This window comes from Virgisporangium aurantiacum, from assembly GCF_016863635.1.
Taxonomy (GTDB): Bacteria; Actinomycetota; Actinomycetes; order Mycobacteriales; family Micromonosporaceae; genus Virgisporangium; species Virgisporangium aurantiacum.
The window spans coordinates 1-53669 of the sequence record NZ_BOPG01000109.1 but is presented as its reverse complement, the minus strand read 5'-3'; the positions used below and the strand labels follow the sequence as shown (position 1 = coordinate 53669).

The window sequence follows — 53669 nt, the reverse complement described above, 5'->3', positions numbered from 1 at the left end:
TCTGCAGGACCTTCCCCGCACCGCAGATCAACTGCCGGGTGACCAGGAACGGGATCAGGATGTCGGCCAGCCGGCCGAACTCGCCGTGCCGCGAGACCAGGTAGTTCTCGTGGCAACCGTAGGAGTTGCCGGCCGAGTCGGTGTTGTTCTTGAACAGGTAGATGTCGCCGGCGATCCCCTCGTCGTGCAGCCGCTTCTCGGCGTCGACGAGCAGACCTTCGAGGATGCGCTCACCGGCCCGGTCGTGCACGACCAGGTCGTCGACCGAGTCGCACTCGGGCGTGGCGTACTCCGGATGCGAGCCGACGTCGAGGTAGAGGCGCGCGCCGTTACGCAGGAAGACGTTGCTCGAACGCCCCCACGACACCACACGCCGGAACAGATATCGGGCCACCTCGTCGGGTGACAGTCGCCGCTGCCCCCGGTAGGTGCACGTGACTCCGTACTCGGTTTCGAGGCCGAAGATGCGCCGGTCCATGGCCAAACCCTAGCCGTCGCGGGGAGTCGATGCCCTGTTCACGCGCGGGTGTTTTTGCGGACGCGAATCAGTTCCGGAGCGACGACCGGTACTCCAGGCATGCTTTGTAGTCGGGCAGCCGCCCGTCGGCCCGCACGTTGGCCAGCGACGGCGCGTTGCGGTCGCGGGCCGACAGCACCGGATCGGTGACGCCCCAGTCGATGTTCAGCTGCGGGTCGAGCGGGTGGATCACGTACTCGCGCTGCGGGTTGTACGGCGCCGAACACAGGTAGTGGATCACGGTGTCGTCGGTGAGCGAGCGGAATCCGTGGCCGAGACCCTCGCTGACGTACACCGCCTTCTTCTCCACCGTGTCGAGCAGCACGCTCTCCCAGCGGCCGAACGTCGGCGAGCCGACCCGCAGGTCGATCACGAAGTCGACCAGCGCACCCTGCTGGCAGGTGACGTACTTGGCCTGCCCCGGCGGCACGTCGGCCCAGTGCACGCCGCGTACGACGTCGCGGGCCGAGGTGGACGTGTTGATCTGCGCGATCCGGAGGGGGTGACCGATCTCGGCCGCGAACACGTCCTCCTTGTAGAGCTCAGCGAAGTTTCCCCGCGGGTCGCCCAGGACGACCGGGGTGATTTCGTACGCGCCCTCGATGGACAAGGCTCGGATCTTCACGATCGGTGATGATAAGCCAGCCGGGCACCGTCGGACCGGCGAATCCAGTTGCTAGGATTCGCTCGATCTGCCCCGGGTCGGCGGTAGTGATCGATGCCCGGCGCCGGTTCGCGCGGGCCTGAACCTCGGAGGACGAGCTGATCAGGGACCAGGTCGAGGAGGACCGCGACATGCCCGGGGGCTTGGATTCGGAGACGACGGAGTCCCCCGAGACGTCGGATAACCGACGCGCTGACGCCCGTCCCAAAGAGGTTTCCCCCAAGACCCGGGCCCGCCGCGTGTGGTGGGCCGCCCTGGTGGTCTTCTTCCTGCTGCCGGCCGCGTGGGCCCTGATCACCCCGTACGACGGCGCCTACGACGAGCACGACCACGTGATCCGGGCGGCCGGCATCGTCCGCGGCGAGATCTTCGCGCCGCCGACCAACGACGGCCAGAACGGTCGGTACCAGAGCGTACCGGCGAGCCTGGTGCCGCCGAACTTCGACTGCCTGCGCACCGGCATCGAGCCGGCGACCTGCCTCGGCACGCCGACGAAGAGCCGCGAGCGGAACGAGGTCCACACCCGGGCCGGCCATTACAACCCGTTCTACTACGCGATCGTCGGCTGGCCGTTGCTGCCGTTCCCCGACATGACCGGCGTCTACCTGGCCCGGCTGCTCAGCTCGCTGCTGTGCGCGGTGCTGTACGCGTCGGCGCTGGTCACGATCTGGCCGCTGCGCCGGCGGCGGATGCTGATGGTCGCGCTGCTGCTGGTGTTCGCGCCGACCACGATGGTGCTCACCGGCCTGGTGAACCCGAACGGGCTGGAGATCGCCACGTCGGCACTGCTCTGGGTGACGCTCACCTGCCTGCTCTCGAGAAATCGCGAGGAGGACGCCGAGGACGCGAAGGCGTTCGGCTTCGGCGGGGAGAAGTGGACGAAGCGGCTGGTGTGGCTGACCGCGCTCGCCGGGGTGCCGCTGGCCCTGAACCGGCCGATCGGCGTGGTGCTGGCCGTCGCCATCGTGATCCTCAGCTTCCTCGCCATGGGCCGCCGCCACCACATCAAGGAACTGCTGCGACGCAAAGACGTCCGGTACGCGGTGCTCGCGATCGGCATCGCGGCGGCGCTGGCGTTCGCGTGGTCGTTCGCCGCACAGGTCGGCACGCTGGGCACCGAGGCGACGCCGGAGGTCCGCACGCCGGTCAGCGAGATCGTCCGGACGGTCATCAACAACAAGTTCGACTACTGGATCCGCCAGACGATCGGCGTGTTCGGCTACGCCACCGCCCAGTTGCCGGTGTGGTTCATCGTGACGTGGGGCCTGGTCATCGGCATGCTGGTGCTCACCGGGATCATGAACTCCAGCCGGCGCATGATGGCCGTGATCCTGGGCATCCCTGCGGCGTGCCTGGTCGGCGGCCTCGCCGTCGACGTGATCATGGTGCCGGTCATCGGCTACTTCATGCAGGGCCGCTACTTCATGCCGCTGTGGATGGGCATGTTCTTCCTCGCCGCGCAGGCGGTGCCGCCCGGGATGCTCACGCCCACCGGGCTGCGCCGGTTGTACGGCGTGTGGCTGTTCTTCTGGGGCCTCGCCGTGTCGTACGGGCTGTACCTGACCGTCAAGCGGTACGAGTACGGCAACGAGGCGCTGGCGACGTACCCGCGCGGGTGGCGGCCGGTGATCACGGAGATCGGCGGGTTCGGGTTCGTGATCTTCTGCGTCCTGCTGATGGCGGCGCTGTCGGCCTGGTACGTCCTGTGGAAGCACCCGGCCGACGACGCGGAGCTGTCAGCCGAGGTCGAGCAGACGTAGCAGATAGTCGCCGTATCCGCTCTTGGTGAGGGGCTGGGCCAGGTCACGCAGCTGCGCGTCGGTGATCAGGCCCGCCCGCCAGGCGGCCTCCTCGACACAGCCGATCTTGTAGTCCTGCCGCTGCTCGATGACGCGCACGAACTCCGCCGCGGCCACCATCGAGTCGAACGTACCGGTGTCGAGCCATGCCGTGCCCCGGTCGAGCACGGTGACGTGCAGTTCGCCCCGGCGCAGGTACTCCTCGTTGACCGCGGTGATCTCCAGTTCGCCGCGGGCGCTCGGGGTGAGCTTCGCGGCGATCTCGACGGCCGCGTTGTCGTAGAAGTACAGCCCGGGAACCGCGTACCGCGACTTCGGCTTGACCGGCTTCTCCTCGATGGAGACGACCTTGCCGTCCGGGTCGAACTCGACGACGCCGTACTCGCTCGGGTTCGCCACCTGGTAGGCGAAGATGCGGCCGCCCACCACGTCGGTGTGCTCGCTGAGCTGGCGGCCCAGACCCGTCCCGTAGAAGATGTTGTCGCCCAGGATCAGCGCGATCGTCTCGCCGTCGATGAAGTCGCCCGCGATGAGCAGCGCCTGGGCGATACCGGCCGGTTTCTCCTGTACCGCGTACTCCAGCCGCAGGCCCCACTGCGAGCCGTCGCCGAGCAGCCGACGGAACTGCTCCTGGTCGCCCGGTGTGGTGATCACGAGGATCTCCCGGATGCCGGCCATCACGAGCACCGACAGCGGGTAGTAGACCATCGGCTTGTCGTAGACGGGCATGAGCTGCTTGGACACGGCCTGCGTGATCGGCCACAGGCGGGATCCGGTACCGCCGGCGAGGAGGACAGCGCGCATTCCGAACACCCTACAGACGGTGATCCTCTCCGGATCGCCCCCGGACCGATCCGGTAGATTGCGTCCCCGTGAAGGTTCTGGTTACCGGTGGTGCCGGTTTCATCGGCTCGCAGTACGTCCGCGCCCTCCTCACCTCGGCGGACGCCAGCGTGACGGTGCTCGACAAGCTCACGTACTCCGGCAACCGGGAGAACCTGGCGCCGGTCGCCGGTCACCCCGGCTTCTCGTTCGTCGAGGGCGACATCGTCGACCGCGACACGGTCGCCGACGTGATGAAGGGCCACGACGCGGTGGTGCACTTCGCCGCCGAGTCGCACGTCGACCGCTCGATCGACGGCGCGGAGCCGTTCGTGGTCACCAACGTGCTCGGCACCCAGCGCCTGCTCGACGAGGCGCTGCGCGCCGGTGTCGGCCGCTTCCTGCACGTCTCGACCGACGAGGTCTACGGCTCGATCGCCGAGGGCTCCTGGACCGAGGACTGGCCGCTGGCCCCGAACTCGCCGTACTCGGCCAGCAAGGCCGGTTCCGACCTCCTCGCGCTGGCCTACCACCGCACCCACAAGCTCGACGTGGTGGTCACCCGCTGCTCGAACAACTACGGTCCGTACCAGTTCCCGGAGAAGGTCATCCCGCTGTTCGTCACCAATCTTCTCGACGGGAAGAAGGTGCCGCTCTACGGCGACGGCGGCAACATCCGCGACTGGCTGCACGTCGCCGACCACTGCGCCGGCATCCAGCTCGCTCTGGAGAAGGGCCGCTCCGGCGAGGTCTACCACATCGGCGGCGGGCTCGAACTGACCAACAAGGAGCTCACCGAGCGGCTCCTGGAGGCCTGCGGCCGCGACTGGTCGTTCGTGACACCGGTCGAGGACCGCAAGGGCCACGACCGCCGATACTCGCTCAGCATCGAGAAGATCCGCAGCGAGCTCGGCTACGAGCCGGCGGTCCCGTTCGAGCGCGGCATCGCGGAGACGGTCGCCTGGTACCGCGACAACCGGGCCTGGTGGGAACCCCTGAAGGCCAATTCGTGACGCGGTGGTTGGTGACCGGCGCGGGCGGGATGCTCGGCCGCGAGGTGGTCGCGCTGCTCGGTTCGTCCGTCACCGCTTTGTCGCGCGCCGACCTCGACATCACGGACAGGTCCGCGGTGGTCGCGGCCGTCGCGGACCATGACGTGGTCGTCAACACCGCGGCCTGGACGGACGTGGACGGCGCCGAGGCGCACGAGGCCGCCGCGACGGCGGTGAACGGTGACGCGGTAGCGCTGCTCGCCACGGCCTGCGCCGACGCCGGTGCCCGTCTGATCCAGCTCTCCACCGACTACGTCTTCGACGGCCACGGCACCACCCCCTACGCCGAGGACGCGCCGACCGCGCCGATCAACGCGTACGGGCGGAGCAAGCTGGTCGGCGAGCGGGCCGCGCTCGCGGCCGGCGGTTACGTGGTCCGCACCGCCTGGTTGTACGGCGCCCACGGCAGGAACTTCGTGGCGACGATGCTGACCCTGGCCGCCACCCGCGACACCGTCGACGTGGTGACCGACCAGGTCGGCCAGCCCACGTGGGCCCGCGTCCTGGCCGCCCAGCTGGTCGAACTCGGCGGCCGGGCGGTCGCCGGCGCGGCCCCGCCGGGCGTCTACCACGGCACGGCGACGGGCGTCGCGTCCTGGTTCGACCTCGCGCGGGCCACGTTCGCCACGGTCGGCCTCGACCCCGAGCGGGTCCGCCCCACCACGTCCGACCGCTTCGTCCGCCCCGCGCCACGGCCGAGCTACAGCGTGCTGGCCCACGACAACTGGACCCTGGCCGGCGTCTCCCCCCAACCCGACTGGCAGTCCCAGCTCAAGGAAGCCCTGGCCACCGGCACCCTGACGTAACCCCCTCCCCTCGAGGCGGTCAGTCGGCGGGGCGGCCGGCCGTCAGGGTCGGGGTGGGGTCGAGGACCGGGGTGGGCGGTGCCTGGCTGCCCTTACGCCAGGCGAACGGGAGGACCACCGGGATCACGGCCAGCGAGCCGATCGCGAACGCCAGTTCGACGCGCAGCCGGAGGTCGCCGGGGCCGAGCGTCACCGCGATCAGCACGAGCGTGCCGATCAGCCAGCCCACCGCCTGCCCCGCGTGCCAGCCGCGGGCGACCACGGCCTGGCCGAGCACGGTGGCGAACATGTACGCCAGCACGCCGAACGTCAGCCACACGAAGTCGACGCGGGTGAGGACGCCGGCGCCGGCGTCGAACATCAGCTCGGCCAGCCACGGGCCGAGTATCACCGCCGGCGCGGCGCCGGCCAGACCGAGGAGGCCGACCACGCCGAGGGCGCGCACCAGCTGGTGCCGGTAGCCGGCCAGGTCGCCGGAGGCGATCGACCGGGTCAGGGCCGGCAGCAGCGACGCCTGCAGCGACGCGAACACGAACAGCGGGATCCGGGCCAGGATCAGCGCCGCCAACAGGGCGGCGGCGATGCCCTCCTCCGCGTGGGTGGCGAGCAGCTGAACGTTGATCACGCCGACGTTCGCCACCACCTGCGCGAGCAGGCTCGACGCCACCAGGAGGAACAGCCCCGCGCACAGCGTCGCCATCGTGACGCGGCCGCCCGGGCGCAGGCCGCGCAGCACCGGCGGCAGGGTCAGCAGCACGGCCGCGGCCGGTGCGAACGCCAGGACCAGCGCGAACGCGACCGGTGACTGCACGCCGGCGAGCCACAGCGCACCGGCGATGACGATCCGCAGGCCGCCGTCGACGGCGAGTTGGGTGCCGTACCAGCCGAACCGGCCCAGCCCGGACAGGACGCCGCGGGTCAGGTGCTCGGCGGCGAGGCCGGTGAAGGCGCCGCCGAGGGCGAGCACCATGCCGCGGTCGCCGTCGAACAGGTTGTCGGCCATCGGGCCGGCGAACACCGCCAGCAGCACGAGGACGGTCGCGAGCACCGCGCCGGTGAGCAGCGCCGCGGTACGCAGGACCGGGCGCACGCCGTCACCGGAGACGGACCGGACCGCGACGAGCCGCGCCACCTCCTGCTCCACCGGCATGAACAGGCCGATGCCGATCGAGAACACGATCGACCACAGCACCGACACCGACGAGGACTGCGCGTCGTCGAGGCTGTGCCCGGCCGCCATGAGGTGCAGGAACGACGCCAGCCCGAGCACGGCGAGGCCGCCGCCGACGACCAGGGTGCCCTTGGGCACCGCACTGAGCAGGCGCCTCACCGGCGTACGAACGCCAGCAGGAGCGTGATCATCGCCCGGAACAGGTAGACGGTCGCCTTCCACGGCGACGTGGCGGTGCCGCCCTGCCGCTGGCGCATCGCGACCGGCACCTGCCGCACCACGTGCCCGGACCGGGCCGCCCGCACCAGCATCTCGATGGTGTCGCCGAGGTACTCGACCGGATACCAGCGCGCGAACCGCTCGATGAGCGTGCGGTTGCTCGCCCGGAAGCCCGACGTGGTGTCGGTGAGTTTCGTCTTCGCGACCCGGCTGAGCACCACCGACAGCACCTTCGCCGCCCAGTGCCGGGGGCCCTTGATGGCGTAGTCGCCCTCGCCGGCGTAGCGGGCGCCGATCACCAGGTCGGCCGACTCCAGCGCTTTCAGCATCATCGGGACGTAGCGCGGGTCGTGCTGGCCGTCGGCGTCGATCTGGATGGCGACGTCGTAGCCGTTGCGGTCGGCGTACCGGTAGCCGAGGCGCATCGCACCGCCGACGCCGAGGTTGTACGGCAGGCTGGTGACGATCGCGCCGGCACCCGCGGCGACCGCCGCCGTGCCGTCGGTGGAGCCGTCGTTGACCACGAGGATGTCGACGAACGGCAGTTCCGACCGCACCTCGGCGATGACCTTGCCGATCGACTCCTCCTCGTTCATCGCCGGAACGATGATGAGGACCCGTTGATCAGTCATCGCCGGCCGCCTTCGGGCCGATCTCCGTGGCCGGCGCGTCGCGCTCCGGTATCACCGAGCGCTCCTCGAGCTGGGTGCGGATCAGCGCGATCTCCTCGGCGAGGGTGCGGGTCTCCTCCTCGAGCTGGCTGACCTCCCAGCTCAGGTGCGTGCAGATGAGCAACAGCAGCACGAGGCCGAGGAACAGGACGAGGCTGGCGCCCGACTTGACGCCGATCTGCCGGGTGACCCAGTCGAGGCCGCTGGGGAAGATCGCCAACGGCACCACACCGAGGGCGACGATGATCCACAGCACGGCGTACTTCTCCCGGAGCTGGCGCCTGCGCAGCAGCTCGAAGAAGACGACGAGGAGCACCAGACCGATAATCGCGGTGAATATGTTGAGCTTGGTCATGGGATGGCCTGCCAAGGTCCTTTCGACCACGGTCCGTCGATGGAACGGTGTGATGAGCCTAATGGTCCCTCCCGGGTCCGATGAAACGGCCTCTCGCCCATGACCGACGGATAGCGCACCGTGACGCCGGTCGCCTATGCTGCCGGGGTTGCCGGGGGTGGTAGATGGAGGAGCGCGTGCGGATCCCGAAGAAATGGGGGCCGACCCGTACCCTCGCCGACGAGTTCTCGCCACGGGCCAACAGCATCGGCTTCCTGCGCCTGGTGCTGGCGACCTCCGTCCTGGTGGCCCACGCGGCGCCGCTGGGCTACGGCGGTTCCAACTACGGCCATTCGTGGACCCGCAACCAGGTCGAACTGGGCGGCATCGGCGTCTACGGGTTCTTCGTCCTGTCGGGGTTCCTGATCACCGCGAGCGGCATCCGGTTCAGCCTCCCCCGCTACGCCTGGCACCGGTTCCTGCGGATCTTCCCCGGGTTCTGGGTGTGCCTGATCGTCACCGCGTTCGTGATCGCGCCGCTGGTGGCGCTGTACGAGCGCGACACCCTCGCCGGGTTCTGGAACCACCCGGTCGGCCCGTTCGACTACGTCACCGACAACTTCTTCACCGGCATGCAGCAGTACGGGATCGCCGGGCTGCTGGCGACGACGCCGTACGGGCAGATGACCGGCGGGCCGGCGGCCTTCGACGGGTCCCTGTGGAGCCTGATCTACGAGCTCAGCTGTTACGTGATCGTCGCCGTGTTCGCCTGGACCGGGGTGCTCCGCGCCGCGCCGCGCCTCGTGGTGGTCGTCACCCTGGGGCTGTACGCGCTGGTCGCGCTCGACTTCGTCCGCCAGCTCCCGGCCACCAACACGCACCTGCGGTCGAGCGGGCTGATCGGCCCGCTGCCGCTGATCGGCCCGCTCGACATCGCCACGATGCACATGATGTTCCTGCTGTTCCTGGCCGGCGCGTGCCTGCACCTGTACCGGCACCGCGTACCCATGCACCCGGCGATCGCGGCCGGGGCCGGGGTGGCGTTCCTCGGGTCGGCGGCGTTCGGCGGGTTCCTGGTGATCGGCCTGCCGGCGTACATCTACCTGTTGATGTGGACGGCGTGCAAGCTGCCGGCGCTGTTCCAGGGCATCGGCCGCAAGCGTGACTACTCGTACGGCATCTACATCTACGCCTTCCCCGTGCAGCAGGTGATCGCGCTGGTCGGCGGCGCGAAGTGGGGTCCGCTCGTCTACATCGCGCTGTCGCTGGCCGGCACGGTGCTGCTGGCCGTCCCCTCGTGGCATCTGGTCGAAAAGCCCGCGATGTCGGCCAAGAACTGGACGCCGCGCCGGCGCGACCCCGCGCCGGAGGAACCCGACCGCGCCCCCGACCGCGTCGACCCCGCGCCGGACGCCCCCGACACCGCGTCGGCCCCGGCCGGGAGCCGGCCCGACGACATGCCCGAACCGGGGCCGGCACCGGAACCGGCCACGACCGTCCCATCGGAGGAGCACGCCCGCTCATGACCCTCGACATCATGCTGCCCTACTACGGCGACGTCGGCCTTCTCCAGGCCGCCGTGCGGAGCGTGATCGCCCAGTCCGACCCCGAGTGGCGGCTGACGGTCGTCGACGACGGGCAGGAGCCCGGCGTTCCCGAGTGGTTCGCGGGCCTCGGCGACGAGCGCATCCGGTACATGCGCAACGACCACAACCTCGGGATCACGAAGAACTTCCAGAAGTGCGCCGACCTCGCCGAGCACGAGTACATGACGATGCTCGGCACCGACGACCTGATGCTGCCGAACTACGTCGCCACCGTGAAGGCGCTCGCCGCCGACCACCCGAAGGTCGCGATCATCCAGCCGGGCGTCGAGGTCATCGACGCCGACGGCAAGATCACGAACACGCTGGTCGACCGGACCAAGTCGAAGATGTACCGGCCGCGCTTCACCGGCCAGATCGTCATGGGCGGCGAGGAGATGGCGGTCAGCCTGCTGCGCGGCAACTGGCTGTACTTCCCGTCGCTGTGCTGGCGCACCGAGAAGATGCAGTCGGTGCGGTTCCGGCCGGAGCTGCGGGTCATCCAGGACCTGGCGCTGATCATCGAGCTGGTGCAGGCCGGCGAGCAGATGCTGGTCGACGACACGCTGTGCTTCCAGTACCGCCGGCACGCCGAGAGCGTCTCGTCGTCCGACGCGAAGCTCGGGGTGCGGTTCCTCGAGGCACGCCGGTACTTCGTGGAGACCGCCGACCAGATGGCGGCCCACGGCTGGCCCAGGGCCGCCAGGGCCAGCCGCCGGTACGTGTCGAGTCGCCTCCATGCCGCGACCATGCTCCCCGGAGCCGTGCTGAGCCGCAGCGGAAAAGGCGTGAGGGTTCTCACCCGTCACGCCTTCGGTCCGTCCCGCGTGTAGCCCCGCTTCAGCGGGCGGCTATGAGCTCCTCCTGGTCGTCGGCGTCGAAGACGAGGCGACCGGGCCGCGCGCTGCGCAGGGTCAGGAGGCTGGAGAACAGGCCCGAGCAGATGATGATGAAGCCCAGGGACACCGAGGTCGTCGACACCAGCACCCAGCGGATCGTGGAGCTCGTCTGCAGGGCGCCGAAGCCCGTGTCGCTCCACTGCGTCAACGCCACGGCCGTGCCGACGGCGCCGACCAGCATCAGCAGCAGGCCGATCGCCATGCAGGTCTCCAGGCGCAGCAGCTTCGTCCAGCGGGCCGCGTGGTCGACGTGGGTGATGCCCTCGTGCCGGCCGTACAGCTCGGCGAACCCGCCGAAGAGCACCAGTTGCACCCCGACGATCAGCAGCAGGCAGGCGTAGATCAGGCCGTTGACGTCGAGCTTTCCGAACCCGACCGAGACCTGACCGACCGCCAGGGCGGCGGTGCCGACCAGGCCGATCGTGCCGAGGACCGCGCCGGGCCAGACGAGGATCTTGCGCGGCGCGAACACCAGCAGGAAGCGCAGGTGACGCCAGCCGTCGCGCCAGGTGCGCAGGTGCGGCGGGCGGCTGCGACCGTCGGGACGCAGCGTGGTGGGGACCTCCACCAGCGTGTAACCGGCGAGCGCGGCCCGCACGACCAGCTCCGACGCGAACTCCATGCCCGGCATGCACAGGCCCAGCGCCTGGATGCGGGCCCGGTTGAAGCCGCGGATGCCGCAGTGGAAGTCGCCGACGTGCTTGAGGCCGAACAGCACCCGGCCGATCAGCGACAGCACCGGGTTGCCGAGGTACTTGTGCAGGAACGGCATGGCGCCCGGGGCGATGCCGCCCTTGAACCGGTTGCCCATGACGACGTCGTTGCCCTCGCGGAGCCGCTCGATGAACGGTCCGAGATTCGACAGGTCGTACGAGTCGTCGGAGTCGGCCATGATCACGTAGCGGCCGCGGGCCGCCTCGATGCCGGCCTGCAGGGCGCCGCCGTACCCGCGGATCGGCGCGGCCACGACGCGAGCGCCGTTCGCCTCGGCGATCTGCTGCGAGCCGTCGGTGGAGCCGTTGTCGCTGACCAGGACCTCTCCGTCGACGCCGAGCTCGGCCAGGCAGCGCACCGCCTTCTGCACGCAGACGGCGAGGGTCTCGGCCTCGTTGAGGCACGGCAGCAGAACGGTGACCTCTACAGATGGGGACGGCATGCAGGCTCCGGTTCGGGGGTCGGTGGACGTCCGCACGCACCGGTGCGGCGGCGTTGACGGGGACAATACCTGGCGCACGGCGGCCCGATCGTGACGGCCGGGACCGGTGCTACGATCTCGGCCGATGTCGACACAAGCCGCGCCGGACACCGACGTGCGACCACCGGCCGGTAGCCAGCCCCGGCCGTGGTTGCGCCGCCTGTGGTGGCTCGGCGCGCTCGCGGCGGCCTGGCTGGTGCCGCTGCTCACCCACCTCGTCGGTGCCGACTGGCTGCTCATTCCCGCGTTCCTGGCCGGCGTCGTCGGCCTGCAGCGCGGACTGCCGACGCTACTCGACCGGCTGGTGGTGGGCATCGTCCAGTCGTTCGGTGCGCTGTGCGTCGCCGGACTGTTCTTCTCCTACGTCGGCAAGCTGCACCCGGTGGTGCTCGCCGGCACGGCGTTCACGGCCCTCGTCGCCATCGCGACGCGGCGTGACTGGCGGGCGCCGCGCACACACCGCACGTCGGACATTCTGGTCGCCGCCGGGGCGGCCGCCGTCGCCGTCCTGACCGTGGTGCCGTTCGCGCTGCGTGACTTCGGCGGCCGGATCGGCATCGTCGCCGGCGGCGAGGACATCGCCCGGCACACGACGCTGTTCGAGCAGATCGGCCGTTTCGGCGGGTACGCGTTCCTGCACCCGCCCACCGACGCCACGATGCTGCCACCGGCCGAGACCGAGGGCATCCGGGCGTACCCGCAGGGCATCTACTACACGTACGCGGTCGTCGACCGGTTCCTGCGCTCGTCCGACACCAGCAGCGCCGACCCGTTCACCGCGGTCAACACGATGCTGTGGCTGTACGTGGCCACGTTCGTCGTGCTGGCGCTGGTGGTGCTGTGGTCGGCGGCCCGCGTCGCCGGCCCGGGTGCCCGCCCGCTGGCGGTGACGGCGGCGCTCGCCGTGGTCGCGGCCGGCGTCTACTTCGGCGAGCCGATCGCGGTGTTCGTCCGCGGCTACCCGAACGAACTCGCCGGGCTGGCCGTCGCCGCCGCCCTGACCGCGGTGGTGGTGCGGCCGCTGACCAACCGCGTCGACCAGGTGGTGACGGTGGGGCTGCTGGTGATCGGGTTGTCGTTCACCTACCACCTGTTCCTCCCCTACGCGGGGCTGCTGGTGCTCGGGTGGGCCGTCCGCGACCGGCTGTGGCGCAGTTGGCCGGCGGTGGTGGTCGCCGTCGTCGCCGCCCCGATCGCCGCGATCACGCCGGTGGGGCTGCTGCACGCCACCACCGCCCAGCTGCTCACCTCGGCAGGCACCGCGCTGCCCAGCGACAAGCCGGCCGCGCTGGTGCTGGTGCTGCTGGCCGCGGCGGGGCTGGTCGCCGTCGGCGGGTTGCGGTCGCCGGCCCGGCGGATGGGCGCGTTCGCGCTGCTCGCGGCCGCGTCGCTCCAGGCCGCGATGGGCGCCTGGCAGTTGCTGACGATCGGACGCACGCACTACTACTTCGACAAGCTGCTGCACGTGCTGGTGATCGTCGCGCTGGTGCTGATGGGGTCACTGGCCCGGCTCGCGAGCGCCCGGCTCGGAAGCGCCCGGCCGGCGCTGAGCCGGTCGCTGGTGGTCACGGCGGCCGCCGTGCTGGTGGTGGCCGGGTTCTTCGTCGTGGCCGGCGGCCGCAACCACGCGGTGGTGCCGAGCTACGGCGTGCGGCTGGCCACCGGCATCGACCGCGGCTCCCCCGGCGGCGGACGCGACGCGGTGTTCCTGGCCCGCGAGTACCCGGTCGCCGCGAACAGCGTCGAGGTCGACCTCATGGGCGACCCGTACCGGAACTTCTTCGGCACGCTCTACGCGTCGGTGCTGCAGCGCAACTACCGCTACGGGCACGACTGGTACAACTTCCTCAACCCGTCGCGCGGTCCACGCACGATCGCCGACCTGGAACAGGCCGTGGCGGTGAGCCCGGTGACGGTGCGCATCCACGTCGCCGATCCGAAGGCCCGCTTCCTCGCCGGCCCGGACGCTCCGACCAACGCCGAGGCGGCCGCCCTGCTCGCCCAACGCCACCCCGACAAGGTCGAGGTCGTCACCCACCCGGCATAACCTCAGAGTCGATCTTGCAGTTGTGGTGCCCATCAAACCGGTGTAGAACCGGCTGATTCAGGCACCACAACTGCAAGATCGACTGGGGACTACTCGTCCGGCGAGGACTCCGGCTCTGGGGTGGGGTCCGGAGTGCCGGGGTTTTCGGTGGCTTTTGCCCTGGCGTCGGAGTCTTCCGACGGGGCGGGGGCGGGGTCGTCCTTCTTGGCGGGGGCCGGCGACACCGCGACCGTCGGGGGCGGCGGCTCCTCCGGCTTCTTGTCGGAGCCGTCGAGCAGGGCGTCGAGCGCGGCGCCCACGACGCGGCGGAACGTGCGGCCGGACTTGCGCCGGTCGAGCACCGCCACCTCGAACTGGTGCCGCGGGATCTCGCGCTTGTTGCCGCCCTCGCCGCCGACGCTCGCCAGCGCGTCGGTGGCCATCTTCAGCGCCTGGGTGAGCGTCATGTCGGTGTTGTGGCGCTCGCGCACCAGGGCGGACACCGGTTCGGCCTGGCCGCCGATGACCAGGATGCCCGGCTCGGTCTGCACCGACCCGTCGAACGTGATGCGGTACAACTCGTCCTTGTCGGGGGTGCGGCCCACCTCGGCGACGCAGATCTCCACCTCGAACGGCTTGGTCTGGTCGGTGAAGATCGCACCGAGGTTCTGCGCGTACGCGTTGGCCAGCGCCCGCCCGGTGACGTCGCGCCGGTCGTAGGAGTAGCCGCGCAGGTCGGCCAGTCGCACGCCGAACGCGCGCAGCGTCTCGAACTCGTTGTAGCGGCCGACCGCGCAGAACCCGATGCGGTCGTAGATCTCACTGACCTTGTGCAGCGCCGTCGACACGTTCTCGGTGACCAGGAGCACGCCACCGTCGTAGCTCAGCACGATCGCGGCGCGGCTACGCGCGATGTTCTTGCGGGCGTACTCCGAGCGGTCCCGCATCAGTTGTTCGGGCGATGCGTAGAACTGCATAGCCACCGGTGGGGTTCTCCTTAGCTCGCTGTCAATGCGCTGGCCTTACCGGGCCAGCTCACGGCGGGGTGGACGGGATCAGTCGACGGTGCGGGCGGCGATCACCGAGCGGGCGATCTCGGCCACCTGCTCGTTCGGCACCCGCTGGGCGCCTTCCGCGGTGGCCGTCATCACGACGGGGTAGATCTTGCGGATCGTGTCGGGCCCACCGGTGGCGGTGTCGTCGTCGGCGGCGTCGTAGAGCGCCTCGACGGCGATGCGGATCGCCTCCTCGGCCGTCTGGCCGCGCTTGAACAGCTTCTTCAGCGACGACTTCGCGAACAGCGAGCCCGACCCGATGCCCTCGTAGTCGGTCTCCTCGTACACGCCGCCGACCACGTCGAAGCTGAAGATGCGACCCGCCTTGCCCGGCTCCTGCGCGTCGAGGTCGAACCCGGCGAACAGCGGGACCACGGCGAGACCCTGCATGGCGGCGGCCAGGTTGTTACGGATCATGGTGGCCAGCCGGTTGGCCTTGCCGTCGAGCGAGAGCATCGCGCCCTCGATCTTCTCGTAGTGCTCGAGCTCGACCTGGAACAGCCGGATGACCTCCAGGCCGATGCCGGCGGTGCCGGCCATGCCGACGAGCGAGTACATGTCGGCGGCGTAGACCTTCTCGATCTCCCGGTTGGCGATCATGTGACCGGCGGTGGCCCGGCGATCACCGGCCATCAGCACGCCGCCGTCGAACGTGATCGCCACGACCGTGGTGGCGTGCATGAGCCCCTCGGCGGCCATGCCCGGAGGGAGGGGCCGGCGGCCGGGCAGCAGCTCGGGCGCGGTACGACTCAGGTAGTCGACGAACGACGACGACACCGGCGGCGCGACGTCGGCCGGAAACCGGCGCGGTGGATCGAATCCCGCTGCCACGGGGCTCCCTTCAGTTGATCAATGCGTCAGAGCGTGAAGATACTACTCGCCGCCCTTTTGGACATAACCGCGGACGAACTCCTCGGCGTTCTCTTCCAGCACCGAGTCGATCTCGTCCAGGAGGTCGTCGACGTCCTCGGAGAGCTTCTCGTGGCGCTCGGCGACCTCCGGGTTCGCCTCCGGCGCCGGCGCCTCGTCGACTTCCTCGTCCTTGCGGGCCTTGCCCGACTGCGACTGACCGCCCGTGTCCCGTGTGGCCATGTTGACCGCCCCTCCTCGATCCACCTGAACCGTGTGAGCAAACCTATCTCGCCGCGACCCCGAACGGCCGACGCGACATCACCCCTTTGTGAGGGCCTCCAACAGATCCTTGGCGGTGTCGCAGCGGTCGAACAGCGCGCCGACATGCTTGCGGGTCCCCCGCTCGGGCTCCATCATCGGCACCCGTACCAGCGACTCGCGGCCGATGTCGAAGATCACCGAGTCCCAGCTGGCGGCGACGACCTCGGCCGCGTACTGGGCCAGGCACCGGCCACGGAAGTAGGCGCGGGTGTCCTCCGGCGGCTCGGTCATCGCCTCGCGCACCTCCTCGTCGGTGAACAGCCGCTCCATCGAGCCGCGGGCGACGAGCCGGTGGTAAAGACCCTTTTCGGGCCGCACGTCGGAGTACTGCAGGTCGATGAGCTGCAGCTTCGACGACGCCCAGCCGAGCGACTCGCGGTCGCGGTAGCCGTCGAGCAGGCGCAGCTTGGCCACCCAGTCGAGTTCGTTCGCGCACAGCATCGGGTCGCGGCCGAGCCGGTCGAGGACGCTCTCCCAGCGGGCCAGCACGTCGAGCGTGACCTCGTCGGCGTCGCCGCCCTGCCGGTCGTCGACGTACGCGCGGGCCCGCTCGTAGTAGGCCCACTGCAGGTCGAGCGCGGTGAGGCGGCGGCCGTCGCGCAGCCGGATGCGGTGGGTCAGCGTCGGGTCGTGGCTCACGGCCTTGAGCTCGCTCACCGGGTCGGCGATGCCGAGGTCGGAGGGCAGCGCCTTGTCCTCGATCATCGCGAGCACGAGCGAGGCGCAGCCGACCTTCAGGTAGGTGGAGATCTCTGACAGGTTCGCGTCGCCGATGATGACGTGCAGCCGCCGGTACTTGTCGGCGTCGGCGTGCGGTTCGTCGCGGGTGTTGATGATCGGACGCTTCAGCGTGGTCTCGAGGCCGACCTCGACCTCGAAGAAGTCGGCCCGCTGCGAGATCTGGAAGCCCGGCGTCGACCCGTCCTGCCCGATGCCGACCCGGCCGGCGCCGCACACGATCTGCCGGGTGACGAAGAACGGCGTGAGGTGCATGACGATGTCGGCGAACGCCGTCTGCCGGCGCATCAGGTAGTTCTCGTGCGCGCCGTAGCTCGCGCCCTTGTTGTCGGTGTTGTTCTTGTACAGGTGGATCGGCTGGGTGCCGGGGATCGTGGCGGCCCGGCGGGCGGCCTCGGCCATCACCCGCTCGCCCGCCTTGTCCCACAACACCAGGTCACGCGGGTTGGTGACCTCGGGCGTGGAGTACTCGGGGTGCGCGTGGTCGACGTACAGCCGGGCGCCGTTGGTCAGTATCACGTTCGCCAGGCCGAGGTCTTCGTCGGCGAGCGCCTCGGCCGGGTCGTACAGCGCGCCGGAGTAGGTGAACCCGCGGGCGTCGCGCAGCGGCGACTCCTCCTCGTAGTCCCACCGGGCCCGGCCGTTGCGCGAGAGCTCCGGCCGCGCGCCGTACGCGTTGACCACCTGCGACGAGGTAACCATGGGGTTGGCCCCGGGGTTACCCGGCACGGAGATGCCGTACTCGACCTCGGAACCCATGACCCGCCGCACGCTCATACGCTGAGACTAGTCCAGTCGACGGTTACAACCCGACACCACCTCGATGCGATGGGCCTAGAAGAAGGCACGGAGGAAGGCACGCGGAAGGAAGACGGTCAGGTGCTCGTCGCCAGTTCGGCGCCGTCCCGGCCGGCACCGTCGTCCTGTTCCGGGCGATCGGCCGCCGGCTCCGCGGCGGCCGCGACCATCGGAACCGAGAGCCGCCACACCAGCCAGGCCAGCCCCGCGAGGCCGATGATCAGCATCAACACCGGCAACGCCGACCCCGTGACCGGGTGCCAGCCGCGGCCGAGCGGCCACAGTGACACGATGCCGATCTTCCCGTAGTCGGGCAGGCCGCTGCGCCAGCGGATCATCGCCCACAGCAGGCTGAACAGTTGGATCGGCAGCACCGTGACCAGCAACAACCGGATCAGCGACCGGCCGGCCCGCTCCGGCAGCCCGCGCTCCTCCAGGATCCACGCCGCGAAGATCATGACGCCCACCAGCGCCGGCAGCATGTACCGCCCCTGGGTGACGAACCCGGTGTCGTTGAAGAACCAGAACTGCATGAACGTCGGGACGCCCACCGCGCCGACGAGCAGCATCGACAGGCGCCACCGGTCGATCCAGTGGCCGAACGCGATGCCGAACACCAGCAGCGCGCCGGCCGCCAGGTGCCAGATCACGTAGATCGAGCCCGGCATGTTGATGTCGAGCCAGCCGAACACGCCGACGATCTGCTCGGTCAACTCGCCCCAGAGCTCGACGATGATCAGCGCCGCCTGCCCGCGTTCGATCGCGGCGCCGCCGCGGAACGTCGACCCCAGGTCCGTCCCCTTGAACGCGACCGCGTACCCGGCGGCGAACACCGCGGCGAACGCGACCGCGCCGATCCACCACCGGGCCGCCACCGACCCCCACAACCGGGCCAGCGTGTCGCGGCGCAAGGGCATGAAGAACGCGATCGCCGCGAACAGCAGGTAGATCAGGCCCGTGGGGCGCAGCGAGGCGAGCAGGATGCCGCTGGTTCCGGCGAGGACCAGCAGCCACGTGGGCGGGCCGGCGTCGTCGTCGGCTCCGGCCCGGCCCAGCACCAGCGGGACGAGCGCGGTGAACAGGCCGACGCCGGCGGCGATCTCCAGGCCGTTCGGGTTGACCGCGCCGAAGAAGTGCACCGCCATCGGCGTCACCGCGACCAGCAGCCCGGCGAGCATGAGCCGGCGACGGAAGTACGTGACGATGGTGACCAGCGCACCGGCCAGCAGCGCGGCCGCGGCGGCACCGGTGATGAACCGGGCGAGGATCACCCCGGACCAGCCCGGCCACAGCTTCAGCGGCAGGCCGACCAGCGCGTAGTAGCCGGGGTGGTAGCGGCCGGCGCCGGTGCCCACCCGCACGGAGGTGCGGTCGCTGCCCGGTTCGGGCGCGCAGGAGGCGGACACGGCCGGCTTGAACTGCCAGCACATCTCGTCGGGCACGATCAGGCCGCGCGGGACGTGTACGAACGCGCCGCTGCCGCGCACCGCGTCCGCGGGCCTCGGCGCGATGTCGCCGGACCAGACGCCGGCGGCCCGGTAGATGTGGTCGTGCTCGTCGGCGGAGCCGTCGTACGGTGCCGACAGCGCCCAGGCGCCGATCATCAGGAAGAACGCCGAGAACGCCAGCAGCCAGAGCCGGAAGCCCCGCAGCCGCATCAGCTGCCTCCGACGCGGGGCATGAACGTCACCTTGTCCAGCCACAGGAACCGGGCGATGAAGATCACGCCCTGACCGGTGAGGCCGGCGAGGATGAGCACCGCCTCGTTGGCGTCGAACAGCAGGTCGACCACGGCCATGAACGCGCTGGACGCGAGCGCGCCCACCATCACGGTCTGCCAGAACGAGAACAGCTCCGCCCAGACGCTGCGGCCGCTGCCGCCGCCCCACACGAACACCCGGTACATCAGGAACGAGGGCGGCGTGAGCACCATGCCGACACACAGGTTGAGCAGACCGGCGTTGACGTTCTCGAAGAAGTGACGGAACAGCAGGAACAGGCTGTATCCGGCCGGAACGGTCAACAGCGACAAGGCCGAGTAGCGGGTGAACCGGGCCGCGACCCGGCCGCGTACTGGCGGCTCGGAACCCTCCGGGACGTCCTGCTGCATCGGGGCGGCTCCTGGCGTGGTCATCGACCTTCCTATCATGACGACGTGACTGACCTATCTGACACGACGTTGCCGCCGGTACCCCTCACCCGTCCGTCCACGGACGGGTCCGAACTCGCGGCGGTCGCCGAGGTGCTCGACTCCGGTTGGCTGGCCGGTCAGGGCCCGCGGAGCACCGCTCTGGAGGAGGGCTTCCAGAAGCTGTCCGGCCGCGCGCACGCCGTCGCGTTGAACAACTGTACGGCCGGCCTGCACCTCGCGTTGCTCGCCCTCGACGTCGGGCCGGGCGACGAGGTGCTGGTGGCCGACTACAGCTTCCCGGCGACCGGGCACGCCGTCCTCTACACCGGGGCCACGCCGGTGTTCGTCGACGTCCGCGCCGACACCGGCACCATCGACACCGACCTGGTCGAGGCCGCCGTCACCGCCCGGACGAAGGGCATCATCGCGGTGGACGCGCTCGGCGTGCCGGCCGACTACCAGCCGCTGGAGGCGCTCGCGCGCAGCCGCGGCCTGTTCCTCCTCGAGGACGCGGCCTGCGGGGCGGGCGGGGTCTACGCGGGACGCCCGTGCGGCGGCTTCGGCGACGTCGCGGTGTTCTCGCTGCACGCCCGCAAGGGCATCACCTGCGGCGAGGGCGGCGTGCTCGTCACCGACGACGCGGCGGTCGCCACCCGGGTCCGGGAGGCGTCCTGCTTCGGCATGCAGAGCGCGTTCGCGCGGCAGTCGGCGGCCGGGCTGGCCCTGCCGACGTTCGCGGCGCTGGGCTACAACTACAAGCTCTCCGACGTGCTCGCCGCCGTGGCCTGCGTGCAACTGGGCAAGCTCGACGAGTTCATGAGCAAGCGCGCCCGGCTCGCCGCCCGGTACGCGGACCTGCTGGCCGGCGTGCCCGGCGTCACCGCGCCGCAGGTCCCGGCGGACCGCTCGCCGACCTGGCAGACCTACGCGGTCACCGTGGACGAACCGGTCAGCCGCGACGCGGTCGCGATCGCGCTGCGGGAGCGGGGCATCGGCTGCAACATCGGCACGTACGCGATGCACCGCGAGCCCGTGTACGGCCCGCAGGCCGCCTCCTGCCCGGAGTCGAACCGGCTCTTCGAGCGGCACCTGGCCCTGCCGATGTTCACCGATCTCACCGAGGCCGAGCAGGACCGGGTGGTGGCGACCCTGGCCGCCGTCATCGCGGAGCAGCCGGCGGGTCACCGGTCGTAGGTGATGGTGCCGGTCCGCGGGTCGACGCTGCCGACCACGCGGGCCGGCACCCCGACCGCGACCGCGCGGTCGGGGACGTCGCTCGACACGACGGCGCCGGCGCCGATGACGCAGTGGCTGCCGATCGTGACGCCCATCAGGATGACCGCGTTGGCCCCGATGAACGTGTAGTCGCCGATGCGCACCGGTTGACGGTCGACGGGCACGGCCCGCTCGGTGACGCAGCGACGCGCCGTCGAGTGGGTGTACACCTGCGCACCGGCGGCCAGGTCGCAGCCGCGGCCGATGACCAGACCGCCGGAGCCGTCGATCAGGCAGTACGGCCCGATCCAGGTGCCGGGACCGATCTCCGGCTCGCCCACGAACCAGGCCAGCTCGTTGTACGGGTTCTGCCGGGCGGGCGCCCGACCCGGCGCCGTCAAGCCAGTTGGCCGGAGTGCTTCAGGTGATCCACCACGGAGGCGAGCCCGCTGGGCAGATCGACCGTCGGCTCCCAGCCCAGCAGCTCGCGGGCCTTGTCGATCGCGGCCTCCCGCTGGGTGACGAGCACCTCGCGCGGACGGAACTGCGGCTGCACGTCGACGCCGAGGGCCCGGATGAGGTGGTCGGCCAGCTCGGCGACGGTGGTCTGCTGCCCGGTGCCGACGTTGATCACCTCGCCGGAGGCCGACGAGTCCAGCGCGAGGCCCACCGACCGGGCGACGTCGCTGACGTGGACGAAGTCCATCGACTGCTCGCCGCGCCCGTCGATGACCGGCGCCTGCCCGGCCGCGAGGCGGCGCAGGAACGTCAGCACGACGGAGGTGTAGTAGGCGTCGGTCGGCTGCCCCGGGCCGTACACGTTGAAGAAGCGCAGCGCCAGCCAGCTCAGCTTGGAACGCTGGGCGTAGAACGACAGCAGCTGCTCGCCGGCGAGCTTGGCGATGCAGTACGGGGTGATCGGCGCCGGCGGGTCGGACTCGCGCATCGGCAGCGAGGTCGGGTTGCCGTACACCGACGCGGACGACGCGTACACGACCCGGCGCACACCGGCGCGGGCAGCGGCGTCCAGCACGTTCTGGGTGCCGAGCATGTTGACGTCGAGGCTCTCGGTCGGGTCCGAGATGCTCTTGTTGATGCACACCGCGGCGAGATGCACGACGCCCTCGACGCCCTTCGTCGCCCCCTCGACCGCGTTGGCGTACCGCACGTCGCCCTCGACCACCTCGACGTCGTCGAGTTCGGCGATCGACGCGGCCACCGCCCGGTCACACCGGTAGTAGTTGTCGAGCACGCGAACGCGCCAGCCGCGGGAGAGCAGTTCGTGGACGACGTGGGACCCGATGTAGCCCAACCCACCGGTGACCAGAACGGTGCTCTGTCGTGTCTTCAAACCGTCATTCTCCCTTGCTCATTGCGGACGCTGATTGCCGCACATTGGTGACCACCTGCTCACGCGTCGGCCCCGCGGTGCCGTCACCGGCCCCGCCCGGCCACCCGCCGAACGCCGGCGCATCCCCGCCCGGGCCGGCGGTCTGACGCCGCCCCCGCCGCGGCGCGGCCGGCACGCTCGCCGGGTCGGCGCCGCGCACCCGTACGTCGCGCACGACGTACAGGGGTCGTCCGCGCGCCTCCTCGACCGCCCGCCACAGGTACTCACCCATCCCGCCGATGACGGTGAGCTGGGTGCCGCCGAGCAGCAGAATGATCACCAGGACGGTGGGCCAACCGCTCGGTGTGTCGACCCCGATCAGGCTTCGCACCACCAGCACGAGGGCGTACAGGAGGCCGACGACCGCGACGCCGATGCCGGTCAACGTGCACGCCCGCAGCGGCATCGAGGAGAACTGGATCAGCGAGTCGACCGCGAGCTTCACCATCTTGCGACGGGTCCACCGGGACTGGCCGGCCTTGCGGGCGATCTGGTCGTAGTCCACCCGGGTCTGGGTGAAACCCAGCCACGCGATCAGGGCGAGGACGTTGCGGTTGCGCTCGGGCAACCGGTCGACCGCGTCGATGACGCAACGGTCGAGCAGCACCCCGGACGGGCCCTCGGGCGGGTAGTTCGCCAGGTTCGCGTAGCGCGTGAACAGCAGGGAGAACGACTTCGACGCCGCCTCCTGGAAGAACGACCGACCGGTCCGCGAACGGCGGACCCCCCAGACGACCTCCGAGCCGGACTCCCAGTGGGCGAGGAACTCGGCCAGGACCGTGTTCGGCTCCTGCTGGTCGGCGCCCAGCACCACCGCGCAGTCACCGAGGCAGTGGGACAGGCCCGCCGAGATCGCGTAGTGCGCGCCGAAACTGCGGGCCAGGCTGACCACCGTGACGCGCTGTGCCGGCCCGGCGTGGCTGAGCACGAGGTCGGCCGTCCCGTCGGAGGAGCCGTCGTCGATCAGCACGAGTTCGAAGGCGTATTCCGGATGGTCGGCCTCGAACTGGCTGATCCGTTCCATCAGGCTCGGGATGTTGTCCGCTTCGTCCAGCGCCGGAATGACGATCGAGACAAGCGGCCGGTCCCCGGAAACTTCGTTCATCACTGCCCGTTCACGTCGTCGGTCGGTACGTACACCTGCAATCCCAGCGTTTCCCCTGGCGGGGCCAGCAGCCGGTAATCGGTCGCGAAGTCCAGCCCGCAAGACCTTAACGCGTCGATCTCTACTTGTGTAATCGGACGGTGGAGGATCACGACCGGCGACCGCGTCCCCCACCATCCACGACCGTCGCTGCACTCCTTGCGCACGCCGGCCGCGGTCCGGTCCGGTGCGATCGCCGAGTACCAGGCCTCGCCGACCGGACGGCCGTCGAGCAGCAGGACGATGCCGGCCATCTCGTCGTACGCCATGATCGCGCGGCCGGGCGGGTCGAGGTACGGCGCCAGCCGCCGGCGCAGCCCCGCGTAGTCCGCGGCCTGCTTCGGCGTGAGCCGGATGCCGGAGAGCGCGGGCGCCCCCGGCACCTCGGCCGTGGCCATCGTGCGCGGAGCGGCCCGGTACGGATGCGCCCACAGCCCGTCACCGGCGACGACGGCCGAGAGCAGCACCGCCGCCGCGGTCACCGTCGCGGTCAGCACACGCGCGATCACCGGCGCGGTCTCCAGGCCGGTCAGGATCGCCAGCATGATCGCGGCCCACGCCGCGAAGCCGTTGATCGCCATGAAGTACAGCGGGTTACCGGTACCGGCCGCCTGCGTCACCGGGACGAGGGCCACCGCCGCGAGGATCGTCCAGCCCCGCCACCCCTCGACGCGCAGCGCGGAACCCCGGGCCCGGCGATCGACGAGCACGGCGATCGCCACGAGCAGCACCACCGCGAACGTGACCGACAGGCCCACCGGGTAGCGCAGCAGGTTGGCCGTGCCGCCGTGGTAGTTGCCGTCGACGATCACCCGCCACGCCGAGACGGACAGCGCCACCGCCGCGACGACGCCGGCGCCGATCGCGGCGCGGCCGCGGAGCACCACCGCGACGATCGCGGCCAGGAACACCAGGAAGTGCCCGTCGACCATGACCTTTACCAGGTCCCAGGTCGTGCGCGCGTAAAGCTTGAGCAGCGCGGCCGGCGAGTTGGCGCCGGCCGCGACGAGCCGGTTGGTGGCCAGCATCTCCGGCACCGCCGTGGTGAGCGGGACCACGAGCAGCTGGATCAGCAGCACCGTCGCGACGGTGCCGGCGAGTGCCCATGCGGTGACCCGGAGTACCTGGCGCCAGCCGAGCGGGGCGACGGCGGCCAGCCCGGCGAGCGCGACGACCGCCAGCGTCACCGCCGACGACGACCACTTCGCCAGCAGCATGGCCACGACCACCGGCCCGAACAACGCGGGAACCCACGCCGGAACGCGGCCGGTGCGGTCGGCGTGCGTGGCCATCCGCAGCACGATCGCGACCGCGAGCAGCGCACCGAGCAGTGACACGTCGTTGTAGCCGGGGCTGAGCGGCAACCAGCTGTACACCATCCCGCCGCACGCGAGGATCACCGCGACCCCGGCGGCTTCCCACAGCCAGGTGGCGGGAGCCCGCGGACGGCGCACACGCAACCAGCGCATGAACGCCCAGCCGAAGGCCAGGTGGGTACCGACGACGCTGAGCAGCCGCACCAGCCGAAGGCCGGTGATGTCGTAACCGACGAGCTCGAAAACCGGCCCGTACAGGTACTGCGCGCCGGTGAAGGTCTGCATGTTGACCCGCCACCAGCGGTACGAGAGCAGGTAGTAGCCCTCGTCGCTGACGTCGAGGCCGTGTCCGGCCGTCAGCGCGACAACGGTGATCCACAGGGCGGCCGCCGCACCGGCGGCGAGCACGGCCCCGGCGAGCGCGATCCGAACCGGTCGCGGCACCTGCGCGGGAGCTCCGGGAGCGCCCGCTTCCCTTGTGTCGCGCGCCATTTCCCCGGCGTCGCCCGCGGCCGGTGCGCCGTCGTCCCGGACCGGGTCGGGCGCGGCGGCCGGACCGGACGCGGGGGCGGCGGCTTGCCCGGACGGGACATCGGTCGCAGCACGATCCACGGTCGGGGAGAGTACCGGTGCTCCGACGCCACCACCAAGTTCGCGACGGATCGGGGGGCGGCCACGGTCCACAGTGGACAAGTCCGGGCGAACCGGTCAGCAGTTGGCCTGTCGTCGATGTATTCCGGTCTTTTCGGCCCTATCGACGGGCGCCTAGCTGTGACTGAATGGTGCGGCAAAATGAGCGCCGTTCACGGGAGGGCTTGGCGTGCGCAGTACATACGCAGCCAGATTACGGGCAGCAGCGATAGTGACACTCCTTGTAGCGATGGGTGTCCCGCTGTTCCCGGGCACCGCTTCCGCTGACCCGTGCGCCCCGGTCGTCAACGCGATCGCCTGTGAGAACAGCAAGGCGGGCACGCCGAGCAGCATCTGGGAGATCAACGGCGCCGGCCCCGCGGACATCCAGGGCTACGCCACCGAGATGAGCGTCAACGCGGGCGAGACCGTCAACTTCAAGGTGGCCACGACCGCCTCCTCCTACCGGCTGGACATCTACCGGATGGGCTACTACGCCGGCAACGGCGCCCGGAAAGTGGCCACGCTGAACAGGTCCGGCGCGCAGAGCCAGCCGAACTGCATCGTGGAGCCCTCGACCGGACTGGTCGACTGCGGCAACTGGGGCGTGTCCGCGTCGTGGGCCGTGCCCGCCTCGGCCGTCTCGGGCATCTACTTCGCACACCTGATCCGCACCGACGGTGGCAATTCGGAGAGTCACATCTACTTCGTCGTGCGTAACGACGCGAGCCAGTCGAACCTGCTGTTCCAGACATCCGACACCACCTGGCAGGCGTACAACACCTACGGCGGCAACAGCCTCTACGTCGGCTCGCCCGTCGGCCGCGCCTACAAGGTCAGCTACAACCGGCCGATCACCACGCGCACCACCGGTGCCGAGGACATGGTGTGGAACGCCGAGTACCCGATGGTGCGCTTCCTGGAGTCCAACGGGTACGACGTCAGCTACACCTCCGGCATCGACACCGACCGGCGCGGATCGTTGCTGCGCAACCACAAGGCGTTCCTGTCCGTCGGCCACGACGAGTACTGGTCCGCCGCGCAGCGGGCGAACGTCGAGGCGGCCCGCGACGCCGGTGTCCACCTGGCCTTCTTCAGCGGCAACGAGGTCTTCTGGAAGACCCGCTGGGAACGCAGCGTCGACGGGTCGAACACGCCGTACCGCACGCTCGTGACGTACAAGGAGACGCACGCCAACGCGAAGATCGATCCGGCCGGCCAGAACGTCTGGACGGGCACCTGGCGCGATCCGCGCTTCAGCCCGCCCGCCGACGGCGGACGGCCGGAGAACGCGCTGACCGGCACCATCTTCAAGGTCCAGAACACCAGGGACCTGCAGGTGCCCGAGGCCGACGGCAAGATGCGGTTCTGGCGCGGCACGTCGGTGGCGAGCCAGCCGGCCGGCGGCGTGATGACGCTCGGTTCGGGACTCGTCGGATACGAGTGGGACGAGGACCCCGACAACGGGTTCCGGCCGGCGGGGCTGATCCGGATGTCGAGCACCACCGTGACCGCCGGCGCCGGGGAGATGCTGCTGGATCACGGCACCAACTTCGGCCCGGGTACGGCCACCCACCGCCTCACCATGCACCGGGCGGCGAGCGGGGCCCTGGTGTTCGGCGCCGGCACCGTCCAGTGGTCGTGGGGCCTGGACAGCAACCACGACCGCGGCACGGGAACCGCGAGCCTGCCGGTGCAGCAGGCGACCGTCAACCTGTTCGCCGACATGGGTGCGCAGCCGGCGACGCTGCAGTCCGGCCTGACGGCGGCCACCGCGTCGACCGACACCACCGCGCCGACCACCACGATCACCTCGCCGGCCGCCGGCGCGTCCGTGGAGGTCAACGCGCCCGTCACGATCACGGGAACCGCGACGGACACCGGCGGCGCCGTCGGCGCCGTCGAGGTCTCCACCGACGGCGGCGCGACGTGGCACCCGGCCACCGGCCGCGGCAACTGGACCTACACGTGGACCCCGACGGCGCTGGGTGCCGCCACGGTCCGGGCGCGGGCCAGCGACGACAGCGTCAACCTCGGCGCGGTGACCTCGAACGCGGTCACGGTCGCGCAACGCGTGTGCCCGTGCTCGCTGTGGAACAGCGCGACGGTGCCGTCGATCACCGACCACCCGGACCCGAACTCGGTCGAGGTGGGCGTGAAGTTCCGGTCCGACGTCGCCGGTCAGGTGACGGGGGTGCGGTTCTACAAGTCGCCCAGCAGCACGGGTACGCACGTGGGTCACCTGTGGTCGGCGTCGGGTCAGTTGCTGGCCACGGTGAACTTCGCCAACGAGACGGCCAGCGGGTGGCAGCAGGCGCTGTTCAGCAACCCGGTGACGATCTCGGCCAACACGACGTACGTGGTCTCGTACTACGTGCCCAACGGCCGGTACGCGTTCGACCAGGGCTACTTCGCGTCGTCGGGTCGCGACGCCGTCCCGCTGCACGCCTTGCGCAACGGGGTGGACGGGCTCAACGGCGTCTACCGCTACGGCGCCGGTGGTGGCTTCCCGACCAGTTCGTGGGAGGCGTCGAACTACTGGGTCGACGTCGTGTTCAGCACGGGCAGTGACACGACGCCACCGACGGTGACCGGCCGGAGCCCGGCGTCGGGTGCGACCGGTGTGCCGGTGACGACCACGGTGGCGGCGACGTTCAGCGAGGCGGTGCAGTCCGGCTCGGCGAGCATCGTGGTGCGCAATCCCGCCGGGACCGCGGTGACCGGAACGACCAGCTACAACGCGGGGACCAACACGGCGACCTTCAGCCCCGCCGCCGCGCTGGCGGCCAACACCGCCTACACCGCGACCGTCAGCGGCGCCCGCGACGCGGCGAACAACACCATGTCGACCGTGTCCTGGACGTTCACCACCGCACCGGCGCAGACCGGAACGTACTCGTTGTGGAGCAACTCGGCGGTGCCGGCGGTGCCGGACGAGCCCGATCCGAACGCGGTCGAGGTCGGCGTGAAGTTCCGGTCCGACGTCGCCGGTCAGGTGACGGGGATGCGGTTCTACAAGTCGCCGAACAGCACCGGCACGCACGTCGGTCACCTGTGGTCGGCGTCGGGTCAGTTGCTGGCGACGCTGACCTTCACCAACGAGACGGCCAGCGGGTGGCAGCAGGCGCTGTTCAGCAACCCGGTGACGATCTCGGCCAACACGACGTACGTGGTGTCGTACTACGCACCCAACGGCCGGTACGCGCAGGACACCGCGTACTTCGCGTCGTCGGGTCGGGACGCTGCGCCCCTGCACGCCTTGCGCAGCGGGGTGGACGGGCTCAACGGCGTCTACCGCTACGGCGCCGGTGGTGGCTTCCCGACCAGTTCGTGGGAGGCATCCAACTACTGGGTCGACGTCGTGTTCGCCGCGAGTTGACCGGAAATCCGTTGCCGATGACCGTGTTTGGCGGTGGTCCCGTGCCCTGAGCCCCGCGCAGCGCGACGTGACTTCGCAGGCCTCGTCGCCGACAGTAACGAGCTAGAGACTGGCCCCTGTCGCTGTGGTCCGCCGGTTCGCCGGCACCGCGGCACCCCTCCGTTTGCTTGCCCCCTCCCGCTCCGATTCCGCGCGTCGATCGTCCTGCCCGCGTCACCCGCGAGGGACGGCCGCCCGGAGTCCGACTGCGCCATTGGCAGAAAAGGCGTTTTCACCATGACGTCCGTATCCAAACGTTTTACCTGGACATTTCCCCTCACCGTGCTGACGATTGTCGCGATGCTCCTGGGCAGCGGCGCGGGCGCCGCCTCGGCCAGGCCCGCCGGATCGTCCACGGTGGAGGCGTATCCGCTCGGAGCGTCGACCGCCGTGCCGGCCGCGCTCCCCGACCGGACACCGCCCACCGTCGTTTCCAGGTATCCCGGGGACGGCGGATCGGCGACATCGTCCTCGAACCGGATCACCGCCACGCTGTCCGAGGACGTCGACCCCGACTCGGTCCGCGCCCAACTCGTCGACGGCGCCGGCAAGCAGGTCCCGACCAGCGTCGACTACAACCCTGCCGCGCGCACCGTCGTGCTGACGCCGCAGGACGCTGTCGCCGGCGGCACCTACCAGGCCACCGTCAACAGCGCCAAGGACGCGGCCGGCAACGTGATGGCGCCGGTGTCGTGGCGGTTCGCGGCCCCCACGGTCGCCGGCTGCCCGCGCACCCTCTTCCGCGACAACGACGCTCCGGCCGGCACCACGACCGACGGGACGCCGATCGAGCTCGGCATGAAGTTCCGGGCCGACCGGGACGGCTACGTCACCGGGGTCAGGTTCTACAAGGGATCCGGCAACACCGGTTCCCACCTCGGGCGGTTGTGGTCCTCGCGCGGCGAGAAGCTGGCCGAGGTCACGTTCTCCGGTGAGTCGACGTCCGGGTGGCAGCAGGCGCAGTTCAGCGCGCCGGTGCGGATCGCGGCGGGCTGGACCTACGTCGTGTCCTACTACGCGCCGGTCGGCCGGTACTCGTACACCTCCAGCTACTTCACCTCCAACATCACGCGCTCGCCGCTCATCGGGATGGTCAACGGCTCCGACGGCGGCAACGGCGTGTACAAGTCCGGCAGCAGCGGCTTCCCCGCCGCGACGTACCAGTCGACCAACTACTGGGTCGAGCCGGTGTTCGACGGCATGGCCGGCCAGGTGACGTGCCCGGCCACCGTCTTCGCCGACCACCAGGCTCCCGCTGTCTACGCCTCGACGGCGACCGCCTCGATCGAGGTCGGCGTCAAGATCCGGGCCGACCGGGACGGCTTCATCCAGGGCGTCCGGTTCTTCAAGGGCGCGGGGAACACCGGTGTCCACATCGGACGGTTGTGGACCTCGGCCGGTCAGAAGCTCGCCGAGACGACGTTCGTGGCCGAGTCGGCGACCGGCTGGCAACAGGCGTGGTTCGCGCAACCGGTGGCGATATCCGCCGGCACCACGTACATCGCCTCGTACTACGTGCCCACCGGTAAGTACTCGTACACCGAGAACAAGTACGCGTCCGCGGGTGTGACCCGTGGCCCGCTGACCGCCCTGCGCACTGGGGTCGACGGCGGCAACGGCGTCTACCTCTACGGCACCGGCGGCTTCCCGACCAACACCTACAACTCCTCCGACTACGGCGTCGACGTGATGTTCACCGGCCAGGCCGCGGTGCCGTGCGGCCCGTGCACGCTCTGGTCCGGCACCGGCGAACCCACCGTCCAGACCTCGAGCGACACGTCGGCCGTCGAACTCGGCGTGCGGATCCGTCCGATGCGCAACGGCTACATCAAGGGGATCCGGTTCTACAAGGGCGCCGGGAACGCCGGTACCCACGTCGGACGGTTGTGGTCGTCGGCCGGTGCCAACCTGGGCCAGGCGACGTTCACCGACGAGTCCGCCACCGGCTGGCAGCAGGTGCTGTTCAGCACTCCGGTCGCGGTGACCGCGGGACAGACCTACGTAGCGTCGTACTACGCGCCCGTCGGGCGCTTCGCCTACGACACGAACTTCTTCGGCCGCGACGGTGTGACGGCCGGACCGCTGGCCGCCACGCAGGACGGGGTCGGCGGCGGCAACGGCGTGTACCGCTACGGCGCCGGGGGCGGCTTCCCGGCATCGACCTACGGCGCCGCCAACTACTGGGTCGACGCGGTGTACGAGACCAGTTCGGCCGACTCGGGACCGCCGGTGCTCGTCAACCAGTCGCCGGCGACGAACGCGACCACCATCCCGGTCACCGAGCGGGTCAACGTGCGCTTCGGCGAGGCGGTCACCGGCTCGACGATCCGCATCGCGGTGCGCGCCGGCAGCACGACCGTGGCCGGCACGGTCACCTACAACAGCTCGACGTGGAGCGCGGTCTTCCGACCGACGAACCCGCTGGCCTACTCCACCACGTACCAGGTGACGGTCAGCGACGCGCGGGACGGTGCCGGAACCGTGATGGCACCGGTCACCTGGAACTTCACCACCGGGCCGGACCCGTCGGCCGGACCGGGCGGCCCGATCCTGGTGATCACGAGCTCCACCAACCCGTACAGCTCCTACTACGCCGAGATCCTGCGCGCCGAGGGCGTCAACGCGTTCTCGACGGCGTCGCTGGAAAGCCTTACCGCGTCGACGCTCGGACAGCACGACGTGGCGATCCTCGGTGACATCGCGCTCACCGACGCGCAGGCGGCGATGCTGACCACGTGGGTCAACGGCGGCGGCAAGCTCATCGCGATGAGCCCGGACACGCGGCTGGCCTCGTTGCTGGGCCTCACCGCGGCCGGCGGGACCCTGGCCAACGGGTATCTCAAGGTCGACCAGGCGACCGCGCCGGGCGCGGGCATCGCCGAGCCCACGATGCAGTTCCACGGCACCGCCGACCGTTACACGCTGTCCGGCGCCACGATGGTCGCCCAGCTGTACAACTCGGCCACCGCGGCGGCGAGCAACCCGGCCGTGACGATGCGCACCGTCGGCTCGTCCGGCGGGCGGGCGGCGGCGTTCACCTACGACCTCGCCAAGTCGGTGGCGCTGACCAGGCAGGGCAACCCGGCCTGGGCGGGCCAGGAGCGCGACGGCGTGGCACCGGTCCGCTCCGACGACATGTTCTTCGGCGGTAGTGGTGGAACGGACTGGATCGACCTGAACAAGGTGGCCATTCCGCAGGCCGACGAGCAGCAGCGGCTGCTGGTCAACCTGATCCAGCACCTCAACCTCGATCGCAAGCCGATCCCGCGGTTCTGGTACTTCCCGGGCGGGGCGAACGCGATCGTGGTGCCGACCGGCGACGACGAGGAGCCCGGCACGCACGGCAGTTCCGGCCGGTTCGACCGGTACCTGGCCAACAGCACGCCCGGCTGCCGCACCGACGACTGGCAGTGCCTGCGGTTCACCACGTACCTGTGGGCGTCGGTCGGCTTCACCGACGCGCAGGCGCGGGCCTACCACGAGCAGGGCTTCGAGGTCGCGATGCACCCGCAGAACGGGTGCACGAACTTCACCCCGGCGAGCCTGGAGTCGGACTACTCGACCCAGCTCGCGGAGTGGTCCGCGAAATACCAGAGCGTGCCTCCGCCGACCACCTCGCGGTACCACTGCATCGCGTACAGCGACTGGGACTCCCAGCCGAAGACCGAGTTCCGGCACGGCATCCGCTTCGACACGAACTACTACTACTGGCCCGGATCGTGGATCCAGGACCGGCCCGGGTTCATGACCGGATCGGGCATCCCGATGCGGTTCACCGACACCGGCGGCCGGGTGATCGACGTCTACCAGGCGCCGACCCAGATGTCCAACGAGTCGGGGCAGAGCTACCCGTTCACGTCGAACACGTTGTTGGCCCGGGCGATGGGCACGGAGGGGTACTACGGCATGTTCGTGGCGAACATGCACAACTCCAACGAGCCGACCTCGTACGAGGACGACTCGTTGGTGGCCAGCGCGCAGAACTACGGCGTGCCGGTGATCACCTCGCGGGACGCGCTGGAGTGGTTCGACGCGCGCAATGCCTCGTCGTTCCAGAACCTCGCCTGGTCGGCGGCCGGCCTGTCGTTCTCCATCGACGCCGCACCGACGGCGCGACGGATGGTGGCGGCGCTGCCGACCACCGGCGCGGGTGGCACCGTCCTGACCGGGTTGACCCGCGGCGGCGTCGCGGTTCCGGTCAGCATCAGCACCGTCAAAGGCATCGAGTACGCGTTCTTCCCCGCCGTCAGCGGGTCGTACTCGGCCGGCTACGGCTTGCCGGGCCCGTCGGTCCTCGCGGCGGCGCCGCAGGCCACGGTCACGGCGGACAGCGCGGAGGTGAACTGGAACACCACCGTGGCCGGTTCGTCGGAGATCGAGTACGGCACGTCGCCCACCGCCTTGACCCGCAAGTTCACGGCGGACAAGTCCCGCAAGCACCGGGTCAAGGTCACCGGGCTGGCGCCCGGCACCCGGTACTACTACCGCGTGGTGTCCCGTGACCCCGCGGGTCGGGACGCGACGTGGCCGGCGCCCGGCCAGGTCAGTTCGTTCACCACGCCCCCGCGCGACGGGAGCGCGCCGACGATCGCCGGCCTCAAGGTGACCCCGCTGCCGGACAGCACCGTGCGGGTCACCTGGCAAACCAGCGAGCCGGCGGAGTCCCGGGTGCTCTACGGGTACTCGTCCGACCGTCTCGACCAGATCGGGCTGGACGAGAAACTGGTCACCGACCACATCGTGGTGCTGGCGAAGGTGCCGGCCAACTCCACGCTGAACGTGCGGGTCGTGAGCACCGACACCGGGGGCAACCAGGTGACGTTCCCGGCGGCCGGTGCCTCTCCGGTGCAGGTCTTCTCCTCGGCACCGGGTGTCGCGGACCAGACCAGGGTCGGGTTCAAGACGGGCACGGTGAGCGGGCCGGTACTGATCCGTGGTGACAGTCTGGCGGACCTGACCCTGTCCACCGCGACCGGGTCCGGCACGTTCACGTCCCGGGTGCTCGACGCCACCCAGGCGGTCGCCTGGAAGCACGCCCGGTGGGACGCCACGGTGCCGTCGGGAGCGCGGATGGTGGTCAGTGTCCGGAGCGGCAACTCGCCCACACCCGACGGCTCCTGGTCGGGCTGGACGGCTGTTCCCGCCGCGCAGGCCGCCCTCACGGTGCCCGCCGGTCAGTTCCTCCAGTACCGCATCGAGATGACCGGCAGCCGGGCCGGTGCACCGGTCGTCCGGTGGATCGGGTTCGTGCACGACAAGTCGCTGCCGGGCGCGGACCGGCGCGAACAACGCAAGGTCGGCTAGATCAAATGAGTGGGAGGCCGGGCACCTTTGAACAAGGTGCCCGGCCTCCCACTTGCTGAAGACCATCGACGGACCCGCCCGCCCCCCAACATCGCCGATCTTGCAGTTGTGTCCGCAGAAAAACGGGCGAATTCCGGCGAAAGGGCGGACACAACTGCAAGATCGACTCGTGGGGACGGCCCGGCCGGACCGGCCGCGCGGGCGGCCGGGTCAGTCGGGGGTTGACTGGATGTCGAGCATCAGGGCGTTCACCAGCATGTGGATGCCGGTGAGCAGCGGACCCACCGAGAGGAGCACGCTGCCGGTGGTGGCGACGGGCTCGCCGAGCGTCTCGTAGAGCACCCAGCAACCGACCAGCGCGCCGAACGTCACCAGCGCGAGGCCGGTGAAGAACAGCAGCGCGACGGCCGAGAACGACTGCAGCACGTGCTTGCGCAGCATCCGCCGCCAGAACCCGCTGACGAGCAGGCGGCCGATCGTCCACGTGACCTTGCGCAGGTTCATCGTGGACACCTCCTCGCCGTACAGCGCCGGCACGGAGACGTCCTTGGCCCGCGCGTTGACGATGTTCAGCCAGATGAGCAGGTCGTTCTCGAACGCGTAGCCGAGCGCGATCCGGTCGAGCGGCAGCCGGTTGAGCGCCGTCCGCTTGAGCGCCGTGTAGCCGTTCTGCGGGTCGAACAGGTTCCAGTAGCCGCTGGCCACCTTGGTGGCGAACGACAGCCCGATGCTGCCGGCGGCGCGCATGAACGGCATGGTCGCGTAGCCGGTGCGCGAGTAGAACCGGTTGGCCTTGGTGAACTCGTACCCGTTCTCGCAGATCGGGTCGAGCAGGTCGGGCAGGTACTGCGGGTCCATCTGGGCGTCGCCGGCCATGATGACGTTGACGTCGGCGCCGAGTTCGAGCGCCTTCTTGTGCCCGGTGATGATCGCGCCGCCGACGCCCTTGTTGACCTCGTGGTCGATCACGAAGACCCGCGGGTCGTCGACCGCCCGGGCCTGTGCCGAGGTGTCGTCGGTGGACCTGTCGTTGATCACCACGATGAAGTCGATGTACTCGGGCATCGTCATGATCGTCTTGCCGATGAGCTTGCTCTCGTTGTACGCCGGCACCACGGCCGCGATCTTGTGATCCTTGTACACGACGGCTACCCCGCGAGAATCTGGTCCCGGATGGAGATGGCCACCTCGAGCGCGGCGAGACCGTCGGCGCCGCTGCTCAGCGGCGTCCGGCGCTCCTGCACACAGGTGGCGAAGTGGCGCAGTTCGTGCATCAGCGGCTCGCCGTGCTGGGCGAGATACGGGATCTCGACGAGACCGCTCTGCCGGTAGCGGGCGCCACCGTCCGACAGGAACTCGGAGTGCTCGATGCGGTGCACCTCGACCTGCTGACGGAGCAGGTCGGCGATGACCGCGTTCTCACGCTGGGTGAGGCTGATCCGCCGGATCTTGGTCTGGCTGACCCGGCTGGCGATGATGTTCGCGACCACGCCGTTCTCGAACGTCAGCAGCGCGGAGGCCAGGTCGATGTCGTCCGAGCGGACCGCCCGGCCGACGCTGACCACCTTGACGATCTCCGACCCGAGCGCCGCCCGGGCCAGGTCGATGTCGTGGATCATGAGGTCGAGCACCACGTCGGCGAGCAGCCGGGTGGGGAACGGACCCACCCGGGTGATCTCCAGCGCCACCGGCTCGTTCACCAGCCGCATCAGCTCGGTGACGGCCGGGTTGAACCGCTCGACGTGGCCGACCATCAGGACCCGGTTGTTCGCCTCGGCCGCCTCGATGAGCGCCCGGGCGTCGCTGATCGAGGTCGCGATCGGCTTCTCGACCAGCAGGTCGCGGCCGCTCTTCAGGATGCGCGTGCCCATCTCGGCGTGCGTCTCGCTGGGCGTGGCCAGCACCACGCAGTCGGCCGCGTCGATGGCCTCCTGGAGGCTCGACGTGGCCAGGGCGTCGTGCGGCTTGGCCATCAGCGCCGCCCGCTCGACGTCGTTGTCGCACACCGCGGTGACGGTGAACTCCCGGATCGAGCCGGCGACCCGGCCGTGGTTGGCACCCATGATGCCGGCGCCGACGATGGCGAGTTTAGGCACTGAACGCTCCTCGGACTGCGGCCACGATGCGGGCCAGGTCATCGGGGGACAACCACTGGTGGACGGGCACCGACACCACCTGAGCGGCGGCCCGCTCGGCGACCGGGGTGTGGTCGCCGGCGATCTGCGGGTGGCCCTCGTAACACTCGTAGTGGTGCATGAGCCTGGGATAGTACAGACCGAAGCCGATCCCGGCCTGCTCCAGTTGCTTGGTCAACTGGTCGCGGTTGATCGGCGCGTCGTCGCCCAGCCGCAGCGTGTACTGGTGCCACACATGGGTGCGGCCGGCCGGTGTCGCGGGCGTCACCAGGCCCTTCACGTCCTGCAGGCCCTCGTTGAGCACCGCGGCGTTCGCGGCCCGCCGGGCCGCCGTCTCGGCCAGGGTCGCGAGCTGTGGGACCGCGATGGCGGCCTGGAGATCGGTGAGGCGCCAGTTGTGCCCGGGCACCTCGTACATGTACCGCACCCGCATGCCCTGGTTACGCAGCAGGCGCAGCCGGTCGGCCACCGCGTCGTCGGTGGTGGTGACGATGCCACCCTCACCGCTCTGCATGTTCTTGGTGGCGTAGAGCGAGAAGCAGCCCACCCCGTACGAACCGACAAACCGGTCGCCGACCTTCGCGGCGTGCGCCTGCGCGGCGTCCTCGATGATCTTCAGCCCGTGCTTGTCGGCGATCGCGGCGATCGCGGTCATGTCGGCCGGGAGCCCGTACAGGTGGACCGGCATGATCGCCTTCGTGCGCGGTGTGATCAGCGCCTCGACCGCGGCCGGGTCGATCGTGTAGTCGTCGGTGATGTCGGCGAACCGCACCGTGGCGCCGGACTCCAGGATCGCGTTGAGCGTCGCCGCGAAGCTGAACGCCGTGGTGATGACCTCGTCGCCGGGGCCGAGGCGCAGCGCCTCCAGCGCGGCGACGAGCGCGACCGTCCCGTTCGAGACGGCGACCGCGTGCGGCACGCCGTGCAACTCGGCGAAGCCGTCCTCCAGCTTCTTCACGACCGGGCCCTGGGCGAGGCCGCCCGACCGCAGGACGGCGAGCACCGCCGCTTCCTGCTCGGGGGTGATCACGACCCGGGTGATCGGGATCGGCTGCATCTGGTTCGCGCTCCTGTTGTCGAGGATCTCGGCGGACGGTTTCTCGGTGTCCCGGCTCACGACCTCGCCGTCACGGTTCACCCAGCCCAGCGGGCGGGCGGGATTTCCCGCGACGAGGCGGTGCGGTTCGACGTTCTTCGTCACGACCGAACCGGCCGCGACCATCGCGTACTCCCCCACCGTGACGCCGCACACCAGCGTGGCGTTGGCACCGATCGAGGCGCCGGTGCGTACCAGGGTGGGGGTGATGGCCCAGCCGCCCGTGGCCCGCGGACGGAGGTCGTTGGTGAACACCACGCTCGGGCCGACGAAGACCTTGTCCTCGATCGTCACGCCGGTGTACACGCTCACGTTGTTCTGGATCTTCACCTCGTCGCCGACGGTGACGTCGGCATCGACGTAGACGTTGCGGCCGATCGTGCAGTTCGCGCCGATGGTCGCGGTTCCCCGTACGTGCACGAGGTGCCACACCTTGGTGCCCGGCCCGATCGACGCACCGTCCTCGACCTCCGCCGTCGGATGGATGAAAACCGGACTCGGGTCGGTCACATCGGTCACCAGGAAAGCCTCACTTGCGACACGGCAGCCATCGGCCGCGGGGAATCGGGACTGACAGACAATAGCCGCTCCACGGGGCTGCTCCGAACCCGGCGCACATCAACCGTTCGGCCGCACACGGACACGACACACGCGACCACAGAGCGCGGTTGCACGGCCTTTACACACGGGAAAGGCGCCGACCGCGGTCGGCGCCTTTCCGGTTTGCCCGCTTACAGGTATTGGCCGGTGTTGCTGGCCGTTTCGATGGACCGACCGGCCTCGGTGCCCTTGCCACCGGACACGAGGGTGCGGATGTAGACGATCCGCTCGCCCTTCTTGCCGGAGATCCGGGCCCAGTCGTCCGGGTTGGTCGTATTGGGGAGGTCTTCGTTCTCACGGAACTCGTCGACGCAGGAGTCGAGCAGGTGCTGCAGGCGCAGCCCCTTCTGTCCGCTTCCGAGGAAGTCCTTGATGGCCATCTTCTTCGCCCGGTCGACGATGTTCTGGATCATCGCGCCGGAGTTGAAGTCCTTGAAGTACAGGACCTCCTTGTCACCGTTGGCGTAGGTGACCTCGAGGAAGCGGTTCTCCTCGGTCTCGGAGTACATCCGCAGGACCGTGGCCTGGATCATCGCCGCGACGCAGGCGTCGCGCGAGCCACCGTTCTGGTCGACGTCCTCCGAGTGCAGCGGCAGGTCGGTGAGGATGTACTTGGAGAAGATGTCCTTCGCCGCTTCCGCGTCCGGACGCTCGATCTTGATCTTCACGTCGAGCCGGCCGGGCCGCAGGATCGCGGGGTCGATCATGTCCTCCCGGTTGGAGGCACCGATCACGATGACGTTCTCCAGGCCTTCCACACCGTCGATCTCGCTGAGCAGCTGCGGGACGATCGTGTTCTCGACGTCGGACGAGACGCCGGAGCCGCGGGTGCGGAACACCGAGTCCATCTCGTCGAAGAACACGATGACCGGCGTGCCCTCGCCGGCCTTCTCCCGGGCCCGCTGGAACACCAGCCGGATGTGGCGCTCCGTCTCACCGACGTACTTGTTGAGGAGCTCCGGGCCCTTGATGTTGAGGAAGTAGCTGGTGTGCTTCTCCTTGCCCTGACGTTCGGCGATCTTCTTCGCCAGCGAGTTCGCCACCGCCTTGGCGATCAGCGTCTTACCGCACCCGGGCGGACCGTAGAGCAGGATGCCCTTCGGCGGCCGGAGCTGGTGCTCGCGGAACAGGTCGGCGTGCAGGAAGGGCAGCTCCACCGCGTCGCGGATCTGCTCGATCTGCCGGTCGAGACCGCCGATGTCGGTGTAGTCGACGTCGGGGACCTCTTCGAGGACCAGTTCCTCGACCTCGCTCTTGGGGATGCGCTCGTACGCGTACGCCGAGCGGGGCTCCACCATGAGCGAGTCGCCCGACCGCAACGGCACATCTATCAGAGAGTCGGCCAGATAGACGATGCGCTCCTCGTCGGCGTGGGAGATGACGAGAGCGCGGTCGGCCTTCTGGCCTTCCGGCGCCTCGAGCAGCTCCTTCAGCATGACGACCTCGCCGGCACGTTCGAACCCGAACGCGTCGACGACGTTGAGCGCGTCGTTGAGCAGGACCTCCTGGCCACGCTGGAGCTCGTCGAGGTCGAGCGCCGGCGACACCGCCACCCGCAACTTGCGGCCACCGGTGAAGACGTCGGCAGTGCCGTCGTCGTGCTTGGTCAGGAAGACCCCGTAGCCACTCGGTGGCTGGGCCAGCCGATCAACCTCTTCCTTGAGGGTGATGATCTGGGCCCGCGCCTCCTTGAGCGTGGCCACCAACCGCTCGTTGTTCTCGGTCAGCCGAGACACCTGTGCCTGGGCGGCCGCCAGGCGCTCCTCCAGTTGGCGTACATGACGAGGGCTCTCGGTCAGCTTCCGCCGCACCAGGGCGAGCTCCTCTTGGAGGTACGCGACCTGGGTGGCGAGGTCGTGTGCATCCCTCTCCCACCGTGCGGCGCGCGCATCCGCGTCGTCGCTGCGTGCCACGTCCCACCTCCCCGGGGGTTAAACGTTGTGCTCTAACACTAACTGCTCATCTGGTGCCGAGTCCCGTTGCATCGCCCACGGTTTCTTGACCGTGTCGGTGTGGAGTTCGCCCAACTGTCGCCTTCGGGTACCGTCGGAACAGGTGATCCCAGATCAAGGAGGACCGGTGTCGGACGAGCTCGAGGTGCGGGTCGACCAGGATCTGTGCACCGGAGACGGCCTCTGCGTGCAGTACGCGCCGGAGGTCTTCGAGTTCGATGTCGACGGTCTCGCCTACGTCAAGGGCGGCGACGGTGAGCTGCGCCTCAATCCCGGTTCGCGCGTCGGAGTTCCGTCCGGCCTGCGGCTGCACGTCATCGACGCGGCCAAGGAGTGCCCGGGTGAATGCATTCACGTCACCCGCCTGAGTGACGGCGCGGCGGTGGCCGGCCCCGAGGCCGAAGCCGCCTGAATCAAATCATCGGCCGGCCGACCAGCGACGAGACAAGCCGGGCGAACTCCTCCAACCGGCCGATCTGCCCCGCTCCCCCGTCGTCGAGGGTCTTGCCGAACCGCAGCGCGTCGTGCCGGATCACCGGGCCGCCGTCTTCGGCCGCGCCCAGGCCCGGGCCGGCGCTGGTCTCGTCGAGCGAGCTGAGCAGCAGGTAGACGTCGATGCTGTCGACGCGCACCTGGCCGCCACCGGTGCGCGTGAGCCGGCGCCGGCAGCCCACCTCCGTCACCGCCGACAACGCCACCACCCGCAGCGACGACGACATCGACCCGGGCGGCCCGTCGCCGGGTGGCAGGTCCTCACCGTGCCAGAGCACGAGCCGGGTGCCGTCGCAGACGACGACCTCCTGCCAGACCCCGTTGACCTCGTTCACGAAGCGCTCCAGCGTGAAGCCGAGCACCTGGGAGCCGCGCATGACGCCGGCCAGGGCATCGAGCGCGATCTCGGGGTCCCGCAGGTACGCCCGGGCGGCCGAGTCCAGCTCCGTGTACGGAGACCAGTCCGGAAAGACCGCGGGCATCTCGTTCCCGAAACTCGACCTCGTCATGGCCGCACCTCGCTCCGCGAGCTGCGGCCCCGGCAAAGCCCATCGGCTCCGCCGATGACCTTGATACGTCCCTCGGTCATGGTGGGCCCCCCTCGCCCGGCACCGCCCCGGCAGCACTCGTGCCGTTGCCACTGGCGGTCCCATTGGCAGCCCGGCCGGCCGCCGATCCCTGGACGGCCCCGCCGGCCGTCCCGTTACTCACCGCACCCGCGGCCGCCGCCACGGCCGCACCGGCCGCCGCCGCGGCCCGCCGGAGCTGGTACGCCTCCGCGCCCTTGCTCGGCTTGCGCCGGCGTGGCGGGGCCACCACGCCGGGCGCCATGCGCCGGGCCGTCACCAGGAACGCCGTGTGGGCGATCATGCGGTGGTCCGGCCGCACCGCGAGACCGTCGGCGTGCCAGTCGCGGACGAGCGTCTCCCAGGCCCGTGGCTCGGTGAAGCACCCGCGCTCGCGCAGCGCCTCGACCAGCTCGCTGAGCTGGGGCGTGGTCGCCACGTACCCGACGAAGACGCCGCCGGGCACCAGCGCGCGCTCGACGAGGTCCAGGTGCTCCCACGGAGTGAGCATGTCAAGGATTATCCGGTCAAAATCGTTTTCTTCGCAGGCGCCTACGTCATCCACTGTGAGCGACCAGTTGTCCGGGACATCGCCCATGAAGGCGGAAACGTTACGTCGCGCGATCTCCGCGAAGTCGGCCCGTTGCTCGAAGGAGAACAGCTGCCCCGTCGGCCCCACGGCGCGCAGCAGCCAGCAGCTCAGCGCGCCCGACCCGGCACCCGCTTCGAGCACCCGGGCACCGGGAAAGACGTCGCCCATCGCGACGATCTGGGCCGCGTCCTTCGGGTAGATCACCTGGGCGCCGCGCGGCATGCCGAGCACGTAGTCGGCGAGCAGGGGACGCAGCGCGAGGTACTGGGTGCCGCCCGAGCTCGTGACGACGCTGGCGTCGGGCAGCCCGATCAGGGCGTCGTGGTCGACCATGCCGCGGTGGGTGTGGAACTGCTTGCCGGGTTCGAGTGTGATCGTGTGCAGCCGGCCCTTGGGGTCGGTGAGCTGCACGCGGTCGCCCGGACGGAACGGCCCACGGTGCCGGGGGCCTGCCTGCGTGGCGGTCACGTGCCACTCCTTCGGGTCGGTGAGACGCGCTCCGTGGGTCTGATGACCCGCTTGACGTCGGAAACGCGCAGGATGCCGACCACATCCTCTCCAGCCGTGACCAGGTAGTCGCCGACGGGGTCGTCCTCGACGGCGCGCAGCAGGTCGTCACCGCTCAACCCGGCCGGCACCGACCGGTACAGGCCGACCAGCCGGGCCACCGTGTCGATCTCGACGACGCCCCGACGATCGACCGGCACCGTCGCATCCTCCGCCTCCGGCACCACCGCCCACAGCCGTCCGTCCGGGTCGACCACGCCGAAGACCGTGTCACCGGCTCCGGCCAGGCGGTGGGCCTCGGCGATGGTCGTACCGGCCGGCACCCCGAAGATCGGCCGGGTCAGCCGGTCGACGTCGAGCAGCCGCAGGCGGGCGCCGACCCGGCCGAGCCGCACCGAGGCCACCCCGCCGAGCCCGATCGACCCGGCCACCACCAGCGTGAAAGCGGCTCCGACCAGCGACAACCAGCCCCTGAGGTAGATCAGCGTCGCGAAGGTCGCCACGCCCACCGCGAGCGCCACGCCGACCGTGCCGGCGATCCGGCGGCCGCGGTGCGGGTCGCCGGTGCCGGCCCAGATCGCCGCGTGCAGGGCCCGGCCGCCGTCGAGCGGCAGGCCGGGCAGCACGTTGAAGATCGCGATGATGGCGTTGCTGATCGCCAGGTGGGCCAGGAAGCGGGCGGCGGTGCCATCGCCGGGCAGGGCCGCGGCTCCGGCGCCGGCCGCGAGGGCGAGAATCAGGGACGCGGCGGGGCCGGCCAACGACACCGCGGCCTCGATTCCGGGACGCGGTGCGTCGCGCTCCATCTCCGTGTAGCCGCCGAGCAGCTCCAACGTGATCCCCGTGACGCCGGTGCCGAGACGCCGGCTGACCAGGGCGTGCCCGAGCTCGTGCAGCAGCACCGAGGCCAGCAGCCCGGCCACGAACAGCACACCGAACCCGTAGGCGGCGCCGGTGGCGAGGCCCGGCCGGGCATCGGCGACCTGCCCGCCGTAGAGGATCGTGACGAACACCGCCAGCACCAGCCAGGACAGGTTCAGGCGCACCGGGAAGCCCAGGACGCGGCCGAGCGGTATCCCCTGACGTGAGTTCCGCTCGTGCCCGGCCACCCTGGTGATGGTACGGGCGCGGAAAGCGTCGTACCCCTCGCCTAGTGTTTCGGGCATGACGGTTGAGGTGTCCGGTGCGGTTGCCGAGGAGCGGGTTTTCCCGTCGCTGTCGCCGTCGCGGGCGGGCGATTTCAAGACCTGTCCACTGCTCTACCGCTTCCGCACGGTCGACCGGCTGCCCGAGAAGCCGAACGCCGACGCGGTGCGCGGCACGCTCCTGCACGCCGTGCTCGACCGGCTGTTCGACCTGCCGGCCGCCGAGCGCACGCCCGGGTCGGCCGAGGCCCTGGTCGAGCCGGAGTGGGCGCGCATGCGCGAGGAATGGTCCGACATCACCGGCCTGTTCGGCGACGGCCTCACCGAGGAGGATTTCGTCGCCGGCGCCCGCAGCCTGCTCGGCGGCTACTTCGCCGTGGAGGATCCGCGCCGCTTCGAGCCGGCCGAGCGCGAGATCATGGTCGAGACGGTCCTGGCCGACGAGCTGCGCCTCCGCGGCATCATCGACCGCCTCGACGTGTCGCCGACGGGCGAGATGCGGGTGGTCGACTACAAGACCGGCGGCGCCCCCCGCGAGGCGTTCGAGGCCCGGGCACTGTTCCAGCTGAAGTTCTACGCCCTGGTCGTCTGGCGCCTGCGCGGTCGGGTCCCCCGGGTGCTCCGGTTGGTCTACCTCAAAGACGCCGAGGTGTGCGACTACACGCCCGACGAGGAGGAGCTCTCCCGCTTCGAGCGCACCCTGGTCGCCCTGTGGCAGGCCATCGAACGCGCCACCGCCGACCGCGATTTCCGTCCGCGCCCGAGCCGCTTGTGCGGGTGGTGCAGCTACCAGGACCTGTGCCCGGCGTACGGTGGCACACCCCCGCCGTACCCGGAGAAGCGCCCCGAACCCGCCCCTCCCGTCGACGGCGCCACTGCCGCCGGGCCGGGCCGGCCCGCCACCACGGCAGGAGGCGACGCGCCAGCGCAGCCGACCGCCACGCCGGCGCAGCCGGTTGCGGCGCCGGCCGACGTCGCGGCACCTGCGATCCCGGCGGCGCCACCTGCATAGCGGCACTGCGTAGCGGCACTGCCGATTCCGGCGCTCGACGTTCGCGGTTCCGACCCGGCGACCGGGTGATTCATGCGCTTTGTCGGTCGCCGCGCGCCCGGCTTGGTGGATCTTGGAAAACGGTGGTCGTTGTGGCAACCACAAATTTCCAAGATCCGAAAACCGCGGGCCGGGCCTGAACGTGGGAGACAACGGTCTGCTGCAACGAACCGTTGTCTCCCACGATGCGACCGGCCGCCGGGCGGGCGGCTGCCGGGGTCTCATCCCGAAGGATGAGGAGAGATCGGCGTCGCGTACGAGATGTGGGGCGCGGTAGCGGATAGCGTCGCCTCATGGTGGCGCAACGGCACAGCCCGCGGGCTCGGCTGCTGTTCGACATCATGCTGGCCGGAGGTCTGTTCGCCGGCGAGTCGGTGCTGTGGGCGTTGCAACCGATCGGGTACCGGCCGGCCAACTGGTTCTGGCCGTTGGTGTGGCTGGGCGTCGGGTACGTGGCGGTGGCGTTGCGGCGGACGGCCGTCCACTGGGCGGTCGGCGTCCTGATGGTGCAGCTGTGCGTCGCGGCCGTGGTGAAGGACTGGGGCGGCAGCGGGATCGCGATGATCGTGATCACGTACACGGTCGCGTCCCGATGTTCGGTGAAGTATGCGGCCGGCACCAGTGCGTTGCTGTGGTTGGCGCCGCTGCTGTTGGGGCTGACGCCCCTCGGCCGGTCGGTGACGGACCCGATCCCGATCGACCTTCCGGTCGCCTACCAGGTTGCCTACAGCACGCTGATGTTCCTGCTGACGTTCTTCATCGGCCGCACCGTGCACAACCGGCGGGCCTACGTCGCCGCGTTGGAGGACCGGGCGCAGACCGCCGAGCGCGACCAGCTCGTCGTCGCCGAACAGGCGGTCGCCGACGAGCGTCGCCGCATCGCCCGGGAACTGCACGACGTGGTGGCGCACCACGTCAGCGTCATGAGTGTGCTGGCCACCGGCACCCGGCGGGCGCTCAGCCGGGATCCGGTGGCCGCCGACGAGGCGCTCGCGACGATCGAGGAGACCGGGCGGGTGGCGCTGCGGGAGATGCGCCGGCTGCTCGTGGTGCTGCGCACCGACGCCGAACCGGTCGGCGAGCTGGAACCGCAGCCCGGCCTGCCCGGCCTCGACGAGCTGATCGAGCAGGTGCGGGAAGCGGGCCTGCCGGTGGAGCTGACCACCATGGGCGAGCCCGGCCACCTCGACCCCGGCGTGGCGCTGGCGGTGTACCGCATCACCCAGGAGGCGCTCACCAACGCGCTCAAGCATGCCGGGCCGGCGGCGGCCGAGGTCCGGTTGTCGTTCGGGGTGCGGGAGCTCGCCATCGAGATCAGCGACACCGGACGCGGTCCACGGCCGGGAACCCGTACCGTGGGACACGGCCTGCTCGGCATGCGGGAGCGGATCAGCCTGTACGGTGGCACGCTCCGGGCGGGTCCCCGGCCCGGCGGCGGGTTCCGGGTGTTCGCCCGCATCCCGCTGGAGGGCGAACAGGGAAACGTGACGGCGGCAGTTGAAAGCACGGGTGCCGACGCTGTGGGCGTCCACCCGGTTGGGAAGGAAACCGCGTGACCACCGCAACCCCCGGCGACGGACCTGTACCACCGATGGCGCCGTCCGGCGGGACGCCGATCCGCGTGCTGCTCGCCGACGACCAGCCGTTGCTGCGCACCGGGTTCAAGATGGTGCTCGGCGCCGAGACCGACCTCAACATCGTCGGCGAGGCCGGCAACGGCGCGGAGGCGGTCGACCTGGCCCGCCGGCTGCTGCCCGACGTGGTGCTGATGGACATCCGCATGCCCCGGCTCGACGGCGTGGCGGCGACGCGGCAGATCATCGAGGCGAAACTGCCGGTGCGGGTGCTGATCCTCACCACGTTCGACCTGGACGAATACGTGGTCGGCGCGCTGCGGGCCGGTGCCAGCGGGTTCCTCGCCAAGGACGTGCCGGCCGAGGACCTGGTGGCGGCGATCCGCACGGTGGCGGCCGGCGAGGCGGTGGTGGCGCCGCGCATCCTCAAGCGGCTGCTCGACCGGTTCGCCCTGGTGCTGCCCGACCCGTCGGCGCAGCCACCGCGCGGCCTCGACGCCCTGACCGAACGCGAGCGCGAGGTGCTGGTGCAGCTCGCCCGTGGACTGTCGAACGCGGAGATCGCCCGGGAGCTGTCGGTGAGCGAGACGACGGTCAAGACGCACGTGGGGCACGTCCTCACCAAGCTCGGCCTCCGCGACCGCGTGCAGGCGGTGGTCCTGGCGTACGAGACGGGTCTCGTCCGTCCGGGGCGGTAGGTACTCCCCCGGTCTCACTCCCAGGGGGTACGCGCGAATCGCCGTCGAGCACGACGGAACCGCGAACGCGGTCACCTAGCGTGTTACCCAACGATCTTCAAATGATAGGGGACGCACGTGACCGGGACGATCGCCGCGACGGACATCGCGGCGCGCGCCGTCGACGTATGGAAGGTGTACGGCAGCGGCGAGGCACAGGTGGTCGCGCTACGGGGGGTCAACGTCGAGCTCGCGCGGGGCCGGTTCACCGCGATCATGGGGCCGTCCGGCTCGGGGAAGTCGACGTTGATGCACTGCCTGGCGGGTCTCGACTCGGTGACCCGCGGCGAGGTGTACGTCGGTGACACGAAGCTCACCGGCATGTCCGACCGCCAGCTGACGGAGCTCCGCCGCACCAAGGTGGGCTTCATCTTCCAGCAGTTCAACCTGTTGCCGACGCTCAGCGCGGAGGAGAACATCCTGCTGCCGCTGGCGATCGCCGGCCGCAAGGAGGACCGGCAGTGGTTCGACACCGTGATCGACACGATCGGCCTGCGTGACCGGCTCGGTCACCGGCCGTCGCAGCTGTCCGGTGGCCAGCAGCAGCGCGTCGCGTGCGCGCGGGCGCTGGTGTCGCGTCCCGAAGTGGTCTTCGCCGACGAGCCCACCGGCAACCTCGACTCGCGGTCGGGCGCCGAGGTGCTCGGCTTCCTGCGCAACTCGGTGCGCGAGTTCGGGCAGACCATCGTGATGGTGACGCACGACCCGAACGCGGCGAGCTACGCCGACCGGGTGGTGTTCCTCGCCGACGGCGCGGTCGTCGACGAGCTCGTCGACCCGACCGCCGACGCCGTGCTCGACCGCCTCAAGAGCCTCGACGTGGCGCCGGGCCCCGACCTCACCAAGAAGCCGGCATGATCCGGGCGACGTTCCGCAGCCTGCTCGCCCGCAAGCTGCGGCTGGCCCTGTCGGGCGTGGCCGTGGTGCTCGCGGTCACGTTCATCTCGGGCTCGCTGGTGCTCAACGACACGCTGGGCCGCACGTTCGACAACCTCTTCGCGAGCGTCTACGAGTACACCGACCTCGAGGTGTCGACGAAGTCGACGATGGAGTTCCAGGGCATCCCGGTCGCGGTGCCGGTGCCGGCGTCGGTGGTCGACCGGGTGAGCGCCGTGTCGGGCGTCAAGGAGGCCGCCGGGTACGTGGCGGTCAACGGCGCGCTGGTGCTCGGCAAGGACGGCAAGCTGCTGCCCAACCAGACCGGCACCGAGCTGGGCGCGAACTGGACCGGCGACGACCCCGTGATGAAGCTGCGCGAGGGCAACGCGCCCCGGGGCGACGACGAGGTCGTCATCAACGCGCAGGTCGCCAAGGACGGCGACTTCAAGGTCGGTGACACGGTCACCGTGCGGATCAAGGGCGAGAACCGCCCGTTCACGGTCGTCGGCATCGCCGGGGCCACCGGCGGCCGCGACTCGCTCGGCGGCGAGTTCATGGTCTATTGGACCGATCAGCAGGCCCAGCGGCTCATGCTCGGCGAGACCGACCTGTGGAGCAACATCTCCGTCGAGGTCGCCGACGGTGCGTCGGTCACGACCGTCCAGAACGATCTCAAGCGGACGCTGGGCGGCGACTTCAACGTCGAGACCGGCGACGAGCTGGCGAAGAAGAGCGCGGCGCCGCTGAAGACGGTGTTCAACTTCATCAACTACGTCCTGCTCGGCTTCGCCGGTGTGGCGCTGCTGGTCGGCGTCTTCCTGATCCTGAACACGTTCTCGATCATCGTGGCGCAGCGGACGCGGGAACTCGCCCTCATGCGGGCGATCGGTGCCGGCCGGGGCCAGATGATCGGCTCGGTGCTGATCGAGGCCGTGGTGGTGGGTCTCATCGGGTCGGCCGTGGGTCTGCTCGCCGGCATCGGCCTCGGCTGGGTCGGCGCGTGGGGGCTCGGGCAGATCGGTGGCGGCGGCGGCCTGGAACTGGCCGGGCTCGGCGTCCCACCGGCGGCGATCATCAGCTCGTTCGCGATCGGGATCAGCGTCACCGTGCTCGCCGCGATCCTGCCGGCGCTGCGGGCCGCGCGGGTCCCGCCGGTGGCCGCGATGCGCGAGGCGGCCACCGCCGACCGGTCGATCATCGGCCTGACGATCGCCGGCGGCGCCGTCACCGCGATCGGGGTGGTGCTGCTGGTCCTGGGACTGCGGGGCGCCGGCGACAACCCGATCCTGCTGGTGCTCGGCGGCGTGCTGTTCGGCCTCATCGGCGTGGCGCTGCTGACGCCGTTCCTGTGCCGGCCGGTGGTGTCGACGGTCGGGCGGCTGTTCTCCTGGTCGGTGCCGGGCAAACTGGGGCGGCGCAACTCGTCGCGGAACCCGCGCCGCACGGCGATCACCGCCGCGGCCGTGATGATCGGCATCGCGTTGATCACCGGCGTGAGCACGATCGTGTCGTCGGTCAGCACGACGATCGACACGTCGATGGACAAGCAGATGCGGGCCGACATCATCATCGCCGGCACGCAGACCTCGGAACTTCCGCCGATCCTCGACCAGCCGGCCTACGACAAGGTGAAGGCCCTGCCCGACGTGCAGACGACGGCGGCCGTGTCGATGGAGATCTTCACCGAGATCGACGGCAAGGGCACGATCGCGTGGTCGTACGACGACTGGGGCCGGGCCCGTCAGGTCCTGGACCTGCCGACGGGTACCGGCGACATCAGCTCGCTCGACCGCGGCGAGGTCATCGCCGACGAGGGCACCGCCAAGTCCTTCAACAAGAAGGCCGGCGACCGGGTGACGCTCGACCTGCCGCAGGGCGAGCGGACGTTCACGCTGGTGGGCGTCACCGGGCGCACGCAGGTCAACCCCGGCTGGGTCATCAACCACGACGACGCGCAGGAGCTGTTCAAAACTCCACAGTGGACGATGGCGTACCTGAAGCTCGACGACGGCGCCTCGGTGACGGCGATGAAGAAGCAGGTCAACGACGCGCTGAAGGACAGCCCCGAGGTGTCGGCGCAGACCCGCGACGAGTTCATCGGCAGCCAGACGGTCATCTTCGACTTCCTGCTCGGCGCGGTGCAGGTGCTGCTGCTGGTGGCGATCGCGATCTCGGTGCTCGGCGTCATCAACACGCTGGTGCTGTCGGTGCTCGAACGCACGCGGGAACTGGGCATGCTGCGGGCGATCGGCCTGCGGCGCAGCCAGACGATGCGGATGATCACCGTGGAGTCGATCGTGATCTCGCTGTTCGGCACCATCCTCGGCCTGGCCGTGGGGCTGGGGCTGGGCGTGGCGGTGGTCGACGCATTGAAGGACGACGGCATCTCGGAGATGACGCTGCCGTGGGCCCTGATGGTCATCTACCTGTTCGCCGCGGTGATCATCGGCGTGGCGGCGGCGGTCATCCCCGCGGTGCGCGCCGCCCGGTTGAACGTGCTGAACGCCATCTCCTACGAGTAACGGTTCCCGCCGGGGTGCGTGCGGTGCGCGCATCCCGGCGGCATCGGAACGGCGTCGGATCCGCACAGGAAACGCATCATCGATGCCTACGATCGGCCGGCATGGGTGAGTTGCTGACGGTACTGCTGGCCATCCTCTGCGCGGGGTTCGGCCTCGTTCTCGTGAAGGTCATGGTCCAGAGCCGGTCCGCCGCCGGGGCGACCGGTCTGCTCGTCGTCGGCGGGATCCTGGTGGTTCTCGTGCTGGCGACGCCGATCTCGTACGAGCGGATCGACGCCCACGACCTGCTCAACTGCGGGAGCGTGCTGGATCCGATCGGGTGGAAGCCGTCGGGCCTGCCCGGCGATCGCGCGACGGAATGCGGCCGGGCGTACCGCCGCCGGACCATCTGGGCGGCGGCCGTGGCGGGGCTGACGGTGGTGAGCGTCGGCGTCATGGTGCTGCGGGGCCGGCGGGTCGCTGCGCGCTGACACGGGACCGGACGGGGACCGTTCGGGGAGTGGGTGCGGGCATCGTCCGAGGTGGTCACGGTCTACGGATTACCTCGGGAGGGACGATGCGAAAGACCATCATGAGGCGCCTCGACGCAGCGCCAGCACCAGCGGTGCGCCCGCGAGTTCCGGGCGGCCGTCGTCGAGGACAACGAGGCGTACAACGCGCGGGACGCCGTGCGGTACGAGCGGATCCTCAACCCGCGCATGATCTTCTGGTACGACGGCGTGGCCACCTACGGCCGCGACGCGATCATGGCGACGGCCCGGGCCAACTTCGCGGTGCCGAACTGGGTCTGGACGTACTCGATCCTGTCCGAGACGGTCTACGGCTGCGAGTCGGGCATCGCGGTGGTGGAGGCGCACAACATCAACACGGTCACGGGGGTCGACCGGGAGTTCGCGGTGACCATGGGGATGGTCCGCGAGCACGGTCGGTGGACCGTCGCGATCGACAACGTGCACCTGATGCCGCCGGCCTGAGCGACGGCTCGTCGGGTCAGGTGGCCGTCTCGGTGGGGAGGCGGCCACCTGCGTCCGCGTCGTCGGGCGGGTCGATCCAGCACCGGCGGCGCTCGAACGGATACGTCGGCAGGGGGACCCGCCGACCGGCGCGCGGCGGTGCGGCGGGCGCGACGTGGCCCGGGGCGTCACCGGATGCGAGGCGGCGCAGGGATTCCACGGCCTCCGCCGTCGTGCGGCAGGTGACCGTGGCCCGGTGTGCCAGCCGGGCCCGGCCGACGGCCAGCGTGTAGGCGACGTCGGAGAGCGGCGGCGCCCCGTCATCCGTGAGGTGGTCGGCCAGCCGGCGCGCGGTCGCGGCCAGGGCCGTCGGTGTCGCGGCCGAGAGTTCCAGCGTGTGCGGCCCGCCGTCGTCCACTGTGGACGGTCGCACCGGCGGCTGCTCGACGACGACGTGCGCGTTGGTGCCGCCCATCCCGAACGAGCTGACGGCGGCCCGGCGCGGTTCGTCGCCGATCGGCCAGCCCTGCGTCTTCGCGGGGACGAAGAACGGGCTGCCGGCCAGGTCCAGGTCGGGGTGCGGCGCGGTGAAGCCCGGATCGGCCGGCACCACGCCGTCCCGGACCGCGTGGACGGCCTTGATCAGGCCGACCACCCCGGCCGCGGCGTCGAGGCTGCCGACGTTCGCCTTGGCGCTGCCCAGCGCGCAGTCCTCGACCCGGTCGGTCCCCCGCCGGTACGCCTGGCGCAGCGCGGCGACCTCGATCGTGTCGCCCACCGGCGTGCTGCTGGCGTGCGCCTCCACCAGGCCGACGGAGTCGGGTGACACGCCCGCGGCCGCCATCGCCTCGACGATCGCGGCGGCCTGCCCGTCGACGCCCGGTGCGGTGAAGCCGGCCCGTGCCCCGCCGTCGTTGGTGACCGCCCAGCCGCGCAGCACCGCGTGCACGTGGTCGCCGTCCGCGACCGCCTCCGCCAACCGCTTGAGGACGACCGCACCGGCCCCGTTGCCGAACACCATCCCGTTGGCGGTGACGTCGAACGGCCGGCAGTTCCCGTCCGGCGAGAGCATCCCGCCGGGGCGGTACCGGTACCCCGCCTGGCGGGTCGAGATGACCGCCGCGCCGCCGGCGATCGCGATGTCGCAGCGGAAGTCGAGCAGGCTCTGCGCCGCCTGGCAGACCGCGACCAGCGACGACGAGCACGCCGTCTGCGCGGCGACGGCCGGGCCGGTCAGGCCGAGCTTGTACGCCACCCGCAGCGGCAGGAAGTCGGGCGGGCTGCCCGGGACGGCCTCCTCCCAGTCCTCCCGCCACACCGGCGCGACGCCGTCGGGCAGGGCGGCCGGGTTGCCGAGCAGGTGCCACAGGAAGTACCGGTTGGCCGCCGCGCCGGCGAACACGCCGAACGTCGCGTCGGACCGCGCCGGGTCGTAGCCGGCGTCCTCGACGGCCGCGTACGCGACCTCCAGGAACAGCCGCTGCTGCGGGTCGACGAGCGCGGCCTCGGCGACCGGGTAGCCGAAGAACCCGGCGTCGAAGTCGGCCAGCCCGTCGAGGTGCCCGTACGCGGGGACCCAGCCGGCCAGCCGCGCCGGCACGCCCGCGGCGCGCAGGTCGTCGGCGGTGTAGCGGCGCACCGAGTCGACCTCGTCGACCAGGTTGCGCCAGAACGTCGCCGCGTCGGGCGCGCCGGGCACCCGGCAGGCCAGCCCGATGACGGCGAGCGCACCCTCGTCGTCGGTCATGGTGTGCCCCGGCCGGCCCGCGCCGAGCGTCGCCGCGACATCCGGTCGGACACCCGGTCGAGCGCCGCGCCGTCGGTGCCGGCCGCTTCCAGCCGGCGCGCCAGCGAGGAGACCGTCGGATGCTGGAACATCCAGGCGAGCGGGATCTTCCGGCCGAGGCCCTGCTGCAGCCGCTGGTGCACCAGCGCCATCATCAGCGAATGCCCGCCCAGCTCGAAGAAGCGGGCGTCGGGCCCGACGTCCGGCACACCGAGCACCTCCCGCCACGCGGCGGTGATCGTCTCCATCAGGGGCGTGCCGGGCGCCGCGTCGCCGGCGGGCTCCGGATCGCGGGCGGGAGCCGGTACCCGGTCCACGTGACCGTCGAGCAGGGCGCGCACGTCGACCTTGCCGGTCGACGTCAGCGGCGGGTCGCGGAACAGGACGACGGTGCGGGGCACCAGGTAGTCCGGCAGCTCGGTGCCGAGGTCCCGGCGCAGCTCCTCGGCGTCCAGGACAACGCCCGCCGCCGGAACCACGAACGCCATGAGTTCGCCCCGGTGCGGCGCCACCGCGACGTGGGCCACGTCGGGACGGGCGGCCAGCCGCGCCTCGATCTCGCCCGGCTCGACGCGGAAGCCGCGCACCTTCACCTGCCGGTCGACCCGGCCGGCGTAGACGAGCCGGCCGTCGGGCAGCCGGCGGGCCAGATCACCGGTGCGGTACCCGCGACCGTCCACAGTGGAGCCTTCGACGAACCGCTCGGCGGTCAGGTCGGGCCGGCCCCAGTACCCGAGGGCCACGTGCGGGCTGCGGACGACCACCTCACCGAGGTCACCGTCCGCATTTCCGGCGGAGTCGACCAGGTCGACCTCGATGCCGGCCAGCGGGTGCCCGACCGGAACCCGCGCGCCCGACGCCCCACCGGGTCCGTGCGGGTCGTCGGGGCCGATGTGGTGCTGGGCGATGAAGCTGACCTCGGTGGTGCCGTAGCCGTTGACGAACACGCACCGGTCACCGAAGCGCTTCCGGCTCTCGGCGACGTCGCCCCAACTGACCTCCTCGCCGCCCA

General features: G+C 70.5%; 42 protein-coding genes and 2 pseudogenes. 17 read left to right on the top strand and 27 right to left on the bottom strand.

The genetic code is table 11. The features are described from left to right. Window positions 1-478: proteasome accessory factor PafA2 family protein (locus Vau01_RS58255; protein ID WP_204012162.1), on the bottom strand; the 478-nt coding region annotated here is incomplete at its 3' end. A 67-nt stretch (window positions 479-545) separates the two neighbouring features. After that, the gene (locus Vau01_RS58250; RefSeq protein WP_204012153.1) at window positions 546-1142 is read right to left on the bottom strand and encodes a dTDP-4-dehydrorhamnose 3,5-epimerase family protein; all 597 of its coding nucleotides are present in this window, start codon (window positions 1140-1142) and stop codon (window positions 546-548) included. Window positions 1143-1312: 170 nt separating this feature from the next. Here Vau01_RS58250 and Vau01_RS58245 point away from each other — a divergent pair, with 170 nt between their 5' ends. Continuing rightward, window positions 1313-2941, top strand: a complete 1629-nt coding sequence (locus Vau01_RS58245) for a DUF2142 domain-containing protein (RefSeq protein ID WP_204012151.1) — start codon at window positions 1313-1315, stop codon at window positions 2939-2941. Here the strand turns inward: Vau01_RS58245 and rfbA are convergent. Continuing rightward, window positions 2918-3784: a glucose-1-phosphate thymidylyltransferase RfbA gene (gene rfbA, locus Vau01_RS58240; RefSeq protein ID WP_204012150.1), complete on the bottom strand. Its 867-nt coding sequence runs from the start codon at window positions 3782-3784 to the stop codon at window positions 2918-2920. The two genes, Vau01_RS58245 and rfbA, sit on opposite strands and share 24 nt — an antisense overlap. Before the next feature lie 68 nt (window positions 3785-3852). On the opposite strand from rfbA, the gene rfbB reads away from it, so the two are divergent. Both rfbB and rfbD read left to right on the top strand, forming a co-directional pair. Further along, window positions 3853-4815 carry a dTDP-glucose 4,6-dehydratase gene (gene rfbB, locus Vau01_RS58235; RefSeq protein WP_204012148.1) on the top strand — a complete coding sequence of 321 codons (963 nt, stop codon included), beginning with the start codon at window positions 3853-3855 and terminating at the stop codon, window positions 4813-4815. Then, window positions 4812-5660: a dTDP-4-dehydrorhamnose reductase gene (gene rfbD / locus Vau01_RS58230; RefSeq protein WP_204012145.1), complete on the top strand. Its 849-nt coding sequence runs from the start codon at window positions 4812-4814 to the stop codon at window positions 5658-5660. Before rfbB ends, rfbD begins: the two co-directional genes overlap by 4 nt. Window positions 5661-5679: 19 nt before the next feature. On the opposite strand, the gene Vau01_RS58225 is transcribed toward rfbD, so the two are convergent. The 3 genes from Vau01_RS58225 to Vau01_RS58215 are packed head-to-tail and all read right to left on the bottom strand — an operon-like array spanning window position 5680 to window position 8076. After that, complete coding sequence (locus Vau01_RS58225; RefSeq protein WP_204012142.1) at window positions 5680-6990, bottom strand: MATE family efflux transporter; 1311 nt, start codon at window positions 6988-6990, stop codon at window positions 5680-5682. Continuing rightward, a complete protein-coding gene (locus Vau01_RS58220; protein ID WP_204012139.1) occupies window positions 6987-7682 on the bottom strand; it encodes a glycosyltransferase family 2 protein in 696 nt (231 codons plus the stop codon). The genes Vau01_RS58225 and Vau01_RS58220 overlap by 4 nt, the downstream gene beginning before the upstream one ends. Continuing rightward, window positions 7675-8076 (bottom strand): DUF2304 domain-containing protein, encoded by a 402-nt coding sequence (locus Vau01_RS58215; protein WP_204012136.1) that lies wholly within the window; start codon window positions 8074-8076, stop codon window positions 7675-7677. The genes Vau01_RS58220 and Vau01_RS58215 overlap by 8 nt, the downstream gene beginning before the upstream one ends. Window positions 8077-8240: 164 nt before the next feature. Between Vau01_RS58215 and Vau01_RS58210 the strand changes: the two genes are divergently transcribed. Further along, a complete protein-coding gene (locus Vau01_RS58210) occupies window positions 8241-9581 on the top strand; it encodes an acyltransferase family protein (protein WP_204012133.1) in 1341 nt (446 codons plus the stop codon). Beyond that, window positions 9578-10471, top strand: a complete 894-nt coding sequence (locus Vau01_RS58205; protein ID WP_204012130.1) for a glycosyltransferase family 2 protein — start codon at window positions 9578-9580, stop codon at window positions 10469-10471. The genes Vau01_RS58210 and Vau01_RS58205 overlap by 4 nt, the downstream gene beginning before the upstream one ends. Window positions 10472-10478: 7 nt before the next feature. Here Vau01_RS58205 and Vau01_RS58200 read toward each other — a convergent pair whose 3' ends face one another. Beyond that, window positions 10479-11693 (bottom strand): glycosyltransferase family 2 protein, encoded by a 1215-nt coding sequence (locus Vau01_RS58200; RefSeq protein WP_204012127.1) that lies wholly within the window; start codon window positions 11691-11693, stop codon window positions 10479-10481. A gap of 124 nt (window positions 11694-11817) precedes the next feature. Between Vau01_RS58200 and Vau01_RS58195 the strand changes: the two genes are divergently transcribed. After that, entirely contained in the window at window positions 11818-13779 is a 1962-nt protein-coding gene (locus Vau01_RS58195) for a hypothetical protein (protein ID WP_204012124.1), read from the top strand. 89 nt (window positions 13780-13868) lie between these two features. Here Vau01_RS58195 and prcA read toward each other — a convergent pair whose 3' ends face one another. From prcA to Vau01_RS58165, 6 genes are all read right to left on the bottom strand, one after another. After that, a complete protein-coding gene (gene prcA, locus Vau01_RS58190; protein ID WP_204012122.1) occupies window positions 13869-14741 on the bottom strand; it encodes a proteasome subunit alpha in 873 nt (290 codons plus the stop codon). 72 nt (window positions 14742-14813) lie between these two features. After that, window positions 14814-15644 (bottom strand): proteasome subunit beta, encoded by an 831-nt coding sequence (gene prcB / locus Vau01_RS58185; RefSeq protein ID WP_239152945.1) that lies wholly within the window; start codon window positions 15642-15644, stop codon window positions 14814-14816. A 42-nt stretch (window positions 15645-15686) separates the two neighbouring features. Continuing rightward, entirely contained in the window at window positions 15687-15905 is a 219-nt protein-coding gene (locus Vau01_RS58180; RefSeq protein WP_204012114.1) for a ubiquitin-like protein Pup, read from the bottom strand. 78 nt (window positions 15906-15983) lie between these two features. Continuing rightward, the gene (dop, locus tag Vau01_RS58175; RefSeq protein ID WP_373320493.1) at window positions 15984-17501 is read right to left on the bottom strand and encodes a depupylase/deamidase Dop; all 1518 of its coding nucleotides are present in this window, start codon (window positions 17499-17501) and stop codon (window positions 15984-15986) included. 98 nt (window positions 17502-17599) lie between these two features. Then, on the bottom strand, window positions 17600-19180 hold the full coding sequence (locus Vau01_RS58170; RefSeq protein WP_204012112.1) for a DUF2142 domain-containing protein: 1581 nt from the start codon (window positions 19178-19180) through the stop codon (window positions 17600-17602). After that, window positions 19180-19656, bottom strand: coding sequence for a GtrA domain-containing protein (locus Vau01_RS58165; protein WP_204012110.1), 477 nt, complete (start codon window positions 19654-19656; stop codon window positions 19180-19182). Before Vau01_RS58165 ends, Vau01_RS58170 begins: the two co-directional genes overlap by 1 nt. A gap of 21 nt (window positions 19657-19677) precedes the next feature. Here Vau01_RS58165 and Vau01_RS58160 point away from each other — a divergent pair, with 21 nt between their 5' ends. After that, on the top strand, window positions 19678-20847 hold the full coding sequence (locus Vau01_RS58160; protein WP_239152943.1) for a DegT/DnrJ/EryC1/StrS family aminotransferase: 1170 nt from the start codon (window positions 19678-19680) through the stop codon (window positions 20845-20847). Here the strand turns inward: Vau01_RS58160 and Vau01_RS58155 are convergent. Genes Vau01_RS58155 through Vau01_RS58140 form a run of 4 tightly spaced genes read right to left on the bottom strand, consistent with a single transcriptional unit; the run spans window position 20835 to window position 25330 of the window. Next, window positions 20835-21269 (bottom strand): acyltransferase, encoded by a 435-nt coding sequence (locus Vau01_RS58155; RefSeq protein ID WP_204012108.1) that lies wholly within the window; start codon window positions 21267-21269, stop codon window positions 20835-20837. The two genes, Vau01_RS58160 and Vau01_RS58155, sit on opposite strands and share 13 nt — an antisense overlap. Then, entirely contained in the window at window positions 21266-22219 is a 954-nt protein-coding gene (locus Vau01_RS58150) for an NAD-dependent epimerase/dehydratase family protein (RefSeq protein ID WP_204012106.1), read from the bottom strand. Before Vau01_RS58150 ends, Vau01_RS58155 begins: the two co-directional genes overlap by 4 nt. 4 nt (window positions 22220-22223) lie before the next feature. Continuing rightward, window positions 22224-23363 carry a glycosyltransferase gene (locus tag Vau01_RS58145; RefSeq protein WP_204012103.1) on the bottom strand — a complete coding sequence of 380 codons (1140 nt, stop codon included), beginning with the start codon at window positions 23361-23363 and terminating at the stop codon, window positions 22224-22226. Further along, complete coding sequence (locus Vau01_RS58140) at window positions 23363-25330, bottom strand: hypothetical protein (RefSeq protein WP_204012100.1); 1968 nt, start codon at window positions 25328-25330, stop codon at window positions 23363-23365. Before Vau01_RS58140 ends, Vau01_RS58145 begins: the two co-directional genes overlap by 1 nt. Window positions 25331-25580: 250 nt before the next feature. On the opposite strand from Vau01_RS58140, the gene Vau01_RS58135 reads away from it, so the two are divergent. Continuing rightward, entirely contained in the window at window positions 25581-28727 is a 3147-nt protein-coding gene (locus Vau01_RS58135) for a DUF4082 domain-containing protein (RefSeq protein WP_204012097.1), read from the top strand. Between the two features lie 321 nt (window positions 28728-29048). Next, window positions 29049-34070, top strand: coding sequence for a DUF4082 domain-containing protein (locus tag Vau01_RS58130; RefSeq protein ID WP_204012094.1), 5022 nt, complete (start codon window positions 29049-29051; stop codon window positions 34068-34070). Between the two features lie 210 nt (window positions 34071-34280). Here Vau01_RS58130 and Vau01_RS58125 read toward each other — a convergent pair whose 3' ends face one another. From Vau01_RS58125 to arc, 5 genes and pseudogenes are all read right to left on the bottom strand, one after another. Further along, window positions 34281-35213, bottom strand: coding sequence for a glycosyltransferase family 2 protein (locus Vau01_RS58125; RefSeq protein ID WP_204012092.1), 933 nt, complete (start codon window positions 35211-35213; stop codon window positions 34281-34283). Between the two features lie 5 nt (window positions 35214-35218). Further along, window positions 35219-36166 carry a Gfo/Idh/MocA family protein gene (locus Vau01_RS58120; protein ID WP_204012090.1) on the bottom strand — a complete coding sequence of 316 codons (948 nt, stop codon included), beginning with the start codon at window positions 36164-36166 and terminating at the stop codon, window positions 35219-35221. Then, a complete protein-coding gene (locus Vau01_RS58115; protein ID WP_204012171.1) occupies window positions 36159-37262 on the bottom strand; it encodes a DegT/DnrJ/EryC1/StrS family aminotransferase in 1104 nt (367 codons plus the stop codon). The genes Vau01_RS58120 and Vau01_RS58115 overlap by 8 nt, the downstream gene beginning before the upstream one ends. 36 nt (window positions 37263-37298) lie before the next feature. After that, window positions 37299-37820, bottom strand: a pseudogene (locus Vau01_RS58110) (acyltransferase); the annotation flags it as partial. 212 nt (window positions 37821-38032) lie between these two features. Beyond that, window positions 38033-39814: a proteasome ATPase gene (gene arc, locus Vau01_RS58105; protein WP_204012088.1), complete on the bottom strand. Its 1782-nt coding sequence runs from the start codon at window positions 39812-39814 to the stop codon at window positions 38033-38035. Window positions 39815-39980: 166 nt separating this feature from the next. On the opposite strand from arc, the gene Vau01_RS58100 reads away from it, so the two are divergent. Next, the gene (locus tag Vau01_RS58100; protein WP_204012078.1) at window positions 39981-40265 is read left to right on the top strand and encodes a ferredoxin; all 285 of its coding nucleotides are present in this window, start codon (window positions 39981-39983) and stop codon (window positions 40263-40265) included. Between the two features lies 1 nt (window position 40266). Here the strand turns inward: Vau01_RS58100 and Vau01_RS58095 are convergent, their stop codons facing one another. The 3 genes from Vau01_RS58095 to Vau01_RS58085 form a co-directional block, all read right to left on the bottom strand. Further along, window positions 40267-40854: a hypothetical protein gene (locus Vau01_RS58095; RefSeq protein WP_204012076.1), complete on the bottom strand. Its 588-nt coding sequence runs from the start codon at window positions 40852-40854 to the stop codon at window positions 40267-40269. A 76-nt stretch (window positions 40855-40930) separates the two neighbouring features. Continuing rightward, on the bottom strand, window positions 40931-41971 hold the full coding sequence (locus Vau01_RS58090) for a tRNA (adenine-N1)-methyltransferase (RefSeq protein WP_204012074.1): 1041 nt from the start codon (window positions 41969-41971) through the stop codon (window positions 40931-40933). Beyond that, window positions 41968-43119, bottom strand: a complete 1152-nt coding sequence (locus tag Vau01_RS58085; RefSeq protein ID WP_204012072.1) for a site-2 protease family protein — start codon at window positions 43117-43119, stop codon at window positions 41968-41970. Before Vau01_RS58085 ends, Vau01_RS58090 begins: the two co-directional genes overlap by 4 nt. 55 nt (window positions 43120-43174) lie before the next feature. Here Vau01_RS58085 and Vau01_RS58080 point away from each other — a divergent pair, with 55 nt between their 5' ends. The 7 genes and pseudogenes from Vau01_RS58080 to Vau01_RS58050 all read left to right on the top strand — a co-directional run. Next, the gene (locus Vau01_RS58080; RefSeq protein WP_204012070.1) at window positions 43175-44167 is read left to right on the top strand and encodes a RecB family exonuclease; all 993 of its coding nucleotides are present in this window, start codon (window positions 43175-43177) and stop codon (window positions 44165-44167) included. 332 nt (window positions 44168-44499) lie between these two features. Further along, window positions 44500-45762 carry a sensor histidine kinase gene (locus Vau01_RS58075; RefSeq protein WP_204012068.1) on the top strand — a complete coding sequence of 421 codons (1263 nt, stop codon included), beginning with the start codon at window positions 44500-44502 and terminating at the stop codon, window positions 45760-45762. A 35-nt stretch (window positions 45763-45797) separates the two neighbouring features. After that, complete coding sequence (locus tag Vau01_RS58070) at window positions 45798-46478, top strand: response regulator (RefSeq protein WP_204012168.1); 681 nt, start codon at window positions 45798-45800, stop codon at window positions 46476-46478. Between the two features lie 117 nt (window positions 46479-46595). After that, window positions 46596-47375: an ABC transporter ATP-binding protein gene (locus Vau01_RS58065; protein ID WP_239152940.1), complete on the top strand. Its 780-nt coding sequence runs from the start codon at window positions 46596-46598 to the stop codon at window positions 47373-47375. Further along, window positions 47372-49918 carry an ABC transporter permease gene (locus Vau01_RS58060; protein ID WP_204012065.1) on the top strand — a complete coding sequence of 849 codons (2547 nt, stop codon included), beginning with the start codon at window positions 47372-47374 and terminating at the stop codon, window positions 49916-49918. The genes Vau01_RS58065 and Vau01_RS58060 overlap by 4 nt, the downstream gene beginning before the upstream one ends. Window positions 49919-50019: 101 nt before the next feature. After that, window positions 50020-50388 carry a hypothetical protein gene (locus tag Vau01_RS58055; RefSeq protein WP_204012062.1) on the top strand — a complete coding sequence of 123 codons (369 nt, stop codon included), beginning with the start codon at window positions 50020-50022 and terminating at the stop codon, window positions 50386-50388. A 180-nt stretch (window positions 50389-50568) separates the two neighbouring features. Then, window positions 50569-50892, top strand: a pseudogene (locus Vau01_RS58050) (nuclear transport factor 2 family protein); the annotation flags it as partial. Between the two features lie 16 nt (window positions 50893-50908). Here Vau01_RS58050 and Vau01_RS58045 read toward each other — a convergent pair. Next, entirely contained in the window at window positions 50909-52618 is a 1710-nt protein-coding gene (locus Vau01_RS58045) for a beta-ketoacyl synthase N-terminal-like domain-containing protein (protein WP_204012056.1), read from the bottom strand. Then, on the bottom strand, window positions 52615-53669 hold a 1055-nt coding region (locus Vau01_RS58040; RefSeq protein ID WP_204012053.1), incomplete at its 5' end, for a non-ribosomal peptide synthetase. The genes Vau01_RS58040 and Vau01_RS58045, both read right to left, overlap by 4 nt.

Excerpts from the sequence above, each read along its gene's own strand:
- Vau01_RS58245 (WP_204012151.1), top strand. The coding sequence starts at position 1,313 with ATGCCCGGGGGCTTGGATTCGGAGACGACGGAGTCCCCCGAGACGTCG.
- rfbA (WP_204012150.1), bottom strand. The coding sequence starts at position 3,784 with ATGCGCGCTGTCCTCCTCGCCGGCGGTACCGGATCCCGCCTGTGGCCG.
- Vau01_RS58220 (WP_204012139.1), bottom strand. The coding sequence starts at position 7,682 with ATGACTGATCAACGGGTCCTCATCATCGTTCCGGCGATGAACGAGGAG.
- Vau01_RS58215 (WP_204012136.1), bottom strand. The coding sequence starts at position 8,076 with ATGACCAAGCTCAACATATTCACCGCGATTATCGGTCTGGTGCTCCTC.
- Vau01_RS58210 (WP_204012133.1), top strand. The coding sequence starts at position 8,241 with ATGGAGGAGCGCGTGCGGATCCCGAAGAAATGGGGGCCGACCCGTACC.
- Vau01_RS58205 (WP_204012130.1), top strand. The coding sequence starts at position 9,578 with ATGACCCTCGACATCATGCTGCCCTACTACGGCGACGTCGGCCTTCTC.
- Vau01_RS58200 (WP_204012127.1), bottom strand. The coding sequence starts at position 11,693 with ATGCCGTCCCCATCTGTAGAGGTCACCGTTCTGCTGCCGTGCCTCAAC.
- Vau01_RS58195 (WP_204012124.1), top strand. The coding sequence starts at position 11,818 with ATGTCGACACAAGCCGCGCCGGACACCGACGTGCGACCACCGGCCGGT.
- Vau01_RS58180 (WP_204012114.1), bottom strand. The coding sequence starts at position 15,905 with ATGGCCACACGGGACACGGGCGGTCAGTCGCAGTCGGGCAAGGCCCGC.
- dop (WP_373320493.1), bottom strand. The coding sequence starts at position 17,501 with ATGAGCGTGCGGCGGGTCATGGGTTCCGAGGTCGAGTACGGCATCTCC.
- Vau01_RS58170 (WP_204012112.1), bottom strand. The coding sequence starts at position 19,180 with ATGCGGCTGCGGGGCTTCCGGCTCTGGCTGCTGGCGTTCTCGGCGTTC.
- Vau01_RS58165 (WP_204012110.1), bottom strand. The coding sequence starts at position 19,656 with ATGACCACGCCAGGAGCCGCCCCGATGCAGCAGGACGTCCCGGAGGGT.
- Vau01_RS58145 (WP_204012103.1), bottom strand. The coding sequence starts at position 23,363 with ATGAACGAAGTTTCCGGGGACCGGCCGCTTGTCTCGATCGTCATTCCG.
- Vau01_RS58115 (WP_204012171.1), bottom strand. The coding sequence starts at position 37,262 with ATGCAGCCGATCCCGATCACCCGGGTCGTGATCACCCCCGAGCAGGAA.
- Vau01_RS58095 (WP_204012076.1), bottom strand. The coding sequence starts at position 40,854 with ATGACGAGGTCGAGTTTCGGGAACGAGATGCCCGCGGTCTTTCCGGAC.
- Vau01_RS58080 (WP_204012070.1), top strand. The coding sequence starts at position 43,175 with ATGACGGTTGAGGTGTCCGGTGCGGTTGCCGAGGAGCGGGTTTTCCCG.
- Vau01_RS58075 (WP_204012068.1), top strand. The coding sequence starts at position 44,500 with ATGGTGGCGCAACGGCACAGCCCGCGGGCTCGGCTGCTGTTCGACATC.
- Vau01_RS58070 (WP_204012168.1), top strand. The coding sequence starts at position 45,798 with ATGGCGCCGTCCGGCGGGACGCCGATCCGCGTGCTGCTCGCCGACGAC.
- Vau01_RS58060 (WP_204012065.1), top strand. The coding sequence starts at position 47,372 with ATGATCCGGGCGACGTTCCGCAGCCTGCTCGCCCGCAAGCTGCGGCTG.
- Vau01_RS58055 (WP_204012062.1), top strand. The coding sequence starts at position 50,020 with ATGGGTGAGTTGCTGACGGTACTGCTGGCCATCCTCTGCGCGGGGTTC.
- Vau01_RS58045 (WP_204012056.1), bottom strand. The coding sequence starts at position 52,618 with ATGACCGACGACGAGGGTGCGCTCGCCGTCATCGGGCTGGCCTGCCGG.